This is a genomic window from Marinobacter bryozoorum (genome assembly GCF_023156245.1).
Classification (GTDB): domain Bacteria; phylum Pseudomonadota; class Gammaproteobacteria; order Pseudomonadales; family Oleiphilaceae; genus Marinobacter; species Marinobacter bryozoorum.
This window is the reverse complement of the sequence record NZ_JAKZAH010000010.1, coordinates 1-56983: the sequence shown is the minus strand read 5'-3', so window position 1 is coordinate 56983 and position 56983 is coordinate 1. Positions and strand designations below refer to the sequence as shown.

General features: G+C 60.2%; 50 protein-coding genes (1 of these 50 cut by a window edge). 25 read left to right on the top strand and 25 right to left on the bottom strand.

Annotated features, from left to right (window positions below; all coding sequences use genetic code 11):
• A protein-coding gene (locus MLC59_RS07935; protein ID WP_248233141.1) for a sodium-dependent transporter crosses the window boundary here: on the top strand, window positions 1–172 show its 3' portion. Its footprint begins 1202 nt before the window's first position; only the last 172 of its 1374 coding nucleotides appear in the window; its start codon lies off the left edge, out of view; it ends in the stop codon at window positions 170–172.
• 533 nt (window positions 173–705) lie between these two features.
• Here MLC59_RS07935 and MLC59_RS07930 read toward each other — a convergent pair.
• The 5 genes from MLC59_RS07930 to MLC59_RS07910 all read right to left on the bottom strand — a co-directional run bounded on the left by MLC59_RS07930 (window position 706) and on the right by MLC59_RS07910 (window position 7533).
• A complete protein-coding gene (locus MLC59_RS07930; protein WP_248233138.1) occupies window positions 706–2568 on the bottom strand; it encodes a HAMP domain-containing methyl-accepting chemotaxis protein in 1863 nt (620 codons plus the stop codon).
• Between the two features lie 267 nt (window positions 2569–2835).
• A complete protein-coding gene (locus tag MLC59_RS07925; RefSeq protein ID WP_248233135.1) occupies window positions 2836–4146 on the bottom strand; it encodes a TRAP transporter large permease in 1311 nt (436 codons plus the stop codon).
• Window positions 4143–4697, bottom strand: a complete 555-nt coding sequence (locus MLC59_RS07920) for a TRAP transporter small permease subunit (RefSeq protein ID WP_248233132.1) — start codon at window positions 4695–4697, stop codon at window positions 4143–4145. Before MLC59_RS07920 ends, MLC59_RS07925 begins: the two co-directional genes overlap by 4 nt.
• A gap of 81 nt (window positions 4698–4778) precedes the next feature.
• Window positions 4779–5819, bottom strand: coding sequence for a TRAP transporter substrate-binding protein DctP (dctP, locus tag MLC59_RS07915; RefSeq protein WP_248233130.1), 1041 nt, complete (start codon window positions 5817–5819; stop codon window positions 4779–4781).
• Between the two features lie 259 nt (window positions 5820–6078).
• Entirely contained in the window at window positions 6079–7533 is a 1455-nt protein-coding gene (locus MLC59_RS07910; RefSeq protein WP_248233125.1) for an amidase family protein, read from the bottom strand.
• 103 nt (window positions 7534–7636) lie between these two features.
• On the opposite strand from MLC59_RS07910, the gene MLC59_RS07905 reads away from it, so the two are divergent.
• Entirely contained in the window at window positions 7637–8377 is a 741-nt protein-coding gene (locus tag MLC59_RS07905) for an enoyl-CoA hydratase-related protein (protein WP_248233121.1), read from the top strand.
• 73 nt (window positions 8378–8450) lie between these two features.
• Here the strand turns inward: MLC59_RS07905 and MLC59_RS07900 are convergent, their stop codons facing one another.
• From MLC59_RS07900 to MLC59_RS07880, 5 genes are all read right to left on the bottom strand, one after another.
• Complete coding sequence (locus MLC59_RS07900) at window positions 8451–9218, bottom strand: class II aldolase/adducin family protein (RefSeq protein WP_248233118.1); 768 nt, start codon at window positions 9216–9218, stop codon at window positions 8451–8453.
• 202 nt (window positions 9219–9420) lie between these two features.
• Complete coding sequence (locus tag MLC59_RS07895) at window positions 9421–10563, bottom strand: acyl-CoA dehydrogenase family protein (protein WP_248233117.1); 1143 nt, start codon at window positions 10561–10563, stop codon at window positions 9421–9423.
• 10 nt (window positions 10564–10573) lie between these two features.
• Window positions 10574–11770 (bottom strand): acyl-CoA dehydrogenase family protein, encoded by a 1197-nt coding sequence (locus tag MLC59_RS07890; protein WP_248233114.1) that lies wholly within the window; start codon window positions 11768–11770, stop codon window positions 10574–10576.
• A gap of 414 nt (window positions 11771–12184) precedes the next feature.
• Window positions 12185–13354 carry an acyl-CoA dehydrogenase gene (locus MLC59_RS07885; RefSeq protein WP_248233112.1) on the bottom strand — a complete coding sequence of 390 codons (1170 nt, stop codon included), beginning with the start codon at window positions 13352–13354 and terminating at the stop codon, window positions 12185–12187.
• A gap of 108 nt (window positions 13355–13462) precedes the next feature.
• Window positions 13463–14668, bottom strand: coding sequence for a 3-oxoadipyl-CoA thiolase (locus MLC59_RS07880; RefSeq protein ID WP_248233109.1), 1206 nt, complete (start codon window positions 14666–14668; stop codon window positions 13463–13465).
• Between the two features lie 255 nt (window positions 14669–14923).
• Here MLC59_RS07880 and MLC59_RS07875 point away from each other — a divergent pair, with 255 nt between their 5' ends.
• Window positions 14924–16255 (top strand): hypothetical protein, encoded by a 1332-nt coding sequence (locus MLC59_RS07875; RefSeq protein ID WP_248233108.1) that lies wholly within the window; start codon window positions 14924–14926, stop codon window positions 16253–16255.
• A gap of 27 nt (window positions 16256–16282) precedes the next feature.
• Here the strand turns inward: MLC59_RS07875 and MLC59_RS07870 are convergent, their stop codons facing one another.
• Entirely contained in the window at window positions 16283–17212 is a 930-nt protein-coding gene (locus MLC59_RS07870) for a LysR family transcriptional regulator (protein WP_248233105.1), read from the bottom strand.
• Between the two features lie 153 nt (window positions 17213–17365).
• Here MLC59_RS07870 and MLC59_RS07865 point away from each other — a divergent pair, with 153 nt between their 5' ends.
• The 11 genes from MLC59_RS07865 to MLC59_RS07815 all read left to right on the top strand — a co-directional run bounded on the left by MLC59_RS07865 (window position 17366) and on the right by MLC59_RS07815 (window position 27316).
• The gene (locus MLC59_RS07865; RefSeq protein ID WP_248233102.1) at window positions 17366–18871 is read left to right on the top strand and encodes a CoA-acylating methylmalonate-semialdehyde dehydrogenase; all 1506 of its coding nucleotides are present in this window, start codon (window positions 17366–17368) and stop codon (window positions 18869–18871) included.
• A 15-nt stretch (window positions 18872–18886) separates the two neighbouring features.
• Entirely contained in the window at window positions 18887–19660 is a 774-nt protein-coding gene (locus MLC59_RS07860) for an enoyl-CoA hydratase (RefSeq protein WP_248233101.1), read from the top strand.
• A gap of 86 nt (window positions 19661–19746) precedes the next feature.
• Complete coding sequence (mmsB, locus tag MLC59_RS07855; RefSeq protein WP_248233099.1) at window positions 19747–20640, top strand: 3-hydroxyisobutyrate dehydrogenase; 894 nt, start codon at window positions 19747–19749, stop codon at window positions 20638–20640.
• Window positions 20637–21689: an enoyl-CoA hydratase/isomerase family protein gene (locus MLC59_RS07850; RefSeq protein ID WP_248233097.1), complete on the top strand. Its 1053-nt coding sequence runs from the start codon at window positions 20637–20639 to the stop codon at window positions 21687–21689. Before mmsB ends, MLC59_RS07850 begins: the two co-directional genes overlap by 4 nt.
• 68 nt (window positions 21690–21757) lie before the next feature.
• Complete coding sequence (locus MLC59_RS07845; RefSeq protein ID WP_248233093.1) at window positions 21758–22906, top strand: acyl-CoA dehydrogenase; 1149 nt, start codon at window positions 21758–21760, stop codon at window positions 22904–22906.
• A 176-nt stretch (window positions 22907–23082) separates the two neighbouring features.
• Window positions 23083–23910: an enoyl-CoA hydratase/isomerase family protein gene (locus MLC59_RS07840; RefSeq protein ID WP_248233092.1), complete on the top strand. Its 828-nt coding sequence runs from the start codon at window positions 23083–23085 to the stop codon at window positions 23908–23910.
• Complete coding sequence (locus MLC59_RS07835) at window positions 23907–24794, top strand: SDR family oxidoreductase (protein ID WP_248233089.1); 888 nt, start codon at window positions 23907–23909, stop codon at window positions 24792–24794. Before MLC59_RS07840 ends, MLC59_RS07835 begins: the two co-directional genes overlap by 4 nt.
• A 29-nt stretch (window positions 24795–24823) precedes the next feature.
• A complete protein-coding gene (locus tag MLC59_RS07830; RefSeq protein ID WP_248233087.1) occupies window positions 24824–25648 on the top strand; it encodes a crotonase/enoyl-CoA hydratase family protein in 825 nt (274 codons plus the stop codon).
• 181 nt (window positions 25649–25829) lie between these two features.
• Window positions 25830–26168 (top strand): hypothetical protein, encoded by a 339-nt coding sequence (locus tag MLC59_RS07825; RefSeq protein ID WP_248233085.1) that lies wholly within the window; start codon window positions 25830–25832, stop codon window positions 26166–26168.
• Window positions 26169–26399: 231 nt separating this feature from the next.
• On the top strand, window positions 26400–27029 hold the full coding sequence (locus MLC59_RS07820) for a hypothetical protein (protein WP_248233083.1): 630 nt from the start codon (window positions 26400–26402) through the stop codon (window positions 27027–27029).
• Window positions 27029–27316: a hypothetical protein gene (locus MLC59_RS07815; RefSeq protein ID WP_248233081.1), complete on the top strand. Its 288-nt coding sequence runs from the start codon at window positions 27029–27031 to the stop codon at window positions 27314–27316. Before MLC59_RS07820 ends, MLC59_RS07815 begins: the two co-directional genes overlap by 1 nt.
• Window positions 27317–27576: 260 nt before the next feature.
• On the opposite strand, the gene MLC59_RS07810 is transcribed toward MLC59_RS07815, so the two are convergent.
• Both MLC59_RS07810 and MLC59_RS07805 read right to left on the bottom strand, forming a co-directional pair.
• A complete protein-coding gene (locus tag MLC59_RS07810; protein ID WP_345799757.1) occupies window positions 27577–28749 on the bottom strand; it encodes an acetyl-CoA C-acyltransferase in 1173 nt (390 codons plus the stop codon).
• A gap of 73 nt (window positions 28750–28822) precedes the next feature.
• Complete coding sequence (locus MLC59_RS07805; protein WP_248233076.1) at window positions 28823–29896, bottom strand: phosphotransferase family protein; 1074 nt, start codon at window positions 29894–29896, stop codon at window positions 28823–28825.
• A gap of 356 nt (window positions 29897–30252) precedes the next feature.
• Here MLC59_RS07805 and MLC59_RS07800 point away from each other — a divergent pair, with 356 nt between their 5' ends.
• From MLC59_RS07800 to MLC59_RS07775, 6 genes are all read left to right on the top strand, one after another.
• Window positions 30253–31065, top strand: coding sequence for an ABC transporter ATP-binding protein (locus MLC59_RS07800; RefSeq protein ID WP_248233074.1), 813 nt, complete (start codon window positions 30253–30255; stop codon window positions 31063–31065).
• On the top strand, window positions 31065–31943 hold the full coding sequence (locus MLC59_RS07795; RefSeq protein WP_248233072.1) for a branched-chain amino acid ABC transporter permease: 879 nt from the start codon (window positions 31065–31067) through the stop codon (window positions 31941–31943). The genes MLC59_RS07800 and MLC59_RS07795 overlap by 1 nt, the downstream gene beginning before the upstream one ends.
• A 1-nt stretch (window position 31944) precedes the next feature.
• Entirely contained in the window at window positions 31945–32988 is a 1044-nt protein-coding gene (locus MLC59_RS07790) for a branched-chain amino acid ABC transporter permease (protein WP_248233070.1), read from the top strand.
• Window positions 32989–33049: 61 nt separating this feature from the next.
• On the top strand, window positions 33050–34258 hold the full coding sequence (locus MLC59_RS07785; RefSeq protein ID WP_248233068.1) for an ABC transporter substrate-binding protein: 1209 nt from the start codon (window positions 33050–33052) through the stop codon (window positions 34256–34258).
• A gap of 7 nt (window positions 34259–34265) precedes the next feature.
• Window positions 34266–35075 (top strand): ABC transporter ATP-binding protein, encoded by an 810-nt coding sequence (locus MLC59_RS07780; protein WP_248233066.1) that lies wholly within the window; start codon window positions 34266–34268, stop codon window positions 35073–35075.
• A complete protein-coding gene (locus MLC59_RS07775; protein ID WP_248233064.1) occupies window positions 35072–36874 on the top strand; it encodes an AMP-dependent synthetase/ligase in 1803 nt (600 codons plus the stop codon). The genes MLC59_RS07780 and MLC59_RS07775 overlap by 4 nt, the downstream gene beginning before the upstream one ends.
• 169 nt (window positions 36875–37043) lie before the next feature.
• Here the strand turns inward: MLC59_RS07775 and MLC59_RS07770 are convergent, their stop codons facing one another.
• From MLC59_RS07770 to MLC59_RS07755, 4 genes are all read right to left on the bottom strand, one after another.
• On the bottom strand, window positions 37044–38642 hold the full coding sequence (locus MLC59_RS07770; RefSeq protein WP_248233062.1) for a class I adenylate-forming enzyme family protein: 1599 nt from the start codon (window positions 38640–38642) through the stop codon (window positions 37044–37046).
• A gap of 42 nt (window positions 38643–38684) precedes the next feature.
• On the bottom strand, window positions 38685–39110 hold the full coding sequence (locus tag MLC59_RS07765) for a MaoC family dehydratase (RefSeq protein ID WP_248233059.1): 426 nt from the start codon (window positions 39108–39110) through the stop codon (window positions 38685–38687).
• Window positions 39111–39115: 5 nt separating this feature from the next.
• Window positions 39116–39571, bottom strand: a complete 456-nt coding sequence (locus MLC59_RS07760) for a MaoC family dehydratase N-terminal domain-containing protein (RefSeq protein ID WP_248233058.1) — start codon at window positions 39569–39571, stop codon at window positions 39116–39118.
• A gap of 83 nt (window positions 39572–39654) precedes the next feature.
• Window positions 39655–41292, bottom strand: a complete 1638-nt coding sequence (locus MLC59_RS07755; protein ID WP_248233056.1) for a long-chain-fatty-acid--CoA ligase — start codon at window positions 41290–41292, stop codon at window positions 39655–39657.
• A 245-nt stretch (window positions 41293–41537) separates the two neighbouring features.
• Here MLC59_RS07755 and MLC59_RS07750 point away from each other — a divergent pair, with 245 nt between their 5' ends.
• Both MLC59_RS07750 and MLC59_RS07745 read left to right on the top strand, forming a co-directional pair.
• Window positions 41538–42698, top strand: coding sequence for a C4-dicarboxylate TRAP transporter substrate-binding protein (locus MLC59_RS07750; RefSeq protein WP_248233053.1), 1161 nt, complete (start codon window positions 41538–41540; stop codon window positions 42696–42698).
• Between the two features lie 79 nt (window positions 42699–42777).
• Window positions 42778–44397 (top strand): class I adenylate-forming enzyme family protein, encoded by a 1620-nt coding sequence (locus MLC59_RS07745; protein ID WP_248233050.1) that lies wholly within the window; start codon window positions 42778–42780, stop codon window positions 44395–44397.
• A gap of 55 nt (window positions 44398–44452) precedes the next feature.
• Here the strand turns inward: MLC59_RS07745 and MLC59_RS07740 are convergent, their stop codons facing one another.
• The 4 genes from MLC59_RS07740 to MLC59_RS07725 all read right to left on the bottom strand — a co-directional run bounded on the left by MLC59_RS07740 (window position 44453) and on the right by MLC59_RS07725 (window position 49633).
• Window positions 44453–45610: a C4-dicarboxylate TRAP transporter substrate-binding protein gene (locus tag MLC59_RS07740; protein ID WP_248233044.1), complete on the bottom strand. Its 1158-nt coding sequence runs from the start codon at window positions 45608–45610 to the stop codon at window positions 44453–44455.
• A gap of 39 nt (window positions 45611–45649) precedes the next feature.
• Window positions 45650–47206, bottom strand: coding sequence for a long-chain-fatty-acid--CoA ligase (locus MLC59_RS07735; protein WP_248233043.1), 1557 nt, complete (start codon window positions 47204–47206; stop codon window positions 45650–45652).
• A 38-nt stretch (window positions 47207–47244) separates the two neighbouring features.
• The gene (locus MLC59_RS07730) at window positions 47245–48396 is read right to left on the bottom strand and encodes a C4-dicarboxylate TRAP transporter substrate-binding protein (protein ID WP_248233041.1); all 1152 of its coding nucleotides are present in this window, start codon (window positions 48394–48396) and stop codon (window positions 47245–47247) included.
• Between the two features lie 298 nt (window positions 48397–48694).
• Window positions 48695–49633 (bottom strand): NAD(P)H-dependent flavin oxidoreductase, encoded by a 939-nt coding sequence (locus MLC59_RS07725; RefSeq protein ID WP_248233039.1) that lies wholly within the window; start codon window positions 49631–49633, stop codon window positions 48695–48697.
• Window positions 49634–49795: 162 nt separating this feature from the next.
• Here MLC59_RS07725 and MLC59_RS07720 point away from each other — a divergent pair, with 162 nt between their 5' ends.
• Window positions 49796–50974, top strand: a complete 1179-nt coding sequence (locus MLC59_RS07720; RefSeq protein WP_248233037.1) for an acyl-CoA dehydrogenase family protein — start codon at window positions 49796–49798, stop codon at window positions 50972–50974.
• Window positions 50975–50989: 15 nt separating this feature from the next.
• Complete coding sequence (locus MLC59_RS07715) at window positions 50990–52030, top strand: phosphotransferase family protein (RefSeq protein ID WP_248233034.1); 1041 nt, start codon at window positions 50990–50992, stop codon at window positions 52028–52030.
• Window positions 52031–52233: 203 nt separating this feature from the next.
• On the opposite strand, the gene MLC59_RS07710 is transcribed toward MLC59_RS07715, so the two are convergent.
• The 4 genes from MLC59_RS07710 to MLC59_RS07695 all read right to left on the bottom strand — a co-directional run bounded on the left by MLC59_RS07710 (window position 52234) and on the right by MLC59_RS07695 (window position 55998).
• The gene (locus MLC59_RS07710) at window positions 52234–52548 is read right to left on the bottom strand and encodes a GIY-YIG nuclease family protein (RefSeq protein WP_248233031.1); all 315 of its coding nucleotides are present in this window, start codon (window positions 52546–52548) and stop codon (window positions 52234–52236) included.
• Between the two features lie 352 nt (window positions 52549–52900).
• Window positions 52901–53329: a PaaI family thioesterase gene (locus MLC59_RS07705; RefSeq protein WP_248233028.1), complete on the bottom strand. Its 429-nt coding sequence runs from the start codon at window positions 53327–53329 to the stop codon at window positions 52901–52903.
• A 27-nt stretch (window positions 53330–53356) separates the two neighbouring features.
• Complete coding sequence (locus MLC59_RS07700) at window positions 53357–54427, bottom strand: BtrH N-terminal domain-containing protein (protein WP_248233025.1); 1071 nt, start codon at window positions 54425–54427, stop codon at window positions 53357–53359.
• The gene (locus MLC59_RS07695; protein WP_248233021.1) at window positions 54424–55998 is read right to left on the bottom strand and encodes an AMP-binding protein; all 1575 of its coding nucleotides are present in this window, start codon (window positions 55996–55998) and stop codon (window positions 54424–54426) included. The genes MLC59_RS07700 and MLC59_RS07695 overlap by 4 nt, the downstream gene beginning before the upstream one ends.
• A 151-nt stretch (window positions 55999–56149) precedes the next feature.
• Here MLC59_RS07695 and MLC59_RS07690 point away from each other — a divergent pair, with 151 nt between their 5' ends.
• Window positions 56150–56887, top strand: a complete 738-nt coding sequence (locus MLC59_RS07690; RefSeq protein WP_248233018.1) for an SDR family NAD(P)-dependent oxidoreductase — start codon at window positions 56150–56152, stop codon at window positions 56885–56887.
• Window positions 56888–56983 lie beyond the last annotated feature (96 nt).

Below are 56983 nucleotides of genomic sequence, written 5' to 3'. Positions count from 1 at the left end.
GCTGCCGCTGTCCGGTCTGCTGACCGCGCTGTTCGTTGGCTGGTGTGTGGCAAAGGAATCCCTGCAGGACGATATGGCCATGTCCGACGGCCTGTTCAACCTGTGGCGTAACCTGCTGCGTTACGTAACGCCAGTCGCCGTACTGGCCGTATTCATCTACAACCTGATGTAAAAAAGCAGGCAAGCAAAAAAGCCCGAAAGCCGAAGGCCCGGCACCTCCTTCCGAAACAGTCAGAGAACAAGGTTCTCGTTTCGGAAGGAAGTACCGGGCCTTCGGCGTTTTGCACCGGAGATATGAGCGGACCTGCAGGCAGGTAACGGGTGCTTCCTGATGGATCGGGTCCGGCTAGTGTCCTTCGAAACGAAAAACTTCGTTTTCCTGACTGTTTCGAAGGACACTAGCCGGACCCTCTGGCGGGAATGGTCCGGTGGAGATCGGCGATACAGCGGCTTCGGGGACCTTTCTTTGAAACGAAAACCCTGTTTTCTTACTGTTTCAAAGAAAGGTCCCCGAAACCTCTTTGCGGGAGACACGACGCCAAGGATGGGCAGCTTCCAGGTAACCACTTTCGAAACAGTCAGAGAACAGGGTTCTCGTTTCGAAAGTGGTTACCTGGAAGCTGCTGCACGGAGTTCCGTCTTTAACGCTTTACAATAAAAAGCCGCGGGCCCCTTCAGACCCACGGCTATTCTGGCGATGGCCTGTTACAGCCGGAAGCGAGCGACCTGGCTGCTCAGATCCTCACCCAACCTGGCCAACTCATTGCTGGAACTGGAAATCTGCTCAGCTGCCGTGGCGGACTGGTCACTCACATCGCGAATCTGGGTGACATTCTGGTTGATGTCCTCAGCCACCGACGTCTGCTGCTCCGCTGCCGTGGCAATCTGGCTATTGAACTGGCTGATATTGCCCACCGCTGCCGCAATCTCCCGAATGGTCTCGCCGGTCGTGCGGGCGCTGTCCAAAGTCTGGCCAGCCAGCGTGGTGCCCCGCTCCATGGTATCTACCGAATCCTCGGTGCTGTTCACCAGGTTGGAAATCAGCGTTTCAATCTCGGAAGCCGAACTCTGGGTGCGCTGGGCCAGGGAGCGCACCTCATCAGCGACTACCGCAAAGCCACGCCCCTGCTCGCCAGCCCGGGCGGCCTCGATGGCAGCGTTCAGGGCCAGCAGGTTGGTCTGTTCGGCGACGGACTTGATCACATCCAGTACCGTCCCGATATTCTCGCTGTCTTTTTGCAGGCTGCGCAGGCGCTCCATGACCTGTTCGACCTGGGTATTCAGCTCGCTGACGTAGGAGAGGGTTTCCTCAACGGCGGATTCGCCGGCGGCAGCCTTCTCATTGGCGGTGTTGGCGGCACTGAAGGCCTCTTCGGCACTGCGGGCCACATCGTTAACCGTTGCGACCATCTCGTTCATCGCCGTGGCCACCTGGTCAGTCTGGTCCCGCTGCTGGGTGACGCCCTGACTGGTTTCGCTGGTGACGGTAGACAGTTCCTCAGCGGACGAGGCAATGTTGGTGGCGCTGGAATTGATGTGTTTGACCAGTTCCCGCAGGCTCGTGACCATACTGCCGAGAGCCGACAGAAGTTGGCCCAGTTCGTCACCCCGATCGCTGGTGACGGTTTCCTGCAGGTCGCCGTCCGCCACTCGTTTCGCCAGCGCTACAGCCTGGTGGATCGGGCGGGTGATGTTGCGGGTCAGGATCCAGGCGATGGCTGCGCCAAGCAATACAATCACCAGGACCACGGCAACAATCACCATCGATGCCGTAGTACGCTCGTCTTCCATCTTCTGTTGCTGGGTTTCCTGGAGTTCTACCGCCGTAGCCAGGGTATCCCGTGCCGTTCCCACCATCTGCTCCTGAAGGGACTGGGTCTGGTTCTCAGCTTCCACGACCGTGTTGAATACCTCGATGTAACGAACCAGCAGGTCCTTCAGGGCACTTTTGACGTTTTTATCCAGGAATGAGGAATCAATGGTTCGGACTGCCCGCTCACCGGAGGCGCGGAATCTTTCCACGGCTTCCTGCTCGTTCTCCACCAGGAAGTTGCCCTCGTTCCGGCGCATCTGCTGGATGGCTGCGTTGGTAGCATACAGGCTGTCTTCGGAGGCGAAGCCGCCGGTGACGCCGCGTACGGCCAGCTCAAGCTCTTCCAGGCGCTCATCCCGCAGTGTCCGTACTTGCACCAGATCCTGCAGTTGTTGTTCGTATGCCTGAATACCCTGGCGAATCTGATCGATACGGTCATGGTCTTCGGGCACAACCAGCCTGCCTTTCAGGGCTTCTGCCCGGTCCGATGCCTGGCGGGTATTGGCGATGGCTTCCTCGACATAGCTCTGTTCACCACGAATCAGGAAGTTTTTCTCGTCCTGCCGTGCTTGCAGCAGGTCTGCCTCGATGGCCGATGCGTCTGCCACGATACCGGCCCGGTCACCGAACTGGCCTAGTGCAATGAACCCGGTGGCCCCTACCACGATGGTCAGCACGATCAGCAAGGCGAACCCCGAGCCCATTTTCATGCCCAGGGAGAGGTTGAGGTTGGAGATTTTCTGAAGCAGACGCATGTACGGCTCCGGCCAGTATTATTATTGGTGAATCGAATGTTGTAGAGGTTATCGGCCGCCCGGCGTTATTTTTTAGTCTTTGTTGGCCGATTCCCGGGTATTCGGGTCAGTTGAACCCGACCAGCAGGTCCCTGCATGCCAGTTAAAGCCAGGCTGGGTTCGGGCTCAAGGCTGTTTGGGTAGGTTTTGGTAACGATTTGCTACCGGCCGGCCAAAAAAAACGCCGGACCCTTGCGGGTGCCGGCGTTGTGGTCACCTGGTTGCCTGTCAGAACAGAAGCTCGGGCAGGTAGGTAACAATCTCCGGGAAGATCATCAGCAATACAAGGCCGATAATCTCGACAATCACGAAGGGTATCACCGACTTGTAGATATCCTTCATGGTGATGTCTGGCGGCACTATGCCCTTCAGGTAGAAGAGGTTGAAACCGAACGGGGGCGTCATGTAGCCAATTTCCATGTTGATGACGAACAGGATGCCGAACCACACTGGATCAAACCCGAGGGACTCCACGATGGGCAGGAATACCGGCAGGGTGATCAGCATGATACCGACGGGGTCCAGTACCATGCCAAGTATGAAGGTGATCAGCATCATGGCAATGATAATGCCCCAGGGGCCGCCCGGAATCTGGGTAATGAAGCCCTCGATCATGCCCTGGGCCCCCATGCTTTGGTAGGCGGCGCTGAAGGCGTGGGCAGCGAACAGAATCCACATGATCATGCCGGACAGCTTGAAGGTGCGGATGGACGCTTCCTTGAGTAGCGCGAAATCCAGCTTGCGATAGACCGCTGCTGCAATCAGTGAACCAAGCACGCCCATGGCGGCGGCCTCGGTAGGCGTGGTGATGCCGCCCATGATCGAGCCCAGTACCATCACCACAATGAGGATGGGCAGGGCCACTGACCGAAGTGAAACCAGCTTTTCCCGCAAGGTGCCACGCTCCTCGGGGGGTAGCGCCGGCGCCAGGTGGGGCTGGAGGTTGCTGCGAATCAGGATGTAGGTGGCCGTCAGAACCATTAAAAGGATGCCCGGGAGAATGCCGGCGGCAAACATCTTGCCCACCGATACGCCACTGATCAGGGCATATAGGATCATCATGATGCTGGGGGGAATCAGGATGCCCCAGCCGCCGCCAGTGTTAATAACGCCGAGACACATGCTGCGGTCGTAGCCTCGGGCCAGCATGGCCGGCAGGGCGATGGTGCCCATGGCCACCACAGCGGCACCACTGATACCGACCATGGCGGCGAAAATGGCGCAGATGGCCAGGGTGCCGATAGCCAGGCCGCCGCGCAGACCGCCGAACCACAGGTGCATGGCCCGGTACAGATCCTTGGCGACACCGGTGCGCTCCAGAATCATCGCCATAAAGACGAACAGTGGGATGGCAACCAGGGTAAAGCTGCCCATGGTGCTCCAGATCTGTGAAGCTACCATGTAGAAGGAGTCAAAGCCCCAGGTGAAATACAGGAAGACAACCGATACGCCACCCAGTACAAAGGCCAGCGGCAGGCCGAGGAAAACGAACAGCAGGAGAGAGCCGAAAAACAGCAGGGTCAGGATTTCAGTACTCACAGTTGCTCTCCCTTGGGATCATGCTCGGGATGGTCCTCCGGCCGGTAGTAGCTCAGGTTACACGCAATGGCGATGTCTTCCAGTAGTTTGACGACGCCTTGCAGCACCAGCAGGGCAGTGCCAATGGGTATGCAGGCCTTCACCGGCCAGATCGGCGGGTTCCAGGCAGAATAGGAGGTTTCCCAGCTGCTGATGGACTCCCGTGCCATGTCCACGCCGAAGTACAGCAGTGCAAGGGTGAAGATGAAGAACAGGATAGACGTGAACACATCAATAGCGGCCTGCATGCGGGGGCCAAACAGGCTATAGATCAGGTCGACATTGACGTGGCCACGGTGGGCCAGTAGATATCCGCCGGAGAGCACCGCATAGGCACCGAACAACAGCTGGGTCAGTTCGTTGGTCCAGACGGTAGGGGCGTTGAAAGCATATCGCAGGAAGACTTCCAGCAATATGAACACAAACATGGCGAATACCAGGAAAGACACGGCCACGCCAATGGCCTTGTTCATTCTGGTGACGCCGTTCATGAATGCACTGATGGCACGCATGGCATCCTCCGGGAGGAATCTTGTGGCTTGCAATAAAAAGCCGGGGGCCCGTTAAGGCGCCCCCGGCCGGTTTGGACTGACTTACAGGTAGCCGAGGTCGCTCAGGTAGCTCTTGAGCATGGACAGGGCTTCGGCAGCCTTGTCACTACGCTCGCCTTCCTCGTCCCACATGGCCTGGCCAACCTGGACCAGGTGGTCCTGTACTTCCTGCGGCAGGGTGTTCACTTCAACACCTTCCTCAGCGATAGCCTTGGCAAGGGTGATGCGCTCCTTGTACAGGTACTCGTTGGTGCGGTACCAGAACTGCTCCTGGAGCACGTCCTTGACCAGCTGTTGAAGGTCTTCCGGCAGCTTGTCCATGGCCTTCTGGCTGACGATGATAACGTCAGTACCGGCAATGTTCAGGGCTGGCTGAACGTGGTACTTGGCGATCTCGTACAGGGCCATGGAGTAGGCACCCTGGGCAGCACCCCAGTGCGCGCCGTCGACAATGCCGGAGTCCAGTGCGGTGTACAGTTCGCCGCCCGGGATATAGGACGCAGCAGCACCGGCTTCGGTCAGGAACTTCTGCAGGGCACCGGAAGAGCGGATCTTCAGGCTCTCGAAGTCCTCAAGGCTTTCAATCGGCTCCTTGACCACCATCTCGGTGGGGTAAACCTTGTCCGTCGCCCAGTAGACGCCGTGCTGGGCGGCTTCTTCGCGCAGCATTTCCTCAAAGCCCAGGGCCTGGTGGAAATAGGCGGCTTCCCAGACGTTACGGAAAGCAAAGGGCAGACCGGAAGCGATGCCCGCCAGGGTCATTTTGTCAGAGGCGTAGGACGGAGAGATGGTTCCCATCTCAAGGATGCCCCGGCTGACCGCGTTGAAGGTCTCCTGGGCCTTGAACAGGGAACCGGCTTCGAACAGCTGAAGCTTCAGGCGACCGTCGGAGCGCTCTTCCAGCTGCTCTTTCAGGCGACCCAGGCTGTCCTTGTAGGAACTGGAGGCACCCGGCCAGTGAGACTGAACCTTCCAGGTAAAGGTTTCCTGGGCGGCGGCCGGCGTTACAGCAAGGGCGGCGGAGACGCCCAGGGTAAGCGCCGAGGCAAATACCGTGAGTTTTTTGCGAACGTTGTTAAGCATTACTTCTTAACCTCTTTGTTGTTTTCCTGTGGGGACATCCTGTCATTAATTTCATCAGGCGAAACTTGTGACTGCAGAACGAATCCGCGTTTCCCAAATTTATCGCATTCGAGCGAGCGTTTGCAATACCAGTCGTCTGGCCATTGGTCGCAACCGGGCCAGGGACGGCAAGGCCCGGCGTTGCATAATGCCCGTCGGACCCAGTTGAAAAGATAGCTTATGCAAGGGGTTTTGTCCTGCCGATGTGGCAGATCAGCCCCTACGACTGCTCAAGCTCTGGCCAGGGCAGTCCCTCCGGGAACAGCCTGGACTGGACCTTTCGTGCCACATCGATGAGGGTTTTCTCGCTCCAGGCGGGGCCAATAATCTGGACCGCCCGGGGCAGGCCGTCGTCGCCGAAGCCCACCGGGAAGCTGATGGCGGGCAGTCCCACGACCATTGCCACGCCTGCCCAGACGGTAACATCCAGGTATGGCTCCTGCTTGCCGTTAATGGTCAGGGTACGTGCCATCGCCGAGGTCTCCTGGTTATGGGGAAACGGCAGGGTATTGGTGACCGGGCAGATGAGCAGATCATGGTCTTCGAAGAAGCGGGCCCAGGTGCGCTGGAGCTTTGCCCGTTCCTCGTCCGTCTGCAGCCATTCGCCGTGACTTTGTAATGCACCACGGGCAAAGCGGTGGGGATAGTCGTCGCCTTCTTCGTCGGCCAGTTTCGCCAGGCGGTCCCGAACCTTCTGCGGCAGGCCCTGGCTCATGACACCACCGAGCAGGTGGTAGTAGAGGCGGTGGTTGTTCTCCAGGGTCAGGCCCTCCGGCTGGGCGTCTTCCAGGTGGGCACCGAGGGACTTCAGTCCGTCACAGAAACCCACCAGCGCGCTCAGTACTTCGTTGTCTACCGGTGCCCAGTCGTCATTGAGCCAGGTGGCGAAGCGGTATTCCTCCAGGGATTTCCCGCTGGTGGGGGGCAGGTTCACCTGCCAGGGGGCCATGTCGTCATCGGGGCCAGACAGCAGGTCCAGCTCTGCCTCTAAATCATCCAGGTGCCGGGCGAGTGGGCCGCCCACACCCATATCCCGCTTTGCCACACTGCCGGGCGCGCCCGGTACATGGCCCCGCATGGGAACCAGCCCGGATGTGGTCTTCAGGCCATAGATGCCGCAGAAGGCAGCCGGGGTGCGAATTGAGCCGCCGATATCACTGCCCAGTTCCAGCGGTGTCAGGCCTGCGGCCAGGGCTGCCGCAGCGCCACCGGACGACCCGCCGGGGGTGAGGTCGGTGTTCCACGGATTGTTGGTGGTGCCGTATATCTCATTGAAAGACTGCAGGTCACCGGCGAACTCCGGCACATTGGTCTTGCCGAAGACAATGGCGCCGGCATCCAACAGTCGCTGCACCGCGACGGCGGTGCGGGGAGAGATATGGTCCTGGTAGCCCTTGTGACCCGCCGTGGTGGGCCAGCCTTCGATTTCGAAGGTTTCCTTGATGGTCATGGGTACGCCATGGAGCGGGCCCAGGTCACGACCCTCTGCGGCGGCCGTGTCAGCAGCCTGCGCCTGCTCCCTCGCCTGCGCTTCCTTTATTACGACAACGGCGTTCAGGGCCGGGTTATAGCGTCGGATGCGTTCAAGGAAGTGGTCCAGCACCTGTTCACTGGTGTATTCGCGGGCCTTGATGCCCCTGGCCAGCTCAAAGGCGGATAGCTTGTGGAAGTCCATGGTAGCTCCGTTGTGGTTGTTTTCGTGTGGGAGTGACGAACATAGAATATCCGGTCGTTTTGTGAAACAGTATTCCGAAATTTTGATGCCGCCTGGAGGCTACATGATCAAGACTGAAAAGAAGAACGGCTTTGTCCACCTGTTGATTTCCCGCCCCGAGAAGAAAAATGCCCTGACCCGGGATATGTATACGGCCCTGTCCGAAGCTGTCGAACAGGCAGCGGCCGATGAATCCGTCAACGCCATTGTCATCAGCGGTGATGGCGGTGTGTTTACCGCTGGCAATGACCTGGATGACTTCCGTGCCCGTGCCACGGATACCAATCCAAAGCCCTCCGCCGGCCTGGCCTTTATTGAAACCCTGATGAACTGCGACACGCCGGTACTGATTGCTGCCGAGGGCCTGGCCATCGGCATCGGAACCACCATGCTGCTGCATGTAGACGGGGTCTATGCAGGTGAGTCGACACGCTTCAAGACCGCGTTTGTGGACCTGGGGCTGGTGCCGGAAGCGGCCTCGACCGTGACCATGCCGCTTCACCTGGGCGCCCGCAAGGCGGCGGATCTGTTGTTGATGGGGGATGTTCTCAGCGCTACCGAAGCGGCCGAGATCGGCCTGATCAGCCGCACGGTGGCTGACGGTAAGGCCCTGGAAGAAGCCTTTTCTGCGGCCGAAAAGCTTGCTGGTAAGCCCCGTGAGGCCCTCAGGGCCAGCAAGCGACTGATGAAAGCACCGTGGAAAGCCATGACCAAGGATGCCCTGGAGCGCGAGCGTGAGGTCTTCTCCGAGCGACTGCGCTCGGATGATTGCCATGCGGCGCTGGCCCGTATGGGAAAGAAGTAAGACTTCCGCTATGAAAAAGGGGTAGCTGATTGCTACCCCTTTTTACATTTTGCCAGTGCGACCGGCAGGTTAATCAGACAGCGTAGCCCGGGTTCTTGCTGTCCAGCAGGCGGATCAGCGCCGGCCAGGTCAGGGCCGCAGCCTTGCCCAGTGACTGGGATTGCTCACGGGTGGTCTCGATGGCTTGCTGTGATGGCAGGCAATAGGGTGCCGGTGTGCGCACCTGGATTTCACAGGCCTTCATCAGGAAGTACAGGTAGGTAAAGCACTCTGGTACGGAACTGCCAGCGGTCAGTATGCCGTGGTTGCGAAGCATCAGCATGTTCTTGTCGCCGATATCCCGGATCAGTCGTTCCCGTTCATCCAGGTTCAGGGCGACCCCTTCATAGTCGTGATACGCCAGGTGATCCAGGCAAAGCATGGCGGTTTGGCTCAGGGGTAGCAGGCCTTCCTTGTGGGCGGATACGGCCACACTGTCGGCGGCATGGACGTGCATCACGGCGTGGGCGTCATCGCGACCCATATGAACCGCACTGTGGATGGTAAAGCCAGCCGGGTTGACCCGGTCGATACCGCCGGCTTCGACCACCTGGCCCTCCTTGTCCACCTTCACCAGCGATGACGCGGTGATCTCGTGGAACAGCAGCCCATAGGGGTTGATCAGGAAGTGATGATCCGGCCCCGGTACCCGCGCAGACAGGTGGGTGAACACCAGGTCTTCCCAGCCGTACAGGGCGACCAGGCGATAGGCGGCGGCCAGCTCGGTACGGACTTTCCATTCGGCTTTCTTCAGCTCGTCGGTATCCATCGTGTTGGTGCCGGTGATGTTGGATGCATTCATACTGCGTAATCCTCTTGTTGTTGGGCATCGGGAGATTTTGGGCTCCCTGTTATTGGGGGGATGGATGACAGTGTAGCTCGATAACGGCCCGGGCCGAAATCGTTGGCCGTACCCATAAAAAAGGGCGGCCCTGTTAGGGGCCGCCCGAACGCTCTCCAACTGGAGGAGAGACCCGACAGGTTCTTTTCTGTCCTTTAACCGTTTAGCTGGCCTGGAGCAGGGACGCGTAACGCTCCAGGTGGAAGTCATCGTCACCCAGCTGATGGCCGATCATGACCAGGCGCTTGGCGTAGTGCGCGAAGCTGTATTCCCAGGTCATGCCAATACCGCCGTGGGACTGGACGCCCTTCTCGGAGATAAACTGGCCGGCACGGTTGATGACGTTCTTGGCGGCAGCCAGGGTACGACGACGCTCGTCGCTCTGCTCGGCATCAGCGTAGCTGGCGGCCAGGATGGCCATGGAGCGGGCCTGCTCCAGCTCGGACATCATGTCGACCATGCGGTGCTGCAGTACCTGGAACTTGCCGATGGGTACGCCGAACTGCTTGCGCTGCTTCAGGTACTCCAGGGTCAGTTCGTTGGCTTCTTCCATGCAGCCCACGGCTTCGGCGCACAGGGCGGCGATGGCACGGCCGGTCTGGTATTCGATAACGTCAGCCGCCTTGCCTTCGTCACCCAGCAGGGCGTCAGCGCCTACCTGGACGTTGTTCAGGAAGACATCGCAGCCCTTGGCACCGTCAACGGTGGGGTAGGTGCGACGCTCAACGCCTTCGGCGCTCGGGTCGATGGCGAACAGGCTGATGCCGTCGGCATCGTTCACATCACCGGAAGTGCGGGCAGACACGATGATCAGGTCGGCACAGTGACCGCCGATTACAACCGCCTTGCGGCCGCTGATGGTGTAGCCGTCGCCGGACTTCTCCGCCTTGGTGGCAACTTCGTTCTGGTTGTAGAACGCCTGTGGCTCCTGCAGGCCAACAGCCACTTTCAGCTCACCGGTGGCAACACCGGCCAGGTACTTTTCTTTCTGCTCGTCGTTACCTGCCTGGCTCAGGATGCCGCCACCCAGAACCACAGACTGCAGGTACGGCTCGAGGCACAGGCCACGGCCCAGCTCGGTCATGACGGACTGGATTTCGACACCGCCGCCGCCAAAGCCGCCCAGTTCCTCGGGGAAAGGCACGGCTGTCAGGCCCAGCTCGCCGAGCTGCTTCCAGAAATCTTCGCTGAAGCCCAGCTCGGTCTCGCTGAACTCCAGGCGCTTTTCAAAGCTGTACTCACCGCGGACCAGACGCGCCACGGTGTCCTGCAACATCTGTTGCTCTTCGCTCAGAGTGAAGTCCATGGTCGCCTCCTTATAGTCCCAGAATCATTTTGGATACGATATTCTTCTGGATCTCGTTGGATCCGCCGAAAATCGACAGTTTGCGGTTGTTGAAGTACTGAGAAGACAGCGGGGCGGCGTTCTCGTCGGACAGGAACTCACCGTCGTAGTCGTAGCTCATTTCTTCTTCAACAAACGGAATCGCGTAGGGACCAAGGGCGCGACGGGCCAGGTCATTGATGGCCTGGCGAATCTCGGTACCCTTGACCTTCAGCATGGAACTCTCGGCACCCGGAACACCGCCGCCTTCTACGGCCGCGATGATGCGCAGGTTACTGATAGAAGCGGCCATCAGGTCAATTTCAACCTCTGCGATGCGCTGGCTGAAGGTGGGGTCTTCCAGCAGCGGCTTGCCGTTCTTCAGGCGGCGGCTGGCCAGCTGCTTGAGGTGGGACAGGGCGGCCTTGGACAGACCGATGCCGGCCAGGCCGGTACGCTCATAGGTGAGCAGGTACTTGGCGTAGGTCCAGCCCTTGTCTTCTTCACCGACCAGGTTCTCCACCGGCACTTTCACGTCTTCGAAGAAGACTTCGTTGACTTCGTGCTCGCCGTCCAGGGTGATGATCGGACGTACGGTGATGCCCGGGGTGTCCATGTCGATCAGCAGGAAGGAAATACCCTCCTGGGCCTTGACCTCGGTGTTGGTGCGCACCAGGCAGAAGATCATGTTGGCGTGCTGGCCCAGGGTGGTCCAGGTCTTCTGGCCGTTGACGATGTAGTGGTCGCCGTCACGGACTGCGCGGGTCTTCAGGGAGGCCAGGTCGGAACCGGCGCCCGGCTCAGAGTAACCCTGGCACCACCAGTCCTCACCGGAAAGGATGCGGGGCAGGTATTGCTGCTTCTGTTCTTCGTTACCGAACTTGATGATAACCGGGGCTACCATGTTCACGCCGAAGGGAATGGAGCGGGGTACGCCATAGGCGCAGGACTCTTCGTCCCAGATGTGCTTCTGAACCGGGGTCCACTTCACACCGCCGTACTCTTCCGGCCAGTGGGTGGCGTACCAGCCCTGCGCGCTGAGAATCTTTTGCCAGCGCTGGTGGTCTTCCTTGGTCAGGCGACGGAAGCCCTTGACCTTGGCAGCGATGTCAGCCGGCAGTTTTTCGTCCAGAAAAGCGCGCACTTCGTCGCGGAAGGCGAGCTCTTCAGCCGTGTAGTTCATGTTCATGAATCAACCTCTCGGTTCGTTCTAGCGAAAACATATACCGCATAGCAGAATATACCTATGATGGAGGAACACCCTTGACGTGTCAATTCCCCGGGCCCTGAGAGGGGCCGGAGCAGGCGTAACCCCAGTGTGCCTGTGGGGCCTGGTGAGGGAGAGTCCGGTATTTTGGACCCGCAGGCCGAGGTCGTTTTTGTAGGATTGGGTCCGCCTGGTGAAACAGGTTGATCAAAAGCGATCATAAAGACATGCGGCAAGGGTAATGCCGGCAGGCGGAGGCCATTGGAACAGGCAGAACTATTCTAGTGGATTGAGGCGGACATTGCTCGTTTGGGGCCCAAACCGTTATTACCGGTGCCCTGAAACGAAAAAACAGGACCCGAAGGCCCTGTTTTCTGATCGGAACTGCCCCTAGTGTTACTTGAACGCCTGCAGACCGGTCTGGCCACGACCCAGGATCAGGGCGTGGACGTCGTGGGTGCCCTCGTAGGTGTTGACGGCCTCCAGGTTCATCACGTGGCGGATGACGTGGTATTCGTCGGAGATGCCGTTACCGCCGTGCATGTCACGGGATACCCGGGCAATGTCCAGGGCCTTGCCACAGTTATTGCGCTTGAGCAGGGAGACCGAATCCGGCGTGGCTTCGCCAGCGTCCATCATGCGACCCAGCTGCAGCACGGCCTGCAGGCCCAGGGTGATCTCGGTCTGCATGTCCACCAGCTTCTTCTGGATCAGCTGGTTGGCCGCCAGGGGCTTGCCAAACTGCTGGCGCTCGAGGGTGTAGGTGCGGGCGGCGTGCCAGCAAAACTCGGCAGCACCCAGGGAGCCCCAGCTGATACCGTAACGGGCCTTGGTCAGGCAGCTCAGGGGGCCTTTCAGGCCTTCCACGTCCAGCTTGTTCTCATCCGGTACGAAGACCTCGTCCATAAAGATGGAGCCGGTTTCAGAGGCCCGCAGGGAGAACTTGCCTTCGATTTTCGGCGTGTCCAGGCCCTTGGCGCCTTCGCGCTCAATGATGAAGCCGGTGACCTTGCCGTCCAGCTTGCCCCAGACTACGCAGACGTCAGCAATCGGCGCGTTGGTGATCCAGGTCTTGGAACCGCTCAGCAGGTAGCCGCCGTCAACCTTCTTGGCGCGGGTTTCCATACCGCCGGGGTCGGAACCGTGGTTGGGCTCGGTCAGGCCGAAGCAGCCAACCCACTCGCCGGAAGCCAGCTTGGGCAGGATGCGCTTCTTGGTCTCTTCCTGTGCATAGGAAAAGATCGGGTACATGACCAGGGAGGACTGCACGCTCAGGGCTGAGCGGTAGGCAGAGTCCACACGCTCCACTTCACGGGCGATCAGGCCGTAGCAAACGTGGTTCAGGCCCGGGCCGCCGTACTCTTCCGGCAGGGTTGCGCCGAGCATGCCCAGCTCACCCATCTCGTTGAAGATGCTGCGGTCGAACTTCTCGTGACGGTTGGCCTCGGTGATGCCGGGCATCAGGCGCTGGTCACAGAAGCTGCGAATGCTGTCTCGAACCTGGCGTTCGGTTTCATCAAGCTGTTTGTCAAACTGAAGCAGGTCGTCCCAGGGAGCGGAAGCCATAGTGTGTCTCCTGAAGTACTGGCGGGCGGTGTCGGCACTCGGCGCCGCCCTGTTGGGGGTTTGGTGTGGGCGGCAGGGCCGGAGCCTCGCCGCCCTTATGGTTGGGGATCAGTCCTGGTACCGCTCGATAACGGCGGCAATCCCCTGGCCTACGCCGATGCACATGCTGATCAGGGCGTAGCGGCCTTCCATGCGTTCCAGCTGACGGGTAGCCGTCAGCGCGATCCGTGCGCCGGAAGCACCCAGCGGGTGGCCTACGGCAATGGCGCCACCGTTGGGGTTCAGGCGCGGGTCAGTCTGGTCGATGCCCAGTTTCGTGGTGCAGCCAAGCACCTGGGCCGCGAAGGCTTCGTTGATTTCGATCACGTCCATATCGTTGATGGACAGGCCGGCGCGGGCCAGGGCTTTCTCGCTGGCGGGAACCGGGCCGTAACCCATCACCCGGGGCTCAACGCCGGCAATGGCAGCGGAGACGATACGGGCGCGAGGCTTGATGCCAGCCTTCTCGCCGGCTTCCAGTGAGCCGATGATCAGCGCAGCGGCGCCGTCGTTGACACCGGAAGCGTTACCTGCGGTTACCACGCCGCCTTCAAACAGCGGGCGCAGGTTGGACAGGGCAGCCTGGTCAGACTGCGGGCGCGGGTGTTCGTCCTGGTCCACGGTGACCGGCGGCTTCTTGCGGCCCTGGGGCACTTCAATGCCGAGGATTTCCTCGTCATAGAAGCCCAGTTTACGGGCAGCTTCATAGCGAGCCTGGCTCTGGGCGGCGAATTCGTCGACCTTGTCGCGGCTCAGTCCCAGGTCTTTGGCAATGTTGTCAGCGGTCTGCGGCATGGTGTCGTTGCCGAACTCCGCTTCTACGCGCGGGTTGGGGAAGCGGGCACCGATGGTGCTGTCGAACATGCGGAAGTCACGGGAATAGGGTGCTTCGCTCTTGGCCATGACGAAGGGGGCGCGGCTCATGCTTTCAGAACCACCGGCGATAAACAGATCGCCTTCACCACAGCGCACGGCGCGGGCTGCATCAATAATAGCCGCCAGGCCGGAGCCGCACAGGCGGTTAACTGTCAGGCCACCGGTTTCCACAGGCAGGCCGGCCATCAGGCCCGCATGGCGGGCAATGTTACGGGCATCTTCGCCGGCCTGGTTGGTGCAGCCGGCGATCACGTCTTCGTAAGCGCTGCGCTCGAAACCGTTGCGCTCGATCACGGCCTTGATAACGCTGGCCAGCAGGTCGTCCGGGCGGACCTTGGCCAGGGCGCCGGCGTGGCGTCCGAAGGGGGTTCTCAAGCCGTCGTAGATATAGGCGCTCATGTTCTCTCCTGTGCTGATAATCCACCCGGGGGGTTAACCTTGCGGGCGGTGAATAAGGAATCCAGTTTGTGCCGCCCTATGATAACGGAAAATGCCAGGCGCTTGTCTTAGCAAAAATGATGATGTAGTTTCATCAAGCGAAACTGAATTTTATTCAAACTTCAGGGTGGCTAAAGATTAATCCGGCCGATGGGCAATTGCAAGCTGTCAGGGCCGCACTCATCGCCACCTGGTCTCCGGGGAAGTCCGCCTTCTATGAGCCGTTACCTGCTGTCGCTGGCCGTTGTCATTGAACTGCTGGCGCTGATGACGTCCGCACGTACCCTGAGTATAGCTGCCGGTTGCCTGTTTATCGGCTACTTCACGCTCTTTATGGGCCGCATCAGTGTTTACTCCCGGTCCCTGCTGCTGGTGACCCTGGCCATTGTCGGCGCCCTGGCGGCTACCGGGGAGCTGACCGGCGCGGGGCTCCTCGATGCGGCCGCCTCCGCTGGGTTTTACGGTGCCTTTCTGGGTAGTCTGGGGATGATGCAGTGCCTTGTGCGGCGGTTCGAGGTGTTGCGCCGTATCCATGACGTGCTACTCGGTGGACCGCCCTTTCTGCTGTACCCCAAGTACGCCGTTACCACCCTGAGCATTGCGTCGGTGCTCAATTTTGGCGTGATGAATCTGCTGTGCGGAACACTCACCGCCACGCTTGATGAGCGCAATATCCAGGGGCAGTCCCGGCTGAACTGGATTCGCAGTGTGCTGATCAGCGCCCTGCGGGGGTTCTCGCTGGTCCCGCTGGTGGCCCCCACCAGCGTGGCTGTCGCCATTATTACCCGGGAGGTTCCGGACATTTCCTGGTCCGGCCTGCTGCCCTATGGCATAGCCGCAGCGGCATTGCTGATCGGCGTCGGCTGGGTGCTGGAACAGGGCCGGTTCCGCAAGATCAGTGAGGAGCGGGTAAAGCTGGAAGGTTGGCCCCAGGGCTCCCGCACCCTGATTGTGGTTGTATCCCTGATTCTCGGATGCATGGCCCTGCTGGTGTATACCGCCGGATTCAATGTTTCCCGGGCGGCGATGATCGCGGTACCGTCGGTGACGATCCTCTATATGCTCTGGAAGGAGCGTGATCCGCTGGCAGTGTTCCGGGAGGCCACCCAGAACGTGGCGGGTATGAGCAACGAGATGGCGATCTTTGCCTCATCCGCCTGCCTGGGCGTGGCCCTGATGACCCTGGTGCCGGATGACCTCATCTCCGGCGTTGCGGCGCGGGAGGCCGGTGTCTACCTGGTGGCAGTGGCGGGCATGTTGCTGCTGCCCTTGCTGTCGGCCATCGGTGTCATCCCTATCACCTCATTGAGCATTGTGGGTGGCCTGTTGCCCCAGCTGGAAGCCGCCGGCATGGCCATCATGCCCATCGCGGTGGCGCTGATTATCGGCTTCTCCCTGGCTATGATGCTGTCCCCCATGGGGCCGGCGGTCAGCCTGCTGGCCCGCTTCGGGCGGGTTTCCCAGTTGAAGGTAGCCTTTGGCTGGAATGGCTTGTTTGTTGCCGCTGCCTTGCCCCTTCTGTTGCTGTTCCTGGCGCTGCTGGTCTGAGCAAGGCCAGGGGCTTGGGTTTCCGGCTTATTCGTTGGTCAGGCGCTGAGCGAGTCCATCCGTTGGGGCGGTAGCCATCAACCGCCCCCGGTTTTGCTCCGCCCTTTCCCTCAGGAAATCCCAGGTCACCCGCATCCTTGCAATGTGCCGAAGCTCCTCCGGCATCAGCATCCAGAACGTTCTTATAAACCGGACCTGGTCCGGCAGGACCACCTGTAGCCGGTCGTCGATATCGGCAGAAAAGGCGGGCAGTATGCCGATGCCGGCACCAGTGGCGATGGCTTCCTGCTGGGCCAGGACGCTGGTGCTACGGATATTGACCTCGCCGGAGCTAGCGATTTCGTCCAGGAACAGCAACTCGCGGCTGAACACCATGTCGTCGACGTAACTGACGAATTTGTGCTTGCCGAGGTGGCTGCGGGTTTTGATGGGGCCAAGCTCCTCCAGGTAGTCCTTGCTGGCGTAGAGCCGGAGCACATAGTCGGTGAGCTTGGTGACGATGAAGGGGCCGCGTTCCGGTCGCTCCAGGGTGATCACAATATCCGCCTCATGCCGGGACAGGCGCAGGGCCCTGGGCATGGCGAGCAGGTCCAGGTGTAGGTGGGGGTAGCGGCGGGTGAGGTGCCCCAGCTCCCGCCCCAGCATGATGGTGCCGTAGCCCTCGGTGGCGCCGATGCGTACCTGGCCGGACAGCTGCTCGTCGGCTTCGGGCAGGCTCTGTTCGATACGGACGCTGGCGCTCTCCATCTGCTCTACCTGGGGGAGTAGCTGCCGCCCCGCTTCGGTGAGGCTGTAGCCGGTCTGCTCACGGATAAACAGGGTCATGCCAAGGCTTTTCTCCAGGGCGTGGATACGGCGGGACACGGTGGTGTGGTCCACGCCCATGCGCCTGGCGGCAGCGGTCAACTTGCCGGCGCGGCTCAGTTCCAGGAAGAACTTCAGGTTGTTCCAGTCCATTTTGATATCCGGCTTGGTGATTTTGTGTGCGGCTTGTGTATATTTGCAGATCGGGGTTGCACTGAGCGCCATTGTAGCGCTTAAAAATGCACTGCTACTATCCGGAAAGCGTTTTACATTTGTCCTGAGAACAACAACATTGGAGAAATCCCCATGAATACACAGGTGCCTACCGTCAAACTGCTGATTGACGGGGAATTTGTCGAATCGAAGACCACTGAGTGGCGGGACGTGACTAACCCGGCCACCCAGGAAGTGCTGGCGAAGGTTCCCTTTGCGACAACCGACGAGCTGGAAGCAGCCGTCAGTGCCGCCCGGGAGGCTTTCAAGACCTGGCGCAAGACTTCCCTTGGTGTACGTTCCCGTATCTTCCTCAAGTACCAGCAACTGATCCGCGAGAACATGAAAGAACTGGCGGCGATGCTCACCGCCGAGCAGGGCAAGACCCTGCCGGATGCCGAAGGCGACGTGTTCCGCGGCCTGGAAGTGGTGGAGCATGCGGCCAGTGTCGGCACCTTGCAGATGGGTGAGTATGCCAACAATGTGGCCGGTGACGTGGACACCTACACCCTGCGCCAGCCCATTGGTGTCTGTGCCGGTATTACCCCCTTTAACTTCCCGGCCATGATTCCCCTGTGGATGTTCCCCATGGCCATTGCTACCGGCAACACCTTTGTACTCAAGCCCTCAGAGCGTGATCCCATGGTGACCATGCGACTGGTGGAGCTGGCCGTGGAAGCGGGTGTTCCCAAGGGTGTGCTGAACGTGGTCCACGGCGGGCCGGATATGGTTAACGGTGTCTGTGATCATCCGGATATCAAGGCCGTGTCCTTCGTTGGCTCTACGCCTGTTGGTACCCATGTCTACAACCGTGCTTCCCAGGCGGGTAAGCGGGTGCAGTGCATGATGGGCGCCAAGAATCACGCCGTGGTGATGCCCGACGCCAACAAGGAGCAGACCCTCAACGCGCTGGTAGGCTCCTGCTTTGGTGCCGCCGGTCAGCGCTGCATGGCCGTCACCGCCCTGGTGCTGGTGGGCGAGGCCCGCAACTGGTTGCCGGAGCTGGCCCGTCGGGCCGAGAAGCTGAATGTGAACGCCGGCACCGAAGAGGGTACCGATGTAGGCCCGCTGATCACGCCCCAGGCGCTGGAACGGGTGACAGGCCTGGTCCAGCAGGGTGTCAGCGAGGGTGCCAAGCTGGTTCTCGATGGGCGTGATCCGAACGTACGGGGCTACGAGAAGGGCAACTTTATCGGGCCCACCATCTTCTCAGGCGTTAGCCCCGAAATGACCATCTACAAGGAAGAAATCTTCGGTCCGGTATTGTGCGTGCTGGAGGCGGAAACCCTTGATGAGGCCATTGACCTGGTCAACGCCAACCCCAATGGCAACGGTACCGCCATCTTCACCCGCTCCGGCGCTGCGGCCCATCGCTTCCAGGAGCATATCGATGTAGGTCAGGTCGGCATCAACGTGCCCATCCCGGTGCCCGTGCCCTATTTCTCCTTCACCGGTTCCCGGGGCTCCAAGCTGGGCGACCTGGGCCCCTATGGCAAGCAGGTCGTGCAGTTCTACACCCAGACCAAGACCGTGACCTCACGCTGGTTCGATGAGGACGAGCAGGTCGGTTCTGTGAACACCACCATCAACCTGCGATAACCGAGGAGAGCTGACATGGCTTACGAAACGATTCTCACCGAGGTAAAGGGCCGGGTTGGTGTCATTACCCTGAACCGCCCCAAGGCACTGAACGCGCTCAACAGCCAGCTGATCGAAGAGCTGAACCTGGCGCTGGACGATTACGAGCGCAACCCGGATATCGGTTGTATCGTGCTGACCGGTTCCGAGAAAGCCTTCGCCGCCGGTGCCGACATCAAGGAGATGTCAGTACTGGAATATCCCCAGATCTACCTGGATGACTTCTTTGCCCAGGCCGACCGTATCGGCCAGCGGCGCAAGCCGGTGATCGCGGCCGTTGCGGGCTACGCCCTGGGTGGCGGCTGTGAGCTGGCGCTGATGTGCGACTTTATCTATGCCGGCGATAACGCCCGCTTTGGTCAGCCGGAGATCAACCTGGGTGTGCTGCCGGGCATCGGCGGTACCCAGCGCCTGACCCGGGCCCTCGGCAAGGCCAAGGCCATGGAAATGTGCCTCACTGGTCGTCAGATGGATGCGAAGGAAGCGGAAACCGCTGGCCTGGTTGCCCAGGTGTTTCCGGCGGACCAGCTGCTGGAGGAAACCCTGAAGGCTGCCAACTCCATTGCCGAAAAATCCCTGCCCAGCACCATGATGACCAAGGAAGCGATCAACCGGGTGTTTGAAACCAGCCTGGCAGAAGGTGTGCGCTTCGAGCGGCGGATCTTCCACGCCATCTTCGCAACCCATGACCAGAAAGAAGGCATGAACGCCTTTGTGGAAAAGCGCAAGCCGGACTTCAAGCATCAATAGCCTGTACAACAAAAGGCTGTGGCGAGGGCGTGATGGTCGAGCGCAATAGCTCTCGCAACAGCCACAACAAGATCGGAGGCATTACCATGAAAATCGGATTCATCGGCCTGGGCAACATGGGTGGGCCCATGGCCAGCAACCTGCTGAAGGCAGGCCACGAGCTGACGGTATTTGACCTGGTGCAGGAATCGGTCGACAAGGCGGTTTCTGAAGGCGCCACCGCCGCGGCTGACATTGCCACGGTGGCCCGCAGCGGCGCCGAGCTGATTATCACCATGCTGCCGGCGGCTCGCCATGTGAAAGGGGTTTACCTGGAAGATGACGGTTTGCTGGCCCATGTTCCCAAAGGCGTTCACCTGATCGACAGCTCCACCATTGACCCCATGACGGCCAGGGACGTTGCCGCACAGGCCACCGCCCAGGGCAATCCCATGCTGGACGCGCCGGTCTCCGGCGGTACCGGTGGCGCCCAGGCGGGCACCCTGACCTTCATGGTCGGCGGCGAAGACCAGGAGTTTGCGTTTGCCCGCCCGGTGCTGGAAAACATGGGCAAGAACATTGTTCACTGTGGCGCCGCCGGTAACGGCCAGGTGGCCAAGATGGCCAACAACATGCTGCTGGGCATCTCCATGATAGGGGCGGCAGAGGCCATGAGCCTGGGCGTTTCCATGGGGATGGACCCGGAAGTGCTGGCAGGGGTTATCAATACCTCAAGTGGCCGCTGCTGGAGTACCGATACCTATAACCCCTACCCGGGGGTAATCGAAACAGCGCCGTCCAATCGTGGCTACACCGGCGGTTTCGGCATGGACCTGATGATCAAGGACCTGGGCCTGGCCACCGAGGCCGCCAAGGCCAGTGGTCAGCCGGTGGTGATGGGGGCTCTGGCCCAGCAGCTATATCAGTCCATGAGTTTTGCCGGTAATGGGCACCTGGACTTCTCGGCCATTATCAAACGATACATGAAGGAAGAGGAATGAGTGACAATCAGCCAGAAGTGATGGTTGAGGTCAGGGGTCGTTACGGCTACCTGACCCTGAACCGGCCCAAGGGCCTGAATGCCCTGACCCTGGGCATGGTACAGACGATACACCGGCAGCTGGATGACTGGGCCGGTGACGATGCCATCGGCGCAGTGGTGTTCCTTGGCGCCGGCGACAAGGCATTCTGCGCTGGTGGCGATATCCGGGCGCTTTATGACAGCTACCAGTCCGGCGACACCCTGCACCGGGTCTTCTTCGAGGAAGAGTACTCCCTGGACCAGGCGATCCACCAGTACCCCAAGCCGGTATTGTCGGTGATGAACGGTATCGTTATGGGTGGCGGTATGGGCGTGGCCCAGGGCGCCAGCCTGCGCATCGTCAGTGACCGGGCGAAGCTGGCCATGCCCGAGACCGGTATCGGCTACTTTCCGGATGTGGGGGCGACATACTTCCTGGGCCGTCTGCCAGGCCGGCTCGGGGAATACCTGGCGGTCACCGGTACGCAACTCAATGCGGCTGATGCCATCTACGCTGGCCTCGCTGACCTGTACATACCGGAAGACCGGCTGGAAAACCTCGACACCGCGCTGGCAGCCACCGTTGCAAGCAGCGATGAAGCCTTAAAAACCGGACTGGGTGACCTGTCGGGAGACCCGGGTGAATCCCGGCTTGCCACGCTGCAACCGGCCATCGATGAGCACTTTGCCAAGGCCGATCTCATAGCGGTGCGTGACTCCCTTCGCCAGGAGCAGCGCCCGGAGTTTGCGGATTGGGCCAGGGAAACCCTGAAAGCGATCGAAGGACGCTCCCCCATCGGTATGGCCGTGGCCCTGGAGCTGGTGCGTCGCGGTCGGGACTTGTCCCTGCCGCAGGCTTTCGAGCTGGAGCTGGCGCTGGATTACCTCTGGTTCGACAAGGGCGATATCGTCGAGGGAATCCGTGCCCTGATCGTGGACAAGGACAAGTCGCCAAAATGGCGTATTGCCAGCATCGATGAACTGAGGCCGGAACAGGTTTCCGTCTTTTTCGACGAGGCCGGCCGCTAGTGGTTATGGCAGTGTCATGAAAGACCAGACCCTCCTGAACTGACGAGAACAAGACAAGAGATACCACCATGCAGGATATCGAATTCAACGAAGACCAGCGGATGATCCGCGACATGGCCCGCCAGTTTGCCCAGAGTGAACTGGCTCCCCGGGCGGCGGAGTGGGACAAGTGCGGTTACATTGATGACGCCGTGATCCGGCAGATGGGCGAACTGGGCCTGCTGGGCATGGTGGTGCCGGAGGAGTGGGGCGGCAGCTTCGTGGACTACGTCGCCTACTCCCTGGCCGTGGAAGAAGTCGCTGCAGGCTGCTGTGCCACCAGCACCCTGATGAGTGTCCACAACTCCGTGGGCTGTGCCCCGGTACTCAACTATGGCACCGAGGAGCAGAAGAAGCAGTGGCTGCCATCCCTGGCCAGCGGCCAGACCATTGGCTGCTTCTGCCTGACCGAGCCCCAGGCTGGCTCCGAGGCCCATGCCCTGAAGACCCGGGCGGAGCTGAAGGACGGCGAGTGGGTGCTCAATGGCGCCAAGCAGTTCATCACCAATGGCAAGCGGGCCGGACTTGCCGTGGTCTTTGCGGTGACCGACCCGGACCAGGGCAAGCGGGGCCTGTCTGCCTTCCTGGTACCCACCGACAACCCCGGCTTCAAAGTGGACCGGATGGAGCACAAGCTGGGTATTCGTGGCTCGGATACCTGCGCCATCACCCTGGACGACTGCCGTATTCCCGAAGCGAACCTGCTGGGGCAGCGTGGCAAGGGCCTGTCCATTGCCCTGTCCAACCTCGAAGGGGGGCGTATCGGTATCGCCGCGCAGGCAGTGGGCGTGGCCCGAGCTGCCTTTGAAGCAGCCCTCAGATACGCCCGCGAGCGGCAGCAGTTCGGCGTGCCGCTGACCGAGCACCAGAGCATCGCCAACATGCTGGCGGATATGCATACCCGCCTCAATGCAGCACGTCTGTTGGTGGTCCACGCTGCCCGCCTGAAAACCGCCGGCCAGCCCTGCCTGTCGGAGGCCTCCCAGGCCAAGCTGTTTGCCAGCGAGCTGGCAGAGGAGGTGTGCTCCCACGCCATCCAGATTCATGGAGGCTATGGTTACCTGGAAGACTATACGGTCGAGCGGTTGTACCGGGATGCCCGCATCACCCAGATCTACGAAGGTACCAGCGAGGTGCAACGCCTGCTGATTGCCCGCGAGCTCAAGAATATACTCTGACGGATTTATTGCCTGGCCTCATGGATGAGGCGGTTTTCCTGCCTTTTTCAGCCTGCCATAACGGTTCGTCCGTTCCGACGATGATTAAGCTTGCTCATCAAATGATCATGAAGTGAATGTTCGATAACCGGGCTTGCTGCATGTCTGCAGCATTGCCGTTGGCGAGGAAACTGTTCATGTCATCCAACAAAGCAGATGGGATCCCATCCCTGAAAATCGAGGAATCCGGCGGTGTCGCCCGATTGACACTGGCACGGCCAGATGCACTGAACGCCCTGGATCGTCCCCTGATTCAGGCGTTGCGAAGCTATTTCAACGAGCTTTATTACCGACGCGATATTCGAGTGGTGGTGTTGGCGGCGGAAGGTTGTGCCTTCTGCGCCGGGCTGGACCTCAAGGAGCAGGCCCAGACCCCGATCAATCCGAGGGTTGGCGGCGCACTGGATGAGCAGCGGGCTGTGCGGGACATCATGGTAGCCATGCGTCGCTGCCCGCAGCCAATTATCAGCATTGTCCAGGGCTCGGCCAGTGGTGGCGGCTTTGCCATTGCCCTGGCCAGTGATATCCGCTTGCTGACGCCCGATGCCCGCATGAATGCGGCCTTCATCAAACTGGGACTCAGTGGTTGTGATGTGGGCGTGAGCTATTTCCTGCCACGCATGGTGGGTGCGTCGGTGGCCGCAGAATACCTGCTGACCGGTCGCTTTATTGAGGCGGAGCGGGCACGGGAGCTGGGACTCACCAGCCAGGTTGCCCCCCTGGAGCAACTTCATGAACACGCGGAAGGGCTGGTTGCCGACATGCTGCGAGCCACGCCACTGGGGCTGAGGCTGACCAAGGAAGCGCTTGGGCTGGCAATCGACGCCCAGGGCCTGGATGCGGTTGTCGCCATGGAAGACCGTAACCAGATCCTGTGTGTGCAGGACGATGACTTCCGTGAGGGTGTCAGTGCCTTCCTTGAAAAACGTGAACCCCACTATGCTCCCGAAGGAGAACAATCATGAAAGCTGAAGAACTGATGTACCGCGAAGGCCTTCTCAAGGGCGAGCGCATCCTGGTGACCGGTGGCGGCACAGGCCTGGGCAAGGAAATGGCGGAGGCGTGCCTGATTCTCGGGGCACACGTCTATATTTGCGGCCGCCGTGGCAGCGTTCTGGAAGAAACTGCCAATGAATTGATGGAGCGCCACGGCGGCAAGGTGAGCCCCATTCCCTGTGATATCCGCAGCGCGGAGGCCATTGATGAAATGGTCCAGCAGATCTGGGATGACGGCGGTGCATTGACTGGCCTGGTCAACAACGCGGCCGGCAACTTCGTCAGTCGTACCGAGGACCTTTCCCACCGGGCTTTTGATGCCGTCGCCAATATCGTGTTCCGGGGCAGTTTCCTGGTCACCCAGAGCTGCGGCGAGCGCTGGCTGGCGGAGGGCAAGCCGGCATCGGTGGTGTCCATTGTAACCACCTGGGTTTGGAACGGCTCACCGTTTGTGGTGCCTTCGGCGATGTCCAAGGCCGGCATTAATGCCATGACCCAGTCACTTGCGGTAGAGTGGGGCAACCGGGGCATCCGCCTGAACGCCATCGCGCCGGGGCTGTTCCCCACCGAAGGTATGAGCAAGCGCCTGGGTCCGCTGGGCGAGATGGATCTGGGCGACAGCCCCATGGGCCGGCCTGGCCGCTATCCCGAACTGGCCAACCTGGCCGTGTTCCTGCTGGGGCCGGGTGCCGAATACGTCAACGGCCAGACCATAGCGATCGACGGTGGCCAGTACCAGGCCGACGGTGCCAACTTCTCCGCCCTGTCGGCGTGGGGCGATGACGAGTGGCGTCGCGCACGTGAAGCGATTACTGAAGTCAACAACCAGGACAAGGCCAAGCGCTCTACCTGAGCAGGCCTGCTGTTATTGAGGAAATTGCAATGTCCGAAACCGTACAGGTCATTCGTACCGAATGGGAAGGTGTGGTGGAGGTTCGCCTGAACCGCCCTGACAAGATGAACGCGCTGGACACCGGCATGTTTACCAACCTGGCCAACGTCGGCGAGGAACTGAAGAAAGACCCCACCCTGCGGGCCGTGGTGATCAGCGGTGAAGGCCGCTGCTTCTGTGCGGGCCTGGATATGGGGAACTTCTCGAAAATGGCCGAGGGTGGCGGTGCCGGTGTCGGCGGCAATGGCCTGGAGCCCCGCACCCACGGTGACTCCAACCTGGCCCAGTACGTGGCCATGGTCTGGCGGGAAATGCCGGTGCCAGTGATTGCCGCCGTGCATGGTGTGTGCTTTGGTGGTGGCCTGCAGGTTGCGCTCGGCGCCGATATCCGCTTTGCGACGCCGGACTCCCAGTGGGCAGTGATGGAAATCAAATGGGGCCTGGTGCCGGATATGGGTGGCATGGTGCTGCTTAATGAACTGGTGCGCCCCGATGTATTCCGTGAGCTGTGCTACACCGGTCGTGTGCTGACCGGCCAGGAGGCCTGGGAGCTGGGTATGGCCACTCACATCGGCGGCAACCCCAGGGAGGAAGCCCTGGCCATGGCCCAGACCATCGCCGGCAAGAGCCCGGACGCCATCCGTGCCATGAAGCGCATGCTCAACAATGCCATCACCCCGCAGGAGCACGCCGCCCGCATCCTGCTGGAAGAGTCCCGGGAGCAGGATCGTATTATCGGTAGCGCCAACCAGGTCGAGGCAATCTACGCCAACCTGGAGAAGCGGGCACCGAAGTTTGCTGATCCTGAGGTTTGAGTACCACCCGCTTCTGCTCCCCCGGAGTGAGGGGCTGAAGCGGGAATCGCTTTTCCGAACGGTGGAACCGGTCTGCCTGTGATCTTGACGATACACGGGTAAAAGGGTTTCATAAGGGCACTGGCCAGCAAGGATTCGGGCCAGTGCATCAAGGGAAGCAATCCACACAGGGACGACAGGGATGTTATACCAGGACCCCATCCGCATAGTGGGCCCGCTGGGCCGTATCTATTCGTTCACCCGGCGTTACCACGGCGACGATTTCTTCGAGGGCCCCCGCCTGGCCTTCCACCATGACCGCGCCTACGCCCGCGACCACCTGCTACGCCTGACCCGGTCAGTCACCGGCGACCCCTTCAATTACCGTCTGCTCGACGTCTGGCAACTGGTTTTCCAGAAGCCCTGGACCCGCCCGCGCAATCTCAATGAACTGGTTTCCGACCTGACGGACAAGATCCATCGGGGTGAACTGTTTGTTTATCTCGAGCCTAACCTGGAGCGGAATATTTCGGGTCTCTGAAATGACGGCCCGCCAGAAGGGGAGGCGGAGTTCTTGGATATCGGTGTCCTGAACGGACCGGGCCTCCGGATGGAACGACCCAGGGTCTCGGGCCACAGGCCGGCGAACAGGCCTCGCAGTTGGGGAGAGGACTACGCGAGTGGGCTGACGGACACCGTTTCAGCAATCTCATCGGACATTGCCGCCGAGCAGACCGAGCTGTACGACACTACATCTGGCTGGGGTAATGTCATGTACCCCGTGTTCAAACCGGTCGAAAACTTTGGAAGCTTCATAGGCAACACCGTAGGCCTGATGTCTGCGCTGTCGCCCAAGGGCATGAACCCGAAAGTCGCCGAGTACTGGCAGGGGATCGGCGAGAGTTTCCGAGCCTTGGGTAGCAAGGTGGTAGATGCGTTGGGTGGTGACGGCCGGGCTGCAGGGGAAATTACGCCGGCTCTGGCAAGCATAGTGGTCGCCAGAAAAATTCCCGATGGAATTCAGTTGCTTGACTGGACGAGAAAGAGTCCGCGAACTGGCGGTGATGCCGCGCATCATGTGTCTCGGAATCATGGATCGCTTAATCTAAATAAACCGAATCAGGGTGTATTTTATGGCAATGCAGTGGAGGTAGTTAACGATGCTTGGAGAAAAGCGAAGTCTGGTGATGTAACACCCATTACCGTAGGAAATCGTGATATCTATGTGGTTCCACGAGACAATTCGGGTTTTGCTGGAGGAGCCGGGGGCCAGTTACAAAATTTCAATCACGTGACCATTATTACCGAGAAAGGAACGAATCGGGTTGTCACTGCTTATCCATCCGGCGGCACCCCTCCGTTACCGAAAAACTATGAATTCCCGCTTTTAGGAGGTGAATAATGAGCTTAATTAGCATTGGTGAGTGCCCTGTTTGCCGCCAAGGTGAATTGATCGTTGTTAAAGATCCTGCCCGAGAGATGCTGCTAGTAATTTGTGACGATTGCGAATCCCAATGGGATTCTCCGGAAAATGCAGTAAAAGGAGGGCCTCCTTTAATGGACGAGGCTGAGTCGCTGCAAGATGCTTCTTATGGGGATTTGGAAAACGCTGGGTGGAGTGACCTGGTTGAGCATCTACAGCACGAAGAGCAAGCTAAAAGAAGCATCTTTCAATCAGGCGATCGCTGAGAGAGGAGACTGATGAATGAAGTGGTTGAGTATTTTCCGCATCCTCGGAATGAGCCTGAGCCTTCAGTTAAAAATTAGAGAATCAATGCCATGGAATGCCAAGGGTAGTGGTGGACCAGCGGCGTTTTAGACTATTGATAAAGAGCTGTAATCGCAGGAGGAAGCTCGCAGCGGCAAGTGGATGTTGGTCGAGCTGTAATTTTCTGCCAAGCCCCCGTGTTAACAAGGAGTCGGGGGGTGGCAGCAAACCAGCCTGACGATTACAACCGCTCCACCGCAATCGCCGTAGCCTCACCGCCACCAATACACAGTGACGCCACACCCCGCTTCAGGTCATAGGTCTCCAGGGCGCCCAGCAAGGTCACGATAATACGTGCCCCGGATGCTCCCAGCGGGTGACCCAGCGCGCAGGCGCCGCCGTGGACGTTGACCTTGTCATGGGGAATGTCCAGTTCCCTCATGGCGGCCAGCGGGACCACCGCGAAGGCTTCGTTGATTTCAAACAGATCCACATCCGACACATTCCAGCCAGTCTTTTCCATCAGCTGACCGATGGCGCCCACCGGTGCGGTGGTGAACCATTCCGGCGCCCGGGCGTGGCTGCTGTGGCCGCGAATGGCAGCCAGGGGTTTCAGGCCCCGTTTCTCGGCTTCCGACTGCCGCATCAGCACCAGGGCCGCGCCGCCGTCTGAAATGGAGGAAGCATTGGCCGGGGTTACGGTGCCGTCCTTGCGGAAGGCGGGTTTGAGGGTGGGGATCTTCTCGGGCCGGGCCTTGCCCGGTTGTTCGTCGGTGTCCACCGTGTCCCGGCCAGTATCCACGGCGGCAATTTCGTTGCGGAAATGCCCCTTCTCGATGGCCTTCAGGGCCCGGTCCAGGGAGGCCAGGGCGTACTCATCCTGCTGCTCCCGGGTGAAGCTGTAGTGGTCTGCGCAGGACTCGGCGAAGGTGCCCATCAGCCGGCCCTTCTCGTAGGCGTCTTCCAGTCCGTCGAAGAACATGTGGTCCAGCATCTCGGCGTGGCCGAGACGCGCACCGTTGCGCATCTTCGGTACCAGGTAGGGCGCATTGGTCATGCTTTCCATGCCGCCGGCCGCGATGATATTGGCGCTGCCCACGGTAATCAGGTCATGGGCCAGCATGGCCGCCTTCATGCCGGAGCCGCACACCTTGCTGATGGTGGTGCAGGGCGTCGACAGGTCCAGCCCGGCGCCCAGGGCCGCCTGGCGTGCCGGCGCCTGGCCCAGGCCGGCGGGCAGCACGTTGCCCATCATCACTTCACTTACGTCCTTGCTACCCAGGGACGAGCGTTCGATGGCGGCCTTCAGGGCCGCTGCGCCCAGGTCCGTGCCGGACAGGCTTTTCAGGTCGCCCTGGAAGCCCCCCATGGGGGTGCGGGCCATGCTGGTAATTACAATGGGATCGTTGGTCACGGCGTCTTACCTTTGGTGTTCGAAGTCTGATTGCAGAATATCGGCTTTGTCGGTTTTCGGTCCACAGGACTGGTCAACGCGGGCCTTGGTCGCCCGACAACAACTCAGCCCCCCGGCGCCCAAGGGCAACGGCGAGGGCGCCGACGGTGGCAGCATTCTCAGAGGCGGCGTTACCGGACTCGGCGCGCTTGGCGATGCCCTGGAAAATCACGGCCCAGCGGAACAGGGCGAAGGCATGGTGGAAGGTGGTCAGTCCGTTACTGAACCCGGCCGCCTCCAGGTAGGCTTCTTCAAATTGCTGGCGTTCGGGAATGCCTAGGGCCTTCAGGTCGGCGCCCATCAGGCCGCCGTACTCTTGCGGTGTGATGTGCCACATGGCGGTGGCATGGGCCAGGTCTGCCAGTGGGTGGCCCAGGGTGGACAGCTCCCAGTCCAGCACACCGACGATACGGGGCTCGCTGGGGTGCAGCATCAGGTTGCCAATGCGGTAGTCACCGTGGACCAGGGTGGAGGTCTCATCGCCGTCATCATTTTCTGCCAGCCACTTTGCCAGCTGGTCAATTTCGGGGATTTCCCGGGTCTTGGACAGCTCCCACTGCTTGGTCCAGCGGTGGATCTGGCGAGAGAAGAAAGGTCCGGTGCGGCCATAATCCTCCAGGCCTTTTTCCGCCAGGTTTACCCGGTGCAAATTTGCCAGCACCTGGGCCTTGTGCCTGTAGATAGCTGTCCGGGCCTCGGGATCATGGTCGGGCAGGGTGCTTTCATGGAACACCTGACCATCCAGGCGCTGCATCAGGTAGAAGGGAGCGCCCAGCACGGCCTTGTTTTCTTCCAGGCGCACCATGTCAGGTACTGGTACCCCGGAGCCGGACAGGGCATCCATGATGCGGTATTCCCGGTCGACCCGGTGAGCGCCGGGCAGCAGTTCGCCATTGGGTGCCTTGCGCAGAACCAGCCTGCGCTCCCCAACGGTCACGAAATACGTGGGGTTTGACTGACCGCCCGAGATAGGCGTGATCTCAACCTGCCCGGCATCCAGCGGGGCCATGTCCGGGTACTGTTTGCCCAGGTAGGCGACCAGGGCGGCTGGTTCAAAATCCGTTCTGCGGTCAGATTGGCTGGCTTGCGTGTTACTGCTGTCACTCATTGGCGAGGCCCTTGTGGTGCGGCTGTCGGCTTTGCCCCCCAACCCGCATACACATTGCTGCGGGAGGGGGCTGGGACGTCTGACGATTGGTTTCCGGGATCAAGTCGACAATAGGCCACCCTGTCTGCCCCCTGATCGTCGTAATGGACGATTTTGCCGTCCTTATGCTTTTCAGTGTCAAAGGCACCGTCAAAATGAGTGTTCCTGAAATATCGTCGGAATGGACGATTTTTTCCGACAGGCGCCCGCGCAATCTAGCGAATAGATAAAAACAACAACCAAATGACCCGCTCCTGGTATTGATCCGCCCGGCCATATATCCGGAATGTGGATGCGGGTCAGTACACGGAGGCGTTGTGAACATACTGGAAATCAGCCAGCTGTCGCTGTCATTTGGTGGCGTGCATGCCTTGCAGGATGTCAGCTTCCATGTGCCGAAAGACACCATCACGACCGTGATCGGGCCTAACGGTGCTGGCAAGACCTCGCTGTTCAATTGCATCTCTGGCTTCTATAAACCCCAGCAGGGTGAAATCCGCTACCAGGGTGAGGCCCTCAAGGGGATCAAGCCCCCGAAGCGGGCGGCCCTCGGGCTGGCTCGTACCTTTCAGAATATCGCCCTGTTCCGGGGCATGACGGTGCTGGACAACATCAAGCTCGGTGCCCATGTTCATATGAAAACCGGCCTGCTTGGCTCCCTGTCCTATTATGGCCGTGCCCGCCGTGAGGAGATGGAAATCCGCGAAGAAGTGGAGCGGCGCATCATCGACTTCCTGGAGATAGACCACATCCGTCAGCAACCGGTAGCCAGCCTTCCCTATGGCCTGCAGAAGCGCGTAGAGCTGGCGCGGGCCCTGGCCATGCGGCCGAAGGTGCTGATGCTGGATGAGCCGGTCGCAGGCATGAACCGGGAAGAGAAAGAGGACATGGCCCGCTTTATCCTGGATATCCGGGAAGAGTGGGACGTTACCGTGCTGATGGTGGAGCACGATATGGGCATGGTGATGGACATTTCAGACCACATTGCCGTGCTCAACTTCGGGCAGGTCATTGCCGAGGGTGAGCCACACGATGTCCAGCAGAACCCCGAGGTGATCAAGGCTTACCTGGGCAACAGCGATATCGATGATCTGCGCAAGCGGCTCAACCCGGACCAGGAGGCTGCCTGATGGACTGGTTGTTCTTTGGTGAAATCAGTCTTGCCGGCCTTGCCATGGGCGGGCTCTATGCCCTGATCGCCCTGGGCTTCGTGATCATCTACAAGGCCACGAGGGTTATCAACTTCGCCATTGGCGAGATCATGATGTTTGCCGCCTACCTGTTCCTGGCCTTTGCCGGTGGTATGGAAATGTCCCCCTGGGTGGCGGTGCCACTGGCGGTCCTTGGCGGTGCGTTGCTCGGCGGTGTGATCGAGAAAACCATGATCCGGCCCATGCTGGGGGAGTCGCCCATTTCCGTGGTGATGGTGACCATCGGTATCGCCAGTATCCTGGTGGGGCTGGTGGAACTGATCTGGACAGCTGACCCCCAGCTGCTGCCGAGTTTCCTGCCTCGTACGCCGGTATTCATCGGGGAGATGTACCTGGCGCCGAAGATCGCCTACGGCTTCCTGATCGGCATGGCCATGTTGATCCTTTACCTGCTGTATTTCCGCTTTTCCCGCGGCGGCGTGGCTCTCCGGGCTACAGCCTCGGACCAGGCAGCGGCCTATTCCATGGGTATCAACGTGCGTCGGGTATTCAACCTGGCCTGGGTGTTCGGTTCACTGGCGGCTTCCCTGGCGGGCATACTGGTGGCGGCTACCGGCGGTCTGAGTCCGCAGTTCGGCATTATCGGCCTGAGTGTGCTGGTCGTGGTCATCGTCGGCGGGCTGGACAGCATCCTCGGCGCCCTTGTCGCCGGGGTATTTATCGGCTGGCTGGAAACCGTGGCCGGCGCCTACCTGGGCGGGGAGTACCGCATGCCGGCCACCTTTGCCGTGCTGGCAGTCATTCTGGTGTTCAAGCCCTACGGCTTGTTTGGCACCCATGAGATAGAGCGGGTATAAAATGAGAATCGGCGACGCCAAACAGACGTACCTGGCCGATGAGGCCATCTGGACCAGCAGCACCCAGAAGATCTGGTTTGCCTTGCTGCTGGCAGCCTTGCTGGCCTTCCCGTTCATGGCCAGTTCCTACCTTCTGTATCTCGGGTGCCTGGTCGGCATCGCGGTGATCAGTACCACCGGCCTGAACATCCTGACCGGTTACACCGGGCTGATTTCCCTCGGGCAGGCCGGCTTCATGGGGGTGGGCGCCTATACCGTGGCCTGGTTGTCCCTGAATACCGGGTTGCCTTTCCCTGTCACGCTGCTGCTGGCGGGGCTGGTGGCCGCAGCCGTGGGCGTACTTGTGGGCCTGCCATCCCTGCGAGTGAAAGGTTTGTACCTGGCCATTGCCACCCTCGCGGCGAGCGTGTTCCTGCACTTCATCTTTGCAGAATGGGAACCGGTGACCGGCGGTATGGAAGGTCTGAGCCTGCAACCCGCCCACCTGTTCGGGCTGGAATTCCGCAGTGACTTTGCTATGTACTTCATTATCGTGCCGCTGGCCATACTGGCTCTGCTCGCTGCCAAGAACCTGTTCCGCACACGGGTAGGCCGGGCGTTCATCGCCATCCGTGACCGGGACATTTCGGCAGAAATCCTGGGTATCCCCCTGCTGAAGTACAAATTGATGTCCTTTGCCCTGAGCTCTTTCTATGCGGGGGTTGCCGGCGGCCTGTTCGCTTACTTCTACCGGGTGGTGACCCCGGAGAGCTTCCCGCTGTCCATGTCCATTTTCTACCTGGCGGCGGTGATCGTCGGCGGTATGGGTAACCTGCTGGGGGGTATCCTGGGCGCGGCCTTCATGACCCTGGTGCCGGAAGCGCTGAAACTGCTGACGGCGGTAATGACGCCCATCTGGCCCAATGCGCCGGTATTCATGTCGCCCATGCTGGAGATCATTTTCGGTGCCCTGATTGTGGGCTTCCTGATATTCGAACCCCACGGGCTGGCGGAGATCTGGCGGCGCATACGTCGCTTCTTCCACCTGTGGCCATTCCGTAGCTGAACACTGCTGCGGTCCATTAAGACCCGATAACACCAACAACAAGAAGCTAGGAGAAGACCCCATGTTCAACCAACTGATGCAAAAGGGTCGCCGGCTGGCCGGTATCGGCAGCGTGGTGGCCGCCCTGGGACTGGCCGCACCGGTCATGGCCCAGGACAAGGATCCCATCGTATTCGGCGGCTCCATCCCGCTGTCCGGGGTGTTTGCCTTTGCCGGTATTCACCTCCATGCCGGCCTGACGGACTATACAAACTGGCTCAATGATCAGGGCGGGATAAACGGTCACCCGGTGGAATACATCATGGAAGATACTGCCTATGAGGTGGATCGTTCCGTGGCGGCTTTCAAGAAGATTTCCGGTAACGAGAACCTGGCCACCTACTACGGTGACAGTACCGGTTTCATGAAGGCGATTGCCTCTGAAGTCAACGAAATGAACTCCGTTCTCATGAGCGGTGCCTCTTTCGCCACGGCACTGACCAATAACGAAACCTATCCGTACCAGTTTATCCCCGGCCCCAACTACACGCAGATGTTCGGCATTATCCTGGAATACATTGCCAGCCAGGGTGAAGACGGTGATATGCCCACGGTGGCCTTTGTCTACAGCGATACCGAATTCGGCAAGGACCCCATCGAGAACGGCAAGGCGCGGGCCGCAGAGCTGGGTATCGAGGTTGTCGAGGAAATCGTCACCAAGCCCGGCAGCGTGGATGTATCCGCCGAAGTGCTGAAAATGCGCCGTGCCCGCCCGGACTACGTGGTATTCCACGGCTATATCCTGTCGCCGATCAACGAGTTCATGGTGCAGATGCGCCAGATGGGCCTGGACACCCAGTTCATGGGTACCTTCTGGTCTTCTGACAAGCTGATCATCGACAAAATGGGTGAGGACGCCGACGGCTACATGGGCGTTATGCCCTACAACTACTACGACAGTGAAGAAAGCGGACCCATGCTGGACGCACTGCGGGCCCAGGCCGAGAAGAGCGACCCGGAGGCTGGCTATCGTCCGACCGGTTACATGCAGGGCTGGTTCAACGCCATGGTATGGACCGAGGTGGTCAAGCGTACCCTGGACGCCGGCAAGGAGCTGACCGGTGAGAACATGGCCGAAGCCCTGGCTTCCATCGAGGACTGGGACACCGGCGGCATCATCGGTATCCCGGTGACTGTGAAGGACATGTCGTTCCCGGTTGGCCGTATCTGGCGTGTGAATGCCAGCGAAGGTCGCTACGAGCCGGTATCTGACTGGATTCACCTCGACTGAGGCCACTATGGACGCCGTTCTGGAAGTTGACAACATCGAGGTGGTCTATAACAAGACGGTGCAGGTCCTCCGGGGCCTGTCCCTGAGGGTTCCCCGCGGTGCCATCGTGGCGCTGCTGGGATCCAACGGGGCCGGAAAGTCCACCACCCTGAAGAGTGTTTCCGGTCTGCTGTCCCTGGAGGACGGTGAGGTTACTGCCGGGGATATCCGCTTCAATGGTCAGAGCCTCAAGAACCGGCCACCGGAGAAGTTGGTGCGGGACGGGCTGTTCCACGTTATGGAAGGCCGCCGGGTATTCGAAGACCTGACCGTTGAAGAGAACCTGGTGGCGGCCACCTATGCCCTGACCGGTCGCGGCCAGGGTACGGGTGGGGGGCAGGACATGGTCTATGACTACTTTCCCCGTCTGAAGGAACGCCGGCGTCAGCTGGCGGGCTATCTGTCCGGTGGTGAGCAGCAGATGCTTGCCCTGGGCAGGGCGCTCATCGCACAGCCTGAGCTGATCATGCTGGACGAGCCATCCCTTGGCCTGGCGCCCCTGTTGGTGGAAGAAATCTTCGAAATCGTCGCCCGTATCAACCGGGAGCAGGGCACTGCCATTCTGCTGGTGGAGCAGAACGCGGCGGTGTCACTGGCCATAGCCTCCTACGGCTACATAATGGAGAACGGCAAGATTGTGATTGACGGGCCGGCGGACAAACTTACCGACAACGAAGATGTTCGGGAGTTCTACCTGGGCGTTGGCGGCAACGAGGGCGAAGCCCGCAGTTACCGGGATATCAAGCACTACAAGCGTCGCAAACGGTGGCTTTCATGACAGCACCTGCATTACCTGAACTGACCCTGCCGCAGATGCTGCGGGAGCATGCCCGCCAGCGGCCCCATGACCTGGCCCTGCGTCAGAAGGACTTTGGCATCTGGCAGGCCATTGACTGGCAGACCTACTATCGCCGGGCCTGGCAATTTGGCCTGGGGCTCAGGGTCCTGGGACTGGAACCCGGCGGCCATGTAGCCATCATTTCCGAAAACCGTGAAGAATGGGTCATCGCCCAGATGGGCATTGGCCTGGTACAGGGCATCTGTGTCGGGGTCTACCCCACCAGCCCCTGGAGCGAGGTGGCCTATGTGCTGGAGCACAGCGACTCCACCATGGTGATCTGCGAGGACCAGGAACAGACCGACAAGATCCTGGAAGCCTGGCCCCAGTTGCCTCACCTCAAGCACAACATTGTTATTGATATGAAGGGCCTGCGCCACTACCCGGACCCGCCTACGCCCTTCGGGGATGTGGAGGCCATGGGCGCTGCCTACGAACAGGATCATCCGGGCATCGTTGACCAGCTGCTCGATGGGCAGTCCATGGATGAGACCGCGTTGATGATCTACACCTCAGGTTCTACCGGCCGGCCCAAGGGCGCCATGATTTCCTGGCGTAACCTGCATGCAGCCGCGCCGGGACTGATCGAGCTGCTGGATATCGGCGAGCACGATACCAGCCTTTCCTACCTGCCCCTGTGCCACGTTGCGGAGCAGGCCTTCACCAATATCGGGCCGCTGTACGTTGGCAGCACCGTGAGCTTCGGCGAGAGCCTGCGCACCGTGCAGGAGGACCTGCGGGAGATCGCGCCGACGTTTTTCCTCGGCGTGCCCCGGATCTGGGAAAAGCTACACTCGTCCATTTATATCAAGATCCAGGAAACCGGGCGCCTGCGCCGGTCCCTGTTCAACCGGGCGATGGCTGCCTGCGCGCCCCTGGCCACCAAGCCGAAGGCGCAATGGAGCCTGTCAGACAAGGCCCGCTATGGCCTCTGGTACTGGCTGGTATTCCGGGCATTGCAGAACTATGTCGGCTTGCGGCGATGCCACATCGCCATGACCGGCGCCGCGCCCATATCGTCTGGCATTCTGGAGTTCTTCCGCACCATCGGCGTGCCCCTGGCGGAAGTCTATGGCCAGACCGAAAGCACCGGGGTCGCGACCGCCCAGCCCGTTGACGATATTCAGCTGGGAACCGTCGGCAAGGCAGTAAAGGGCGTCGAGGTGAAGCTCGGCGACTTCAACGAGATCCTGCTGCGCGGCGGCAGTATGTTCCAGGGTTACTACAAGAACGACGAAGCCACCGCGACGACCCTGAAAGATGGCTGGCTGCACACCGGCGACGTCGGGGAATGGCAGGGCGAGCACCTGCGCATCGTGGATCGCCTGAAGGACATCATGATCACCGCCGGGGGCAAGAACCTGTCACCCACGGAGATCGAGAACACCATCAAGGCGAGTCCCTATATCAAGGAATGCATTGTCATTGGTGAAGCCCGCAAGTATGTGTCTGCGCTGATCCAGATCGACTTCGAAACCGTGGCCAAGTGGGCCGAGCAGGAGCGGGTAGCCTACACCACGTTCCGCAGCCTGTCGGAACATGAACAGGTCAATGCGCTGATCCAGCAGGAAGTCAACAAGGGCAACGACCAGTTACCCCAGGTGGCGCAGATCAAGCGCTTCTCGCTGCTGACCAAGGAACTGGACCACGACGACGATGAAGTAACGGCCACCATGAAGGTGCGGCGCAGCAAGATCTACGAGAAGTACACGGAGGTTATTGAGTCGCTTTACGCTTAAGGACTGGTTAGCCACGGAATCCACGGAAGAACACGGAAAAAACGAAAAGCGCTCTTCCTTAGCCACGAAAAAATCGGCCATTAAATGGTTGAGCGCGAACAGCGATATGTGTCTTCGTAGTTTCGTCTTTTCCTTCCGTGTTCTTCCGTGGATTCCGTGGCAAAAATCTTTACCCTTCTATCCGCTCCTTCAACCCGGCCTTCACCAGCTTGCCATTGGCATTGCGAGGCAAAGGCTCGTCCTGGATGGTCACGTAGTCCGGTGTCTTGTAGTCCGCCAGGTTCTCCCGGCAGAACTGGCGGATATCGTCTTCGCTCAGTTCCTGGCCGTCCACCTGGGTGACGAATACATGGATCTTCTCCCCCAGTACCTCGTCCGGGTGGGGAATCACCGCGCACTCCACTACTGCCGGGTGGCCGGTAATCAGGTTCTCCAGTTCCACGCTGTAGATGTTGTAGCCACCCCGGTTGATCATGTCCTTCTTGCGGTCGAATATCCGCACAAAGCCCTGCTCGTCCATGGAGCCGATATCCCCGGACTTCCAGTGGCCGGCGGTGAACTCCCGGGCGTTGGCTTCCGGGTTGTTCCAGTAACCCGGTGACACCATGGGGCCACTGATCCACAGCTCGCCGGATTCCCCCGGGGCCACTTCGCGGCCGTGGTCGTCCATGATGCGGATATCACCGCAGGGCACAGGCTGCCCCACGCTGTCAGCATGCTCGCCGGCGTCGCCCAGGGGCAGGCAGGTGGACGGGGAGGTGGTCTCGGTGGCGCCGTAGGCGTTGATCAGCTCCAGGTCCGGCAGCTGCTCCCGTAATTGCGCAATGGTGCTTTCCGGCATGGGCGCGCCACCGAAGCCGCCGATGCGGAAGGCGCTCAGGTCATGGTCACGGAAGTTGGTGCGCAACAGGCACAGGTTATACATGGCCGGCACCATGATGGTGTGGGTCACTTTCTCCCTTGCCAACAACTTCACCGCTTCCACCGCATCAAAGGCCGGGATGACCACGATGGCGCCGGCCACATGGGTCATGGTCAGCAAATTGGCCACCAGCCCGGTGACGTGGCTGCCCGGTGCTACCAGCAAACTACGCTCGCCGTCTCCCAGCGCCATGGTGTGCTGGAAGTGCATCACCGAGTGGATGATGTTGAGGTGAGTGAGAATCACGCCCTTGGGCTTGCCGGTGGTACCGGAGGTGTACAGGACGACAGCCGGATCTTCCTCCCTGATTCCCGGCAGGGGGAGGTCAGTGCGGGCGCCTTTCAGCAGGTTGTCGAAGGGCTCGCTGTGCTCGTCGCTGCCGCCGATGGCAAAGCGGTGCCTCAGGCCGGGCAGTTCATCGGGGGTGGGCAGTTTGCTGCCCTGGTCGCTGGCAAAGACAACCGCCCTGGCGTCGGAATGCTCCAGCATATAACGCAGGCCGGGCCCCTGTTCACGAATGTTCAGGGGCATGACGATGGCACCTGCGCGCAGAACACCCAGTACCGTCAGTACCAGTTCGGCACTGTTGCCGATCAGCAGGCCAACCCGGTCCCCGGGCTCGACACCCCGGTGCCAGAGCTGGGCAGCCATGGCCTCGGCGCGGTCGGCCACCTGCCGGTAGCTGAGTCGCTGGCCTTCGCAGACGATGCAGTCCGCTTCCGGTGCCCGCTCAACCGAGGCCAGGAACGAGTCCAGCACGCTGGCCGGGCGTTCCTGGTAGCAGCGTACAACGCGGTCACCGAAATGGTGTTCATGGCGGGTGGCAAAGTTCGGTGTGGTACTCATCGGGTTAAACTCCGGTGTTTGTAGGTCGGCAGCAGAATGATGTTATGGCTCCAGGCGCACTACGGCATCACCAACCACCTTGGTCTCGCCATGCTGGTTGACCACGCTGAGTTCCAGCCGTGCCCTTTGTTCGCCGGCTTCTTCAAATCGTTCCGTGATCTTTCCGCTGCAGCTCAGTTCATCGTGGACGTGTGATATCGCCACGAAACGCATGCCGAAACTGACCAGGGCGTCCTGGGGCAGCCAGTTGGTGAGCATGCGGCCGAGGTAGGCGGAGGCCAGCATGCCATGGGCAAAGACATCGTCCATGCCATGATAGCGGGCGAAGTCCAGGTCCACGTGAATGGGGTTATGGTCGCCGGAAGCGCCGGCATATAACGCCAGGGTCAGTCGTGAAATGGGTGGCGTGGACAGGGGGGGAATCTCGTCCCCCACCTTGACGGAAGTGGTGTCGACATCAGGGCGCATAGGTCTTACCTGTGACGGATAATGATGATGGAACGAAGGTCGGCGAGCCTGTTCGGTTCCTGCTTGCCGGTTTCCCGGAAGACGGCGGTTTCCCGCACCACGAACTCCATGGCACCGGCCTTTTTCTGATAGATGTCGGTAATCCGGGAGTCAAAGGTCAACCGGTCACCCGCGCAGGCTACCTGGTGGTAACTGAAGTGTTGCTCGCCGTGCAGTACCTTGCCCAGCTCGATGCCCAGTGTGTCCATGTAGTCGTAGGGATTGTCCCGTTCCATATCCAGGCAGAACAGGAAGGTGGGAGGTACCGGCAGGGAGCGCCAGCCGGCTGCCCTTGCAGCGTCTTCGTCCAGGTACACCGGGTTGGTCTCACCAATCGCCTGGGCAAAGAAACGCAGTCGGCCGGCTTCAACCAGCTGGGTATGGACCGGCAACCGGAATCCGATAAAGCTTGGATCAATCATTGGAAGTACCTTGCAGGAAAGTACTGTGCATGGAAGGAACCATGAAGTTCCCCGCCAGCCCTGTGGGCCGGCGGGGTAGCGGCTCAGCCGGTGGTAACCGGCTTGAAATCACCGAACTCTTCCCGGAGCTTGGTCTTCAGCAGTTTGCCGGTGGCTGTGTGGGGCAGTTCGTCCACAAACAGGATATCGTCCGGCAGCCACCACTTGGCCACGTGCTCCTCAAGGAAGGACATCAGCTCTTCCTTGCCGATGGTGGCGTTGTCCTTGAGCACTGCAATCAGCAGGGGCCGCTCCTGCCACTTGGGATGGGCGATACCGATAACCGCGGCTTCTGCCACCTCGGGGTGGGAGACAGCGGCGTTTTCCAGCTCGATAGAGGATATCCACTCCCCGCCGGACTTGATCACATCCTTGGACCGGTCCACCAGTTGCAGGAAGCCGTCCGGGTCGATGGTGCCGATATCGCCAGTGGGGAAGAAGCCCTCGCTGTCCAGCTTGCTGCCTCCTTCCTGGCGGAAGTAGCCATTGGCAATCCACGGGCCTTTGACATAGAAGTGACCGGAGGTCTTGCCGTCCCAGGGCAGGCGTTCGCCGTCATCATTGACGATCTTGATTTCAACGCCCCAGATGCCACGGCCGGCCTTGGTCTTGAGCCTGGCCATGTCGTCATCGCTGAGGCTGTCATGCTTGGGCAGCGGTTTGTTGATAACGCCCAGCGGACTGGTCTCGGTCATGCCCCAGCCCTGGACCATGTCGATACCGGACTTGCGGAAACGTTCGATCATGGCAATCGGGGGGGCGGAGCCGCCCACACCCACGCCGGTCAGGCTCAGGTTGTCCAGGCTGGCACCCTCGGTGGAATCCAGGTACTGGAACAGCATCAGCCAGACCGTGGGAACCGCCATGGAGAAGGTGACATTCTCCTCCTTCATCAGCTGATAGACGCTTTCGCCGTCCAGGTGCTGACCTGGCAGGACCATCTTGGCACCGACCATGGGTGCGGAATAGGGCACGCCCCAGGCGTTGGCATGGAACATGGGCACGATCAGCAACATCGCAGTGCGGCTGCTGATTTCAAAGGCGTCCGGTGCCACCTGCATCAGCGAGTGCAGAACGGTGGAGCGATGGCCGTAGAGAACCCCTTTGGGGTTACCGGTGGTACCGGAGGTGTAGCACAGGGATGACGCGGTACGCTCGTCGAACTCCGGCCATTCGTAGTCGTCGCTGGCCGCTTCCATCAGCTCTTCATAGCAATAGAGGTTGGGCAGGTCGATGTCCGGCATGTGCTCCCGGTCCGTCATGGCCACGAAGGCCTCTACCGTCTCCAGCTGCGGTGCCAGCTGCTTCACCATGTCGGCAAAGGTGATGTCGAAGAACAGCACCTTGTCTTCGGCGTGGTTGATGATATAGGTCAGCTGTTCCGGAAACAGGCGCGGGTTAACCGTGTGCAGGATGGCACCGCTGCCAGAAACACCAAAGTACAGTTCGTAGTGGCGGTAGGTGTTCCAGGCCAGTGTGCCTACCCGGTCCTGGAAATCCACACCCAGGGTCTTGAGGGCGTTGGCCATTCTCTTGGAGCGATTGCGCAGTTCCCGGTAGTTGGTGCGGTGCATCGGACCTTCCACGGTCTTGGTGACGATCTCGGTTTCCGGGTGGAAGGTGGCGGCGTGCTCGATCAGTGACGAAATGAGCAGGGGCTTGTCTTGCATCAGTGCTTGCATGGCACTCTCCTGAAGTTGTTATGGTTGTCGCAGGGCTTTTGGGGCAGTGTCTCGTACGTCCGGGGCCGCGACGTCGTCCGATTCGACGATTTGTGGCAAGGGGGCCAGGCTTAACTCGTCGGATCAGACGACGCCCTTCCTGCGAGCGCTTTTTAAGCTGTGCGTTGCCCGGGACTACCCGGCAATACTGGACAGCAATATCACAACAACAAATGCACCCTGAGCTGGTGCAAAAAGGAGCTGTAATGCGTTACCTCACTATGCCCCGTTTCACTCGCCTCGCCCTTCCCCTGGCCGTTGCCGGAAGCCTGATGGCTGCCACGGCGGATGCAAAGAGCCTGCGCTATGCCACAGGTTACGCCGCCCAATCCATTGGCGCCGTGGCGGGTGATGCCTTTGCCGAGGCGCTTGACGAATACTCTGATGGCGAACTGACGGCAAAGGTCTATCCCCAGTCACTGCTCAGCTTTTCCGAGACCCCATCCGGTGTCCGGGATGGCCTTGCCGACAGTGGCCTGGTGTTAACGCCCTATTTCCCGGCGGAGTTTCCCAGCACCAACCTGGCAGCGGAAATCTCCATGCTGCTGGAGCTGACCGGCGCACCGGCGGAAACCGCCGGCCTGGCCTATGCCGGTGCCATGTCCGAGTACCTGTTCAACCACTGCCCGGAATGTACCGACGAATTTGATGCCCAGAACCAGGTGTTCATTGGCGGGGGTGGCACATCGCCTTACTTCCTGCTCTGTAACAAGCCGGTTCGCACCATGGAAGAACTGCAGGGCAAGCGCATGCGGATTGGTGGTGCCCAGTGGTCGCGCTGGGTGGAGAGCATGGGGGCGTCCCCGGTGTCTGTTCCCCAGCATGAAACCTATGAGGCCCTCAGCCAGGGTGTGGTGGACTGTTCCGTTCACTCCGCGCCGGAGCTGACCATTGTAAAACTGATGGAAGTGGTATCTGACCTGACCACCGGGGCACCTGGCGGCGTGTTTGCCGGTGTTGCGAACACGGTCAACAAGGACACCTGGGACAGCCTGGACGAAGGTGAGCGCAGTACTGTGCTACAAGCCTCTGCGGTGCTTTCAGCGGAGCTGAGCTGGGGCTACGCCGAGGCCGCCCTGGCGAACATGGAGACTGCTGACGAACTGGACAGTATCGAGATCCATGAGGCCAGCGATAAAATGAGGGCCCAGACCCGCCAGTTTATCGAGCAGGACCTGGATGCCATGGCCGCCACCTATGCCGAGAAATATGACATCAGCAATGCTGGTGAGATGATCGAGACCTTCAAGCCTATCCTCGAGAAGTGGGTTGCCCTGGTGGAAGGCGTCGACAGCGGCGAAGCCCTGGCAGAACTTTACTGGGAGGAAGTCTTCTCCAAGGTAGATGTTAGCCAGTACGGGCAGTAACCATACGACACCCCAGGAACCACAAGCTGTCCGGTGAGCTTCATCGCTCACCGGGCTGCGACAACAGGAGCGTTAAACCATGATCCTGCATAAACCTGAATTGATCGAGGAATACACGGGCAAGGGTTACTGGCGCGAGAAAAACCTGCTCCAGCGCTTTGCCGACAACTGCGCCGCCCACCCGGACCGGGAAGCGGTAGTGGATCCCCCCAACCGGGACGAGCTGGTGGGTACGCCAGCCCAGCGCCTGACCTGGGCGGAGTTTGGTCGGGCGGTAGATGCCACCGCGGCCGAGCTGGCAAGCCGGGGGTTCGGCAAGGACGACGTACTGGTGGCCCAGTTGCCCAATGTGTGGGAGCTGGCCATGCTGTACCTGGCGGCGGCGAAGGCTGGCGGGCTGCTTTCCGCCTTGCCTATGCAGTGGCGGCGCAAGGATGTGGGCTATGTAAAAGAAATGACCGGTGCCAGGTTCTATGTCTCGGCCGAGAGCTTCCACGGCTTTGACTACCAGGCCCTTGGCCAGGAGCTGGGTTTCGAGCAGTACATCGGCCTGAAGGAGCTGACCGATATTGCCCGCAGCGAGCCTGGCCGGCTACCCGATGTGCCGGTGGATGCCAACGACATTTTCACCCTGTGCTGGACTTCGGGTACCGAGGCGGACCCGAAGGGCTGCCCCATGAGTCACAACAACTGGGAGTACCTGATCAGCCTGGTGTTTACCACCTGCGGCTTGCAGCCGGCAGACCGTATCCTTTGTGTGGCACCCCTGGTCAATATGACGGCGGTGGGCGTGAACTATGTGCCCTGGCTTGCGGCGGCGGGAACCCTGGTGCTGCACCATCCGATCACGCCTGAGATCCTGCTGCGCCAGCTGACCGAAGAGCGCATCCAGTACACCATCCTGGTACCGGCGATGCTCAACATGATTGCCAAGCTGCCCAACGTGGACCAACTGGACCTGTCCAGTGTGCGAACCATTACCACCGGTTCAGCGCCACCCTCCGCCTGGTCCATGCAGGAGTTCAAGCGCCGTTGGGAAATCGATATTGTCAATATCTGGGGCCAGAACGAGGGCACCAGCCTGGTGGCCGGCCCGGCCGATGTGCCTGACCTGGACATGCGGGTGGACCACCTGCCCTGGTGGGGTAAGGAAGGCGTCGAGTGGCCCTCCGGAATCTATGGTGTCGAGGTAAAGATTCTCGGCGACCGGGATGAGGAAATCACCGAGCCCGGTGGCATCGGTGAGCTTTGCTATCGCAGCCCGGGGCTGTTTGCCGGCTATTTCCAGCGCCCGGATATCACCGAGCGTTCATTCACGGATGACGGTTTCTTCCGGACCGGTGACTTGTTCATCGTGCAGGATGCCAACCACGTAGGCTTCTACGATCGCAAGAAGGACATGGTGATTCGCGGCGGTTTCAACATCTCCAGTGTGGAGGTGGAGAACGCGGTACTCGGCTTCGACAAGGTGCAGGACGTGGCCGTGATACCCCAGCCGGATGACATCATGGGCGAGCGGGTGTGTATCTGCGTGGTGCCTGCGGATGAGGACAATCCGCCGACCCTGGAGGAAATCAACGACTACCTGAAGGAGCAGGGTATGAGTGTCTACAAGCTTCCCGAGAAGATGAAGCTGATTGAGGCCATCCCCCGTAACCCGGTGGGCAAGATTCTGAAGAAGGAATTGCGGTCAGCGTAACGCAAAGGGGCCGGGAGTTGCCTCCCGGCCCCTTGTTGCTGGTTGATCTTCGTTTTTACATGCCGTACTGGCTTGCATCCACCTTCGAGAAGACTTCATCCCAGTAGAGCTGTTGCAGCTCTTCCCGGGTTTTTACGTCTTTCACCAGCTCTACCCAGCGGGCCAGGCTTTCCCTGAATTCCGCGACCATCTCCCCTGAACGGTCGATGCTGTACTTCTCCTGGTAGCGGGATGCAATAGTGGCTGCGTCATTCTCAATGAAGTTGCGAGTTGCCGACTTGAGTTCATCACTGGCCTCATGCACGGTAATGTCTTCCATTTCTTCAATGAGTTCCCTGTTTTCCTCGTGCTCCTTCACGTAAAGGTGGGCAAGTTCAGCGGCGATGGCAGCTGAACCGTAAAGTACAGCCTCACGGTTCTCAGCGGACAAACCCTTCCAGGCGTCGGCATTCATATGTGTGGCAATGCCGCCGAATACGCCGCCGGGTACGCCCAGGGTGATGTCACTGGTCACTTCAATGAAGTTGAAGTTAGTCAGGTCCGGCAGGTTGTGGGCGGTGCAGTCCAGTACCCCCTGTCCCAGGCCTTCATAGACCTCGTTAACCGCCATGGAAATGGGAGAGGCGCTCATCGCCTCCACCCAGCGGGCCCACTGCGGGCCGCCAATGCGGATACGCTTGCCTTCGATGTCCTCCATCGTTACAACGGGCTTGTTACAGATCAGGGTGTAGGGGGTGCTACCGGAGATGCCAAGGAACACCTGGTTATTCTTGGTATATTCTTCGACACACTCGGGGCAGTTGTTGAAGACATATTCCGAGATGGCACCGCCAAAGGCATAGGTCGCTTCCCGGGCTGTGGTGTTATCCAGCTCCAGAAGCATGGTCAGCTCCGTCAGCATGATAGTGCTGGGGAACTCAGTCTGGAAATAGGGTGTTAGCACCGCGCCAAAGTCCGCCATGCCATCGCGCAGGCCAGGAGGCGTTTCCATAAAGCTCAGCAGGGATTGCATGTAGGGCTTTACGGTCAGGTCACCACCACTGCGATCCTTTAGCGCGTTGGAGAACACTTCAATACTCTTGGAGCCGATGGAGTTTGGCGTGGCGCCGGAAGCAAAGCTCAGCTCGCGAGCTTCCACGTTGCCGGCGGCTAGCATGCCGGTCAGGGCGGCGCCGGCTATAAAGCCGGCTATCGGGGTTTTCAGGTAAGTCATCGGGTACTCCCGTTCATTGTTGTTGTATTGTGTTGTGGCTCAGCTCACCTTGCGGTCCCGGTCGGACCAGTGTTCTTCCCTCAGCTTGTACTTGAGCAGCTTGCCCGCCGGGGACAGGGGCAGTTCGTCACGGATTTCCACGCTGCGGGGGATCTTGTAGTTGGCGATCAGGGTCTTGCAGTGGGCCATGACCTCATCCAGGGTCAGCTCGGCGTCGTCATTTACCACGACGGTGGCATGGACACGCTCACCCCAGTCTTCATCCGGAACGCCGATGACCGCGCACTGGGCCACCTGGGGCATCTGCAGCAGGGCTTCCTCCACCTCGGCGGAATAGACGTTCTCGCCACCGGTGACAATCATGTCCTTGATGCGGTCCACGACATAGACAAAGCCGTCGTCATCCATGTAACCGGCATCGCCGGTGTGCATCCAGCCGTTGCGCAGGGCCTGCGCGGTCTGCTCGGGCTTGTTCCAGTAACCCTGCATGACCACCGGGCCCCGGGCCACGATCTCACCACGGGTGCCGTTGGGCACAGTGTTGTCTTCGCCATCCACGATGCGGATTTCCACCATGGGCAGTGGTCGACCGGCGGACATCATCTTACCGCTTTCAAAGCCTTCGTCAGTGTGCCAGTCCTTGGTCAGAATGGTGACCGTCGGCGACAGCTCGGTCATGCCGTAGGCTTGCAGGAAGCCGGCGCTGGGCATCGCCTGGCGAGCCTTGTTCAGCAGGGTACTGTCCATGGGAGAGGCGCCGTACATCATGTGCTGCAGGCCGCTGAGGTCATAGTTGCCGAACTCCGGGTGAGCCAGCACCATTCGCAGCATGGTAGGCACCAGGAAGGTTTCGATTACGCCCTCGTTCTGGATCGCCTCCAGCACCGCCTTGGGTTCGAACATGGGAAGTATCACGTTGGTGCTGTGGCGGGCGACCGCCTGCAGGATCAGCCCGGTACCGGCAACGTGGAAGGTGGGTGCCGCATGCAGGGTCACCGAACGCGTCGGCATGTTTGCCACCGCCTGGGAGCCCAGTCCGTTACTGAACAGGTTCATGTGGCTGAGCATGACGCCCTTGGGCTTACCGGTAGTGCCACCGGTGTACATCACCGCTGCCAGGTCGTCCTTGCTGCGCAGGGTGTCTTCCATTTCCTCGTTGTCGCGGACCAGGTCTTCGAAATTATGGGTGCCGTCCGGGGTTTCCTTGTCGCCGGAGTAGATTACCGTGCTCAGGGATTTCGAACCTTCCTTCAACGGATTGATCATGGGGCTGAAGGTGTCGTCCACAACCAGGAACGTACTTTCACAGTCGTCCAGGGAATAGATGATCTCTGCCGGGCTCCAGCGGATATTCACCGGGTTGATAACACCCCCGGCCCAGAAGGTGGCATAGATGGCTTCCGCGTAGCGGTCCGAGTTTAGGCTCAGAATCGCTACCCGGTCGCCTTCTTTGAGTCCCAGCTTTTTCAGGCCTGCGGCCAACCGGGCAATGCGGGAGACAAACTCCCGGTAGCTGTGGCGGCGGCCATGGCAGACCGTGGCGGTCTGGTTCGGTGCCTCGATCAGGGCTTTGTGCAGGGGTTGCGTCAGGTACATGTGTTCGGGTCTCCTTGTTTCTTGTTATCAGTGCTGGTTCAGAAGCCGTGCTTGTCTACGTCGACTTTTGAGTAGACTTCATCCCAGTAGAGCTTGGTGAGTGCCTCGGGGGAGTCGATATCGTCGACCATGTTGGCCCACTTTTCGATGATGGGGCGGAAGTCCTCCAGCATCTCCTCGCCGTCAGCAATGCCATACCGCTCCTGGTAAGCGCTGGCGATCTGCTCCAGGTCAGCCCGGATAAAGTTCCGGTTGGCTTCGACCAGGCCCTCTGAAGGCGCATGGACGGTGATGTCTTCCCGCTCGCGAGCCGTCTCCAGGTTGTCCAGGCTGGCCTGCGCGTAGGCCCAGGTGATGTCAGCGGAAGTCACCGCAGTGGCGTACATCACAGCTTCCCGCTGGGTGGTGTCCAGCGACTGCCAGAAGTCCCGATTGATGCTGTTGCTGGAAGTACCGTAAACCCCACCCGGCACATCTGTGGTGATATGGGTGACCACTTCCATCATCTTGAAAATCGTCAGTTCCGGTGTGGACTGGATAGTGCAGTCCAGAACGCCCTGGCTGATACCTTCATACATTTCATTCACTGACATGGACACCGGTGAGGCCTCCATGGCTTCGGCCCAGCGTGACCAGTTGGCGCCGCCGTGGCGAAGGCGTTTGCCTTTGAGGTCTTCGACGGTGGTTACGGGTTCATTGCACAGCAACATGTAGCGGGTGCTGGCCCCACCACCGGCGTAGACCTGGTTCTGTTGTGTGAATTCATCCAGGCAGGACTCGCAGTGGTTGAACAGGTATTCCGCTATGGCGCCCCCGAAGGCCATGCCGGCCCGGTGTTGTTCAAGGTCGGTGAATTCGAGCAGCATTGATGACTCACCCACCAGGTTGGCGCGGGGATATTCGGTCGAGGCATAGGTCAGCAGCACGGCGCCGGCATCCGCCATGCCATCCCGCAGGCCATCGGACATTTCCATGAAGTTGAGTAGCGTCTGGGGGTAAACCTTGCCAGTCAGGGTGCCGTCGGAATATTCCTTCAGGGCTTCCACGTACCGGTCGGCGGCCTTGGATCCTATGGAGTTGGGCGGGTAGCCGGTGGCGTACTTCAGTTCGGTGGCCTGGGCCTGGCCCAGCATGGCGGTCGACAGAACAGCGGCCGAAACCACGGCGGGCAGGTGTAGGGCTTTACGCATCGGGACATCTCCTGGTTATTGCGGCCCGTTTCTGTGAGCCGCTTTTTGTTGTGGGATGGAGCATCGAGCGTTGGCTTGGTGGCTGTCTGATAATTCTTGTTTTGTGATATCTGGACAGTAGCTCTCAAGCTAGGCTACGAGTAGTCCGTCAGCTATCGTCGGAAACGACGAATTGTGCAGTTTTGGGGTTAACCGATAGCCGGGGCAGGCCTGGATGAGTGCGGCCGTAATGGCTGGGGCGAGGATCAGAGAGGGGGCGGGAGCCGCCCCTGCTGGGTGGCTCCCGGGTGGAGTTCAGTTAGCCGGCGAACTCATCGTTGCAGGCCTGTTTCATGGCAGTCCGGTATTCCGCTGCCAGGCGCTGACACAGCTCCGCTGCGGACGGGTCATCCTGGATAGCGCCGACACCATGTCCGGCGGACCAGACGTTCTTCCAGGCCTTGGCCTCGTTCTCCATATCGAGGCCGCCATGGGCTTCGTCGCTGGCCAGGTCCAGGCCGGCCGCTTCTATGCTGGGCCGAAGGAAATTGGCGTTCACTCCGGAGACCTTGGGGGTGTAGACGATATCGGCGGCATGGGTGTCACGAACCATCGCCTTGTACTCGGGCTGTACCATGGACTCCCTGGTCGCCAGGAAGCGGGTGCCAAGATAGGCGAGGTCAGCCCCCATAAGCCGTGATGCCGCGACCTGGGCGCCGGTGCTGATACTGCCGGCGAGGATCACGGTGCCGTCGAACACCTGGCGGATTTCCTGCACCAGCGCAAACGGGCTCACGGTGCCTGCATGGCCACCAGCGCCTGCAGACACTGCGATAATGCCATCCACACCAGCCTCGGCGGCCTTCTCCGCATGGCGGCGGTTGATGACGTCATGGAACACCAGGCCACCGTAGGAATGCACCGCTTTTACCACTTCAGGCACCGCGCCCAGTGAGGTGATCACCAGCGGCACCTTGTATTTTACGACCTGCTCCAGGTCTGCCTGCAGGCGGGGGTTGGAGCGGTGAACAATCAGGTTGACCCCATAGGGCGCAGCATCCTTGCCTTCAAGGCGCCGTTCAATTTCTTCCAGCCACTCGACAAAGCCCTCGGTAGAGCGCTGGTTGAGGGCAGGAAAGGTGCCTACGACACCGTTGAGGCAGGTTTCCACCACCAGGTCCGGACCGGACGTGAGAAACATGGGTGCAGCAATGGCCGGGACTTTGAGCCGGCCCTGGAAGGAAGCGGGAATAGCCATGATGACAATCTCCAGGTTTATTGTTTCAAAGCGTTCCCCTGCATAGTGGCACGATTGACCGCTGTGCCATTCGTCGGTTCTGACGAGTTATTCTGATGGACGGAGGGAATAAGATAGTCGGTCAAGAGTGTTTGCCCATAAGAACGACAAGGACCAGCAACCATGACGACTGTAAAGACTACCCCCGGCGTGGCAGCCACTGAGCGCGAAGACGGCACCCTGTTTCTTGATATGGTGCGGCGCATTCTCCAGCAGGAAGTCGCGCCCTACTATGAAAGCTGGGAGGAAGCCCACCAGGTTCCCAGGGAACTCTGGAGCAAGCTGGGCGAGGCTGGCCTGCTTGGCGTGGACCTTCCCGAGGAATACGGCGGCTCTGACGCAGGGCCGGATATCTGCCTGATGATCGTTGAGGAAATATCACGGCAGGGTTTCGGGGGGCTGACCGGTGGCTACAACATCCATTCAAATATTGTTATTCCCTACATTGAACGGCTGGGCACCGACGCGCAAAAGGCCCATTGGCTGCCGCAGATGGCAAGTGGCGAGGTGCTGGGCGCGATTGCCATGACGGAACCGGGTGCCGGCAGTGACCTGGCCGGTATGCGTACCTCCGCCCAGAAAGTGGATGGAGGCTGGAAAATCAACGGCGCCAAGGTTTTTATAACCAACGGTATCCTGGCGGACATGGTTATTGTCTGTGCCAAGACGGATCCCGGTGCCGGGGCTCGCGGGGTGTCACTGTTCATGGTTGATACCACCCTGCCAGGATTCTCTCGTGGCAAGTCGATCCGCAAGATTGGCCAGCACGCCAGCGATACCGCTGAGCTGTTCTTCGATGACCTGGTCGTTCCGGACGATGCCCTGCTGGGTGAGGCCGGCAAGGGCTTTGGCTATCTGATGCAGGAGCTGCCCCGTGAACGTCTGGGCGTTGCTGCCCAAGCGCTGGGAGCCATCGAGGGGGCCCTGCAGCTGACACTGGACTATGTGCAGGATCGCCGGGCGTTTGGTCAGCGCATTGCGGATTTCCAGAACACCCGGTTTACCCTGGCACAGGTTCGGGCAGACCTGGATATGGGGCGCGGGTATTACAACCAGTGCCTGCAGCGTTACCTGGCCGGCGAAATGACTGCGGTGGATGCCGCTGTGATCAAGTTGCAACTCACCGAGATGCAATGCAGCTGTATCGATCGCTGTATGCAGCTGTTCGGTGGTTACGGTTATACGGTCGAATATCCAATCTCCCGGTTCTATGTGGATGCCCGGGTACAGACAGTCTATGCCGGTACTTCTGAAATCATGAAGGAAGTCATTGCTCGCGATATGCTGGGGCGAGCGCAATAATCGGGGATGAGACCTATGGACTGGCAGGCATATATCGATACCGGAAAACTGGCTAAATGGATGGCCGGGCAGGGGCTTGGCGACGGTGAGGTCACCGGTGCGCACTTGCTTGGGGGTGGTACCCAGAACCTCCTCCTGCGCTTTGACTACAACGGGCGAAGCCTTGTGCTTCGGCGGCCGCCGCCGCATCTTCGCGCCAATTCCAACGAAACCATGCGCCGTGAAATGCGCATGCTCGAGGCGCTGGCGGACTCTGACGTGCCACATCCCCGGCTTGTGGCCGGTTGCCCTGACGAAGCGGTGCTTGGTGCCGCTTTCTATCTGATGGAGCCGGTGGAAGGCTTTGCGCCGGTGAATGGCCTGCCGGAACTCCACGCTTCGGATGCGGCGATCCGGCACCGCATGGGCCTGTCGCTGGTGGAGGGGATCACTGCCCTGGGCGCGGTGGATTACCAGGCTGTTGGCCTTACCGGGTTTGGCAAACCGGACAATTACCTTGAGCGCCAGGTGAATCGCTGGCGCCAGCAGCTCAAGGGTTACGGAGACTTCCCCGGCTGGTCCGGCCCGCAGGCCATTCCCGGTGTGGAGACCGTCGCTGGCTGGCTGGATCGTCACCGGCCTTCGTCCTTTGAGCCGGGTATCATCCACGGTGACTACCACCTTGGTAACGTCATGTACCGTCACGACAGTGGCGAACTGGCGGCGATTGTGGACTGGGAACTGACTACAATCGGTGACCCGTTGCTCGACCTGGGTTGGCTACTGGCCACCTGGCCAGGGGAAACACCGGCCGACGACACCATAGAAGGTTTCCGCATTCAGCCCTGGGAAGGCTTTCCGGATGCCGATGAGCTGGTTGAACATTACCGCGCCCGTACCCATCGGGATACGTCCAGCATTGACTGGTACGCGGTACTCGCCTGCTACAAGCTTGGTATTATCCTGGAGGGAACCCACGCCCGCGCCTGCGCGGGTAAGGCCCCGAAAGCCACGGGCGACCTGCTACACGCCAGCACCGTAGCGCTGTTCGAACGGGCTCTGGGCTGGGTGCGCTGACACCGGTCTAAGCCACCTGGGATAAGCCGCCCCAGCACTGCCCCGCGTGCCGCCTGATACCGCTCACCCTGAGCCTGTCGAAGGGTGGCTCCCACCAGTTCTGAGACTTTTCCGCTCGCCGGCCTTGTTGCTTTTCTGGCTGCCCTTCGACAAGCTCAGGGCGAACGGGGAGTGGCCGTACCGATCCTGGCTTTGGCTTGGTGTTATTCAAGGGACCGTTCACCCTGAGCCTGTCGAAGGGTGTTCCTCGCCAGCTCAGACACCCTTCTCCAGTCACCAGTAATCATTGCCTCTTTCTTCTTTCGGCTCCAGCCCTTTATCCGCCGTTCGCAGGCCAGGGCTTCGTCCCGTGTAGGGAATGGTTGACTGAAAACCAGCTCTACCGGGAGCCGGCTGGCGGTATAGCAGGTTGGGAAGGTGCGGAACTTGTGTTGCTCAATACGTTGGTCGAGGTTATCAGTGTGGCCGGTGTAGTAGCTGTAGTCTGCACAACGGAGAATGTATACCCAGAACGTCATGAACGCCTCGTTGGTTTCCCTGGTTAAAGGCCTTTCGACAAGCCCCCTTCGACGGGCTCCCTTCGACAGGCTCAGGGTGAGCGGGGTTTGGTCGTAGGAATCTCGTTTTGCCCCCTTCGATTCAGGCTCCGTTCACCCTGAGCTCGTCGAAGGGTGATTTGGCCGCCGACTACCAGCGCCTTTTCGTTATTCCTTCGACAGGCTCAGGGTGAGCGGGAGTCTCAAGGGCCGGTTCTTGAGCGGGAGAATAGGCTATATGCCGCGCCTGTGAAACGCCGCAAGATCACACATATTGCGCGGTGCTATTTCCCCGGTTCTCTACACCAGGCCCCGGGGGCATGGCTGCGCCCTTTCAGCTGGTTTTATGGGAGGAAGGAATCGCGTAGGTGACTACTGCATGGGCTACCGGCTTTTCGAGGTGGCCTTCGGAGTAGATGTTCACCTCTGTCAGCACTGAGCGGCGGCCCAGGTGGAGCAGGGTGCCCCTGGCGAGCAGGGCCTTGCCGGATTCCGGTTTGCGCAGGAAGTTGATGTTCAGGTTGCTGGTGACCGCCAGGGGCACGATGCCGATATGGGACAGTACCACTACATAAGCGGCCGTATCCGCGGTTGCCATCATGGTGGGGCCGGACACGGTGCCGCCGGGGCGCAGGTGGGATTCGTCCACTGGCTGGCGGACCCAGGCTTCGTTGTCATCCACGCTTTCCACGGTGATGGTCGCCTGGGGAAACTCGCCGCTCATGAATGCCTGTAGCTCGTCAGCACTGACCTGGGTTGCCATCGGTTGATTCCTCGTTGTGTTGGTTGGTTACTTCGCCGGGCCAGGCTCGCTGGCCTGTCCCAGTGCCTGCTGCATGTCCAGTTCCAGGGCGGGCAGCTGGTGGGCAGCTTCACTGATGGCCTGGATGTCCAGTTGCTCTGCCCGGGCGATTTCCCCGAGAGCACTCCAGGCGTCAGCGCTGCGCTGACAGGCCTCCGCAGCGGTCGCGAAGGCAGTGTCGCCGGTGGCATGGGCCACGTCCCGGCAGAAGCTGGCTTCCAGCCGGCGGAAGAAGCCCCCACCTGTGCCAGCCTTTTCCACGAACACCGGTATGCTTCTCACGGCAGCAGTCAGCTCATCGGGATCCAGGCGGTAGGGCCAGGTGATGATGTCATCGGCGAATGCCTGGACACCCTCCACGCCGGATGCCACCAGGCTCCCTTCAGGCAGGCTGGATACGTCGAACAGCAGGGCATCTTCGCCGCCAAGCACCCGCGTAGCCGAGGCGGCGGCCTCCCGGGCGCAAGTCAGCAGATCGGGTAACCGAGCCGGAAAACGCATGGGATAGGTGGCGAACCGGTTAGGGCCGGGAAAGCCATTGGAGCCGTGTGCCCGACGGAAGGCCTCCATGGGCACTTCCTGGATATCTTCCCGGTCGTTATCCACGATGAAAACGGTGTTCTGCCGGTCATCGTAACCAATAACCACCACATCGTGGCGGGTGTTGGATAACCGCACCCGCAGGTAGGGGAGCTCTGCAATATCGCACCAGACCATGACCGGGTGGCCGGCGTCTATCTCGTCCTTTACCGAGCGCCAGGCCTCCTGTGGGTCGTCTGTCTGCTGACGGCGGGTATCGATATTCAGCCGCCGGCAGAAATCCAGCTCCATATCGGCGTTGCGGCCTACCAGGTATATGGGCGGGGTGAGGCCGGGGTACCGGGTATACATAAAAGACAGCCCGCCCCCAAGGCCGAACACCAGGCCCTCACCCGGTAATCCGTCACCGGGCAGGTTGTCCCAGCCCAGCGCGGCCCAGTGCAGCAGGTCTCGAAGGGCGCCTGAGCCGCAGTGGCCGCCGAGTTGGTGGGGGTAGGGGGCGATGATTACTCGGCTCATTTGGGTTCACTCCACTGCTGACGAAGGATTTTCTTGTCGAGTTTGCCGTAAGCGGTCACCGGAAGGCTGTCGACCAGGTGAATGGCCTTGGGGACCTTGTATTTTGACAGGGTTGCCTTGCAGTGGGCCAGCAGCTCGGCTGTATCCGGTGATGTGTCGGGCTGGGGTACCACAAAGGCAGTCACCGCTTCACCCCAATCCGGGTCTGGCAGCCCAACCACGGCCACCTGGGCGACGCCCTCACAGGGCTGCAGGGCGTTCTCAACTTCCGAGGTGTACACGTTCATGCCGCCACTGATGATCATGTCATTTTTGCGGTCGAGCAGGTAAAGATACCCCTCGGCGTCCAGCCGGCCAATATCCCCGGTATGTACCCAGCCATCCACCAGTGTGGAAGCGGTTTTCTCCGGCAACTGGTGGTAGCCCAGCATGTTATAGGGGGTCAGGGTAGTGACTTCGCCGCTTTCACCCACCGGAACTTCGTTGCCCAGGTCATCAACGATTCGCACCCTCGACATAGTTGCGGGCTGGCCGCAACTGAGCAGGCGCTCGGGATGCGCGGGGTCGTGGTCTTCCCGGCGTAGCCGGGTGATGAAGTTTGGTGCTTCCGTCTGGCCATAGAGCTGCATGAAAACAGGGCCGAAGGTGGCCAGGCCCTGCTGCAGGCGGTCCACGGTTATCGGGGCGGCACCGTACAGCATGGTGCGCAGGGCGCCCAGATCCGGTGCCGGGCCGGGCTGCTCGTCGAGCCAGTCCAGTAACCGGTAGATCATGGTGGGCACCATAAAGGTGAGGGTTACCCGATCTTCGCTGATCCGGCGGATCACGGTGGTCGGATCGAAGCCGGGCTCGATAAAGTGGGTGGCGCCCTTGAGCAGGCCCGTCAGTAACAGCATGCCAGCGGCGTGGGGCAGCGGGGATGTCAGCAATAGTCGTTCATCGTCCTGCAGTCCCAGTTCGGTCAGGTGAGAGAACAGGTTCAGGTAGACATTCTGCTGGCTGTGCATCACGCCCTTGGGTTTGCCCGTGGTGCCCCCGGTGTAGCCAATAAACGCGAGCTGGTCCGGGGTGATGTCCACCTGGGTGTATTCCGGACGTGCGTGGGCCAGGAAGCCTTGCCAGGGTAGCATCCCGGTCGGGCACGGGGCGCTGTCACCAACCACAATAACGGTGTCGAGGTCTGGCAGTTGCGAGCGCTTTGCTTCCAGCAGCTCCACCCGGCGTGCATCCACAATGGCTACCCGGACCCCAGCATCCGCCAGGATGTAGAGCACTTCATCATCACTGAGCATATCGTTCAGGGGCACCTTGATGGCCCCGGCCTGGATCACGCCCTGATCGGCAATGGCAAATTCCAGGCAGTTGGCCATGGCAATGGCCACCGGTGTACCGGGGCGAACGCCCAGGTCAATCAGGCCATTGCCCGCGCGAATTGATTGCTGCAGCAATTCCTCATAGGTCAGCATGTCCCCGTTCATGGTCAGGGCGCAACGGTTGCCGAAACGGCTCAGGGCGCCGGTATAAAGGGATTTGAGCGTAAGCAGGTCTGAGGGCATGGCGGAAGGCATCATGGCGTGACAGGAATCCTTTTATTGTTGTTGATTTTCACCTTAACGGGCGCCGTTTGTCCGAGCATCGTCGGATCGGACGATGCTCCGCTCCGACGGGCTGATTACCGTGGATTGTTCTACCCATGTTCCATAATGGCAGGAGAAAACAACAATGAACGATCTGGACTACACCGGGAAGACGGTACTGGTAGTGGGCGGCTCCAGCGGTATCGGTAATGGTATTGCCCAGGCTTTCCGTGCCCGGGGCGCCGAGGTACATGTATGGGGCACGCGGGCGTCGGCGGACGACTATGATGCCGCCGAGGGTTCGGATCTTGGCGGCCTGCACTATACGCAGGTGGATGTGGGTGATATGGATGCGATTGAACGTGTCCAGCCTGCCTTCGACAAACTCGATGTGCTGATCCTGTGCCAGGGTGTGGTGGTCTACAAGCGCGGCGAGTTCGAGCGGGATGGATGGGACCATGTCATCAATGTGAACCTCAACAGCCTGCGGACCTGCGCCATGAAGTTCCACGACCAGCTTGCCGAAAGCCAGGGCTCGTTGATCATTGTAAGTTCGACGGCGGCGTTCCATTCCACCAAGGGCAACCCGGCCTACAATGCCTCCAAGGCAGGGGCGGTGGCACTGGTGCGCACCCTTGGCGAGGCCTGGGCACCCGAGGGTATCGCGGTCAACGGCATTGCACCCGGGTTTGTCGCTACCAAGATGACGAAAGTGACCACCGACAACCCGAAACGCAAGCAGATGGCCGAGGCAGCCATTCCGGTAGGGCGGATGGGCGAGCCCCATGAAATGGCGGGACCTGCCTTGTTCCTGGCCTCACCGCTGGCTTCCTACATGCGGGGGCAGACGTTGATTGTGGATGGGGGGCTTACACTTTCCTGACGAGCGTTTTTTGCCACGGAATCCATATATGGTCTCCTCCCCGTTTGCAAGGCTCCAGAGTCTGATGAGGGACAGGTTGCTGCCATATATCCGGCC

Bases quoted from the DNA above. Each gene is read 5' to 3' on its own strand.
- MLC59_RS07930 (WP_248233138.1), bottom strand. From the start codon at position 2,568: ATGCGTCTGCTTCAGAAAATCTCCAACCTCAACCTCTCCCTGGGCATG.
- MLC59_RS07920 (WP_248233132.1), bottom strand. From the start codon at position 4,697: ATGCGTGCCATCAGTGCATTCATGAACGGCGTCACCAGAATGAACAAG.
- dctP (WP_248233130.1), bottom strand. From the start codon at position 5,819: ATGCTTAACAACGTTCGCAAAAAACTCACGGTATTTGCCTCGGCGCTT.
- MLC59_RS07910 (WP_248233125.1), bottom strand. From the start codon at position 7,533: ATGGACTTCCACAAGCTATCCGCCTTTGAGCTGGCCAGGGGCATCAAG.
- MLC59_RS07905 (WP_248233121.1), top strand. From the start codon at position 7,637: ATGATCAAGACTGAAAAGAAGAACGGCTTTGTCCACCTGTTGATTTCC.
- MLC59_RS07900 (WP_248233118.1), bottom strand. From the start codon at position 9,218: ATGAATGCATCCAACATCACCGGCACCAACACGATGGATACCGACGAG.
- MLC59_RS07895 (WP_248233117.1), bottom strand. From the start codon at position 10,563: ATGGACTTCACTCTGAGCGAAGAGCAACAGATGTTGCAGGACACCGTG.
- MLC59_RS07890 (WP_248233114.1), bottom strand. From the start codon at position 11,770: ATGAACATGAACTACACGGCTGAAGAGCTCGCCTTCCGCGACGAAGTG.
- MLC59_RS07885 (WP_248233112.1), bottom strand. From the start codon at position 13,354: ATGGCTTCCGCTCCCTGGGACGACCTGCTTCAGTTTGACAAACAGCTT.
- MLC59_RS07880 (WP_248233109.1), bottom strand. From the start codon at position 14,668: ATGAGCGCCTATATCTACGACGGCTTGAGAACCCCCTTCGGACGCCAC.
- MLC59_RS07875 (WP_248233108.1), top strand. From the start codon at position 14,924: ATGAGCCGTTACCTGCTGTCGCTGGCCGTTGTCATTGAACTGCTGGCG.
- MLC59_RS07870 (WP_248233105.1), bottom strand. From the start codon at position 17,212: ATGGACTGGAACAACCTGAAGTTCTTCCTGGAACTGAGCCGCGCCGGC.
- MLC59_RS07865 (WP_248233102.1), top strand. From the start codon at position 17,366: ATGAATACACAGGTGCCTACCGTCAAACTGCTGATTGACGGGGAATTT.
- MLC59_RS07860 (WP_248233101.1), top strand. From the start codon at position 18,887: ATGGCTTACGAAACGATTCTCACCGAGGTAAAGGGCCGGGTTGGTGTC.
- mmsB (WP_248233099.1), top strand. From the start codon at position 19,747: ATGAAAATCGGATTCATCGGCCTGGGCAACATGGGTGGGCCCATGGCC.
- MLC59_RS07850 (WP_248233097.1), top strand. From the start codon at position 20,637: ATGAGTGACAATCAGCCAGAAGTGATGGTTGAGGTCAGGGGTCGTTAC.
- MLC59_RS07845 (WP_248233093.1), top strand. From the start codon at position 21,758: ATGCAGGATATCGAATTCAACGAAGACCAGCGGATGATCCGCGACATG.
- MLC59_RS07840 (WP_248233092.1), top strand. From the start codon at position 23,083: ATGTCATCCAACAAAGCAGATGGGATCCCATCCCTGAAAATCGAGGAA.
- MLC59_RS07835 (WP_248233089.1), top strand. From the start codon at position 23,907: ATGAAAGCTGAAGAACTGATGTACCGCGAAGGCCTTCTCAAGGGCGAG.
- MLC59_RS07830 (WP_248233087.1), top strand. From the start codon at position 24,824: ATGTCCGAAACCGTACAGGTCATTCGTACCGAATGGGAAGGTGTGGTG.
- MLC59_RS07825 (WP_248233085.1), top strand. From the start codon at position 25,830: ATGTTATACCAGGACCCCATCCGCATAGTGGGCCCGCTGGGCCGTATC.
- MLC59_RS07820 (WP_248233083.1), top strand. From the start codon at position 26,400: ATGTACCCCGTGTTCAAACCGGTCGAAAACTTTGGAAGCTTCATAGGC.
- MLC59_RS07815 (WP_248233081.1), top strand. From the start codon at position 27,029: ATGAGCTTAATTAGCATTGGTGAGTGCCCTGTTTGCCGCCAAGGTGAA.
- MLC59_RS07805 (WP_248233076.1), bottom strand. From the start codon at position 29,896: ATGAGTGACAGCAGTAACACGCAAGCCAGCCAATCTGACCGCAGAACG.
- MLC59_RS07795 (WP_248233072.1), top strand. From the start codon at position 31,065: ATGGACTGGTTGTTCTTTGGTGAAATCAGTCTTGCCGGCCTTGCCATG.
- MLC59_RS07790 (WP_248233070.1), top strand. From the start codon at position 31,945: ATGAGAATCGGCGACGCCAAACAGACGTACCTGGCCGATGAGGCCATC.
- MLC59_RS07785 (WP_248233068.1), top strand. From the start codon at position 33,050: ATGTTCAACCAACTGATGCAAAAGGGTCGCCGGCTGGCCGGTATCGGC.
- MLC59_RS07780 (WP_248233066.1), top strand. From the start codon at position 34,266: ATGGACGCCGTTCTGGAAGTTGACAACATCGAGGTGGTCTATAACAAG.
- MLC59_RS07775 (WP_248233064.1), top strand. From the start codon at position 35,072: ATGACAGCACCTGCATTACCTGAACTGACCCTGCCGCAGATGCTGCGG.
- MLC59_RS07770 (WP_248233062.1), bottom strand. From the start codon at position 38,642: ATGAGTACCACACCGAACTTTGCCACCCGCCATGAACACCATTTCGGT.
- MLC59_RS07765 (WP_248233059.1), bottom strand. From the start codon at position 39,110: ATGCGCCCTGATGTCGACACCACTTCCGTCAAGGTGGGGGACGAGATT.
- MLC59_RS07760 (WP_248233058.1), bottom strand. From the start codon at position 39,571: ATGATTGATCCAAGCTTTATCGGATTCCGGTTGCCGGTCCATACCCAG.
- MLC59_RS07755 (WP_248233056.1), bottom strand. From the start codon at position 41,292: ATGCAAGCACTGATGCAAGACAAGCCCCTGCTCATTTCGTCACTGATC.
- MLC59_RS07750 (WP_248233053.1), top strand. From the start codon at position 41,538: ATGCGTTACCTCACTATGCCCCGTTTCACTCGCCTCGCCCTTCCCCTG.
- MLC59_RS07745 (WP_248233050.1), top strand. From the start codon at position 42,778: ATGATCCTGCATAAACCTGAATTGATCGAGGAATACACGGGCAAGGGT.
- MLC59_RS07740 (WP_248233044.1), bottom strand. From the start codon at position 45,610: ATGACTTACCTGAAAACCCCGATAGCCGGCTTTATAGCCGGCGCCGCC.
- MLC59_RS07735 (WP_248233043.1), bottom strand. From the start codon at position 47,206: ATGTACCTGACGCAACCCCTGCACAAAGCCCTGATCGAGGCACCGAAC.
- MLC59_RS07730 (WP_248233041.1), bottom strand. From the start codon at position 48,396: ATGCGTAAAGCCCTACACCTGCCCGCCGTGGTTTCGGCCGCTGTTCTG.
- MLC59_RS07725 (WP_248233039.1), bottom strand. From the start codon at position 49,633: ATGGCTATTCCCGCTTCCTTCCAGGGCCGGCTCAAAGTCCCGGCCATT.
- MLC59_RS07720 (WP_248233037.1), top strand. From the start codon at position 49,796: ATGACGACTGTAAAGACTACCCCCGGCGTGGCAGCCACTGAGCGCGAA.
- MLC59_RS07715 (WP_248233034.1), top strand. From the start codon at position 50,990: ATGGACTGGCAGGCATATATCGATACCGGAAAACTGGCTAAATGGATG.
- MLC59_RS07710 (WP_248233031.1), bottom strand. From the start codon at position 52,548: ATGACGTTCTGGGTATACATTCTCCGTTGTGCAGACTACAGCTACTAC.
- MLC59_RS07705 (WP_248233028.1), bottom strand. From the start codon at position 53,329: ATGGCAACCCAGGTCAGTGCTGACGAGCTACAGGCATTCATGAGCGGC.
- MLC59_RS07700 (WP_248233025.1), bottom strand. From the start codon at position 54,427: ATGAGCCGAGTAATCATCGCCCCCTACCCCCACCAACTCGGCGGCCAC.
- MLC59_RS07695 (WP_248233021.1), bottom strand. From the start codon at position 55,998: ATGATGCCTTCCGCCATGCCCTCAGACCTGCTTACGCTCAAATCCCTT.
- MLC59_RS07690 (WP_248233018.1), top strand. From the start codon at position 56,150: ATGAACGATCTGGACTACACCGGGAAGACGGTACTGGTAGTGGGCGGC.